Below are 54,121 nucleotides of genomic sequence, written 5' to 3' on the forward strand. Positions count from 1 at the left end.
GGGAATAGTAATCCAGATTCCTTGATCAAGCCACGAATCTGGTTCTCAATGTCTCGGCGCATCGACACTAGCCGAGATCTGGCGACAAGGATCGCTCGGATCTTTTGGCTTTCCTCACTTTTGACCTTGACCTCTCGATACCATCCCACTCGCACCAGTTCTGCAAGGCCTCGCGCACCATTCTGACCGCTCTTGTTCATACGGACCGACAAAGCTGCGTGCGCATGCCGAGCGTCGATGCAGACCACCGGAAGCTCAACCCTGCGGAGTTCATGCCATAGCCAACTCGCCATCGCACCCGTCTCGAAGCCGATACGCTCGGCTTGAGGCGCATGTTGCGAAGCAGGTCGGTCAAGGCACCAGGATTAGACTTGGCTTTTCCTTCGAAGATTACTTGGCCAGTCTCGTTGACAACGCATACGGCGGTTTCTCTCTGTGAGACGTCCAGCCCGACGTACTGCTTCATGGGAGCTCCTTCGAATCAGGTGATTGCGAGGGCTCGACGATAATGCGGCTTGCATGCCACGAGCGCCGACCGCAATTACGTCATCGTTTGCAAATTTGCCCCCTCATCGGCGTCCAATTTTGACCCCTTTGCGCGGCGGGGTTTGCTGGTAGCGCTCGTCTCGTCGGAGCTGGCCGGGATAGCGGAGGCGAGACGAGCGCGGGTCGCGTGATCGTCGTCTCGGCTTTTGAACCGCCAGCTATCGTTGCCGGTCTCGACGTGAAAAGCCGTTTTAATTCGGTCTTCAAACCGTGGATCGGCCTAAGGCTTTGCGAGGTGCGGTGGGCGGGCCCAAACCTGGGACCCGCCTGATTAAGAGTTTAGCCACGAGTTAAGAACGTTCAATGATTAGGCAGTCGCCGCCTGAGCATATTCGGCCAAAAATTGGCATCCGTCCCACAGGCATAGAGCGTCCGCTCCGAGGACACTCTTCCGGTTCCCGAGAAGGCGGACGAGCGATAGGCTCGGCCGAAATCAACTGCAATGCCCGCGAGCCTGCCGGTCTCCAGTTGGCGCCAATCGCAGGATCTCGCGGGATCGTGCGTGGCGGTGCCGTCGCACACGCACGACTCCCAATTGGAACCATATCTCCGGTGACCGATTGGATCGCTGTTGAGTAGTGCAGACCAGCTGGCACCAGCCGGCACGAGACCTAGCGCCGGACATCGGTGGGGACGAATCCCATGATGGACCACGCGACCAGAGTTGGTAATCGATTGTTAGCAGCCTTGCCGCCGGCCGATTTCGCTTTGCTTGCGCCTCACCTGCGGAAAGTCGTGCTCGAGCGCGACGCCGTACTGGTCCGATCGGGAGATCGGATCGAGCACCTTCTCTTCCCCTGTGGCGGCGCGATTGCCTTCATCGTGGACTTGCCGAACGGGCAGACTGCCGCCACAGCGGTGATCGGTCGTGAAGGTGCGATCGGTCTAACGTTGGCGCTTGGCACATCCCACTCATCTGTGACGGTAGTCGTCCGCGTACCAGGGCCCGTGCTGCAGATTCCGGCGGCGCAATTTTTGTCAGCTCTGGGGCGCAGCCCCGCCATCGCATCCATGGCGCAGATTTTCACGAGATCGCTGCTGACGCAGGTTCAGCACGTCGCGGCTTGCAATGCACTGCATTCCGTCGAAGCCCGGATGGCCTGCTGGCTGCTTCAAATTCACGACCGGGCGAATAGCAGCAATCCCCTCCCTTTGACACAGGAGACTATGTCGGAGCTACTGGGGGTCCGGCGCACCACGGTCACGCATGTTGTGAGGGCATTGCGCGCGTCACGAGCCTTGAAATCCAACCGCCGCGGTCAGCTCGAGATTGACCGGCCGCGGCTCGAAGCCGTGGCATGCGAGTGCTACAAGGTGATGAGCCGCAGAATCGATCGGATCGTTTCGCGTGGCGCAGCAGGACTTATTCACGCCGCGCCGGCGCGAGACGCCTGCCAGCCGCCCGGCAACCGACTATCCAGGGCAGGCTCGTAGACCCAGGGCTCTCGCGCGAACCACTCGTGTGTAGCCGCGCAGACCCGGCAATAGGTGCGCGAAAGAATACCGCGCTGCAACGAAACCTTTCGCGATCGGTTTCGATACCCGTCGAAATGGCGTCGCCCGTTTCCGGGCATTTGATCATCACCACACCCATCTTGATCTCCTGCAACCTGTTGTGCGGTCAGGGCACGCTGCCCCGCCATCGACTGGACCGAGCGTCCCCTCGTCGCGGAGATGTCCGTCCAGTCGAACCGCGCGGCCGTTAGCCTCGGTTCAGACGGTCTTGTGAAACACCCTATTGAAGCTGGTCTTGATGGGCTCGGTCGTCTCGATCGCAACTTTCTGCGCGAGCTCCCAGAGCTCCCGATTCTGTGCGGAGACGACTTCGAAAGCCTCGCGGCTTCGGGCGGTCGAAAGATGCACGATATCCAGCAGCGACCTGGTCTCAGCGAGCCGGGATAAAAACTCCAGGGTGGCCCTGGTATTGTCTTTGGAAATCTCGATGACCTTGGCACCGTAATCGACGGCCCCTCTGGCGTTCATTGAGCAGGCTTCACGGAGAATGTCGCTGATCTCCTCGGAAGTCGCTTTCATGCTCGCGATATTTTTCTTGGTCTGTGCGGCGCCCTGCTCGGCGAATCCACGGAAGAGTTCCTGGAAATTCAAAAGCGGCAAATCGATCCTTGGTTTTGCACCATTCGTATTCTCATTCACCGGATCGGCCTGCGTTTCGACTTTCACATTGGCATCATTCACGAGCTTTCATCCTTTCAAGCGAAACTAGTTAATGGATTGAAGACCCCCGCTCCCGGCACGTACTGCGCCAGAAAACCAGCGCCCCTGTTCTCGGCGTGACCGGAGGCTGCTGCGGATGAACCGCTCGCCCCCTGCCGAAGCCAAATATGATCGATTAAATTCGAAACATCCGTTCGCTTTCGGACTCTCGCTGAAATAATTTGATGGGTTGCGACAAGGCGGAGCTTTAGATCTGCGACGTTGCAGCGACCGCTCGGTTGCACTCCGAGCTTGCTCGTCGTCTGAGATAGCCGCACTGGCGCCGCTCGCGCTGATGGTTCTCTTCTCGATCCACCCGGTCCCTGAGACTCTCAAGTTCTGCGAGTTGAGAGGCAAGGGCTTCGAGACGCTGGCGAAGAACAGCGGCAGGGTTGTCCACTCGAGCGCAGATTTTCATGTGAGTTCTCCTAGCAATATGTCCGCGAGAATTCCGCCAGCTTTGACTTGGGCAAAAATATGCAATCAAAGGAAAACGCGACTAATTCGGCATGCTGCGTTGCCGATGACGATGCGGCGGCGCGTTAAAAAAGTACTCATGTGCCCCGGCGCGCGGCACGCTCCATTGGGTCTGGCTGCTCAGCTTGCAACAACAGCGGATCGAACCGTTGTTAAGGCTCGGAGCGGGTTGCGCTCGAAAGTCGAGTGGCGGCTCGCTCGCACTCGGGCTTGTGCCTCCGCTCGTCGTCTTCTTCATCTGCACAATCGACCCCTCCATATGCGGCCGGATTTCCGGAGTTCCCTCCCGTCGCGAAAGGTCCTTCGCCACCGGTCGCTCCGCCGGATCCGCCGCCACCGCCGGATGGCCCTCCGGCAGCAGATGCCCCACCACGCCGCCCCCCAGGTCCGCCACCGCCTCCAGATGCCCCGCCTCCAGATGCCCCGCCGCCAGAGGACCCCGACGCTGCAGAGGACGGGCGATCATTGTCGAGGAACGACTGGCCCTTGTCGTCGCCATGCGTTGCTCCGTTCTGTCCGCCTGAACGCGCGATGGCGGTCGAGGTCAGCGAGGTCGACAGCAGCAGCGTCATGACGGGGGGTGTCACGGCCGCGAATCTTCCGCAGGTTTTCAGGAACGCCCGCCGGTCGTCATCTTCATTGCCACTTTGGCTCACGATGCGCTCCCTTGATTTAAATTTGCTTTATTCGTATTATATATTAAATAGACCTTCAACCAAAATTTTGTTTGAAAAATGGAGGTTGCGAAGCGTGCGCCGCCGGCAGATTGCCAGCATTTCCATGCCTCGGGCTTGCTCGCCCCGGCGCCGGGACCCCAATCTGGAGTGTCAAACTAATATTTAATATGCATATATCTGATTAGCTTGATTAAGGGCAGCGCACGACGGATGATTGCCATGCCACTGCAATTTCACCGGCCTATCGAAAACATGGAGATCTGGAGCGCGAGCGGCGATGGCTTCTCGTTTGTGATCAGCCTGGAGAGCCCTACCGGTCCGGGCTTTCACGGACGCTCCGGGTACCTGGCGAGTTGGCGACCACTGTACGAGAACAATGGCGCGATCAAGATCAGCGGGTCGCCCTTCCGAACATTGGCTGAGGCCGAAGGAGCCTGCCGCAACATGGCCGAGCATCTGCGCGCCGCAACCGATGCTCACCGCCCAGCATGATGCGATGTCCAGCTAACGCGTACGTTCCGGAAGGACATTGCTTCGCTTGACGTCCTCGTCGTTTCGAACCGCCGAATCCTGCTGTAGTAGGCCGGAAGAGACGAGTTCACGTGCGGCCGCATGTTTCCCGTTTTGCGAAATTGCAAATGCCGCGAGAACTGTTCGATTGCTGATATCGAGCTTCTGGAAGATGTGGTGAAGATGGACTTTGATCGTACCATCGGTAATGCTCAGGAAACGCCCAATCTCCTTGTTCGACAGCCCCTCCGATACAAGTCTCATGATCTGCCGCTCCCGGTCGGTCAGCTGCGTCGGAGCCTTTTCCTCACCGGTGTGAGACGCCCCTCGGACCTCGCCACCTGTGCACGGCGACCGCGATGCCGGTCCCTGGCGTTCCGCAACCTTCCTCAGGGTCGCGACCAGCATCTCCGGCTCAGCATCCCTCGTGAGGACAAGGCAGGCGCGGCCCGCGGCCAGCGTCTGCAACCTTTGATCGCCGGCCTTTTCAGCGAAGAAAATGACCCGGGTACCTTGGCCAGCGGTGTTTGCGATAGCCAGAATGTCCGGTCGACTGATACTGGGCATTGCAATATCGACCAGTGCAATGTCGGGCACCAGAAGTCGGATGGCCCCAATGCAGCTTGCAATATCGCCGCAGGCGGCCACTATCGCAAAATCGCGCTGCGCCGCAAGGACGCTGCTGATCCCCTGCAAGACGATCGGGTGCCGATCCGCGATGACGACTCTGATGCGGCGCATGCTTCCCCTGCCTTTTCCTGATACCCCGCGCGGCATTTTTTATTCCTGCATTCACCTCAAGACGCGCGGGAAGCACAACCATCCGTTCTGCCAAAACGCCGCACTGTCAATTCGTCACGGCGCGCATCGGCAACGCATGATGGCCACATCACTGTAACTCGCTTTGAGAATGCGTGCAGCACCGTAGGATTGCGGTCCTCCATGGAAAATCCGAAGCAGCCCATTCATCTACAAGACAGCGCCTTCTCAGCTGGCTATGATCTGCAAAACTCTCCCGCAAATCTGGCGCTCCAGTATGTGGCTGCCTTGTCAGGATTGGTTAACCGCCATCAAGCTCATCACCGCCCACTTATTACGAACGATATATAGTCACATTCACGATTCAAATCTAACATTCGACAAACTTGACCGGAGCGAGGCAGCTGAAAAGCCTCGACCCATAACACGAAGAGGAGGCTCAAAAAGTAATACTATTCATCCAACATCAATATGAGGACTGGAGATTTTCCAACCATTAATCAGACGTCTCGAACGATAACGGCTCCGCTTCGGCAGTAGCACCGATAAAAACCTGGTCAGCAAAGTTCGGGCGATATTTTCGCTAACCCGGCGAACTTCAATCTGCGGTCACGGGTCATCGCTGGTAATGAGTAGGTGGTCATATGTATTCTTCGGCTGTTTTGCGGCAAACGCATGAATCTCTGATCGTTCAATTTACCGAATTGCAGAATTTACGTAGTCGCGTGTCGATGGCCGAGCAGCGCTTGCTCGGCCCGATGCGAAGGGTCCGCCGGAGGAGACCGGCTGGGAGGCGACCGGCCGGTCGAAGGCACAGGCCCGGCTGGTAGCGCTAAGAAATACCGCACTGCACACTAGAGTTCTGTGCGCGGGCCGATCAGGCTTGCCCGACGGGGCTTCGACCTGATAAGCCCCCCTCCTATTTCAAATCGGAAGTAGTGGGGACGGCTTCCATGGGAAACGAAGAGTGGGCATCTGCGACCACAGCTGAGCTGTGGGGGCTTTACGATGAAGTGACGACTGTTCTTAGTCGGAGAATGATTGCGGAAAAAGCCAAGCTCGAAGAGCGGCTTCGCAGGATCGAGGGAACTTCCGGGGCCCCCAATGAGGGACGTGCGCGCCGCCCCTACCCGCCAGTGCTGCCGAAGTATCAAAATCCGAAAAATCCATCCGAGACCTGGTCCGGTCGCGGCAAGCAACCCCGATGGCTGAAAGCGCAGCTTCGAGCCGGCAAGAAGCTAAACGATCTGTTGATCAACCGCTCATCGAGCCAAAAGCGCCGCCGCACCGGTTGAGCACGGCGCGGCCCCGACGCCGTACATGCCGCAACGGCGCGGCCGTCCACAGCGACATCTAGCGATCGCGATCCTCTTTATTGTTCGGACTGCCGTCACCGCCGCCGTTGCCGTAGCCATTGTTGCCATGCACAATATGACCACCTGAACTGGCTATCGCGGCTGAAGTAAGAGAGGTGGACAGCAACAGCGTCATGGCAGGAGGGGTGACGGCGGCAAATTTTCCGCAGCTCTTCAAGAACTCACGACGATCTTCGCCGTCGGTATCGAGATGGGTCATGGGATCATCCTGCAACAGCCAGCCCTCAATTAAATGGTACGTCAAACTAGCGGAAGAGCAACTTAAATTTGTTAATGCAGTATTTATTCCTCAGCTTGCCCGTGGATATTTGCCATTAGATCGGTGGAGACCGGAGTTGCGGCGAAAATGGAAACTTGGGCCGGCCGCGGATTGCATTTATTTCGACGTTGAGGGCCGCTGAAGGCGCGCAGGACAGCCAAACGCCTTCGCACCTGTAGGAATATCCCTGTTGACCAGTGAATTTGCACCTACGATCGCGCGGTCGCCGATCGTTACACCCATTTGGATCACGGAATTAGGGCCCACATATACTCCATTGCCGATCCAGGTGGGTGCGTAATCGATCGGGTCCCTGCCGAGCGAAATAGAACGATTTACGGTGTTATGTGTGTAGATCTGGACGCCAGCGGAGATGGAGCACCAGTCCCCTATCTGCAAATCTCCCCCCGAGCCATCCAGGATACATCCTGGTCCAATCCAGGTATTTCGTCCGACATTGACAGATCCCAGCACGAGCACGTTGTCGTACATCGTGGTCCCCTCGCCGAAGCCATATGCTGCGGCGTTTTCGTCGCGTTCGGTGAGAAGGTCTCCGATCGGGACCCTCCGGTCGAACTGCTCCCTCTTGCGAATTGCGAGAGCCCGCAAGAACTCGCGCGCAAATGCGAGCCATTGATCCAGGCAGTCATCGGACATTCTGGGATCGTGCTGTGAATGCATAATTGGCTCATAACAGCAATGACCAACTAGAGGACAACAAAGCCTCCGATACAAGTGTAAAGTGGCGGCAATGGTGCTTGGGGAACGCTCCTTGGCGCAGCCGGCCGGTATCGCCCTCACCCAGTTGAACAGCTCCGCAACCCCGGGACCGGCTTTTCCCTGGCCGGCACGCCCACTCGATTGATGGAGACCGTGCCGTAGCGGCAAATGGATGGCCCTCTTTGTGGGGTTGCCCTGCCTCCCGCGAGCGTTTCGAAGCGACACCCCACGCAGGGGGCGCGCATTCGGAAGATGAAAGGATAGAGGACGCCATGAATTTGGAAACCTGCTTTGATTCTCCTCAACAAAATTGGCTTCGTTCTGCAGAAATTCGCGCTACCTTGTCTTGCCTGGACGGAGCAACGCGCGAAAGGCCCGGTCGCGGCGCGCCAGCGCACGCGACTCGTATCGGTCGAGCTTGGCAAGCTCGGGTAGGGCACGACGGATGGCTTCCGTGCATCGATCCCGCCCTGGCGGCGGCATTGTCTCGGAGGGCAGATTCAGCGGCTTTTCACCGCAGCTGCCGAGCCATACTCTCATCTCACGCATAAAAACGACGTCGGAAACATCCTGCGGCGATCCCGTCGCGTAAGTACGCTCGAGCCAGGCAATGCGCCATAGCTTGACCCGCACCAAGATAAATTCAGCATGCGCGGCGTCAAGCGCATGCTGGAGCAGCATCGGATCGGCGGCTTCGTTGGCGAATTGCCGCGCGAGCTCGTTGATCTCCGCTAGCGCGTCGCAACTGAATACCGCGGCCAGGCCATGCCGGCTGGCGTTTTTTCGCGTCCGCCATCTGCCTGCAGCACTCCGCGGCCCGGTGCTCTTGCGGGCGTTGAGGCGGTTGGCGGCGATTTGCCCTGCGCTCGCCATCTTCTATTCAGCCCTTTCAGAACGGCGGCCCTCCGCTTCGTTTTCGGCAATGATTCGGTTTGAGACTTCCCTCGCTCTCCTCGCGAGCGGCGCTTCACTTTCCGAGAGGAGACGCAACGCTTTGTTGCGTCGCTTCAGCGCCGATGTCAGCAGACTGTCCAACACTTCGAGATCCGGAAAAACCATTCTGATCGCTTCGGCCTCAATGGCGGTCTCGTTAAGGCTAAACGGCTCGAGCCGCTTGGCTACTTCCTGCTTGCCTGCCCTGGTGCCGAACCACCCATCGGCAAGATGCAGAGCGATTAGCTCATCAACATCCGCAACGTGCTGCAGCAGATTCGAAAGCGCGTTGCGGTACTGAGACTGGATCAAAGCTGTTCGAGTGCGCTGGTACCGAACGATCTCCCATGTCGCCTGGATCACGTCCATGACCCAACTTTCTCGGATCGGGTCATCAGGCTTGATGTACTCGATCATAGTGATCGCGAGCGCGTCGAACTCCTCCTGCGATTCACTGGTGAGCACCGGCCGTGCAGAAAGCAGCTGAAGGCAACTAAAGTTTGATCGCGCGGTCATTTTCCCTGCCTCTCGCATAAGAGATTGCATTCGTCCGACCTTGATGTCCGACGAGCTGCTTCCCGGAAAAACACCGCCACTGGGAAAACGCTAATCCGAATCGTGGAAGTTCGCGTCACCACAAGGCTGACAGGCCGGGGGTTAAAACAGGCCTAACGAGGTCTTCGATTCTCGCTGCGCGAGCTATGCAGCGACCCCATGCTTCGGGCTCGAGGCCGAGATGCTTATCCGCACGCGCTAGTTGACAGCGAAGGCCCATTCGAATGTCTGAGCTATGAGCGTGGTCTTTCGCTGGCTCGTTTCCGGAGGCGGGCTCCGGGACCTCCGCCATTCTCGTCGATGAACTCGACACCGGCGGACTCGAGAGCTTGTCGAAGGGCCTGCTCGTTCGCAGCGGTGACCGGGATCTCTCCGTCAATGACCTCTACCCGGCGGATAGTCGCTACGCCGACCTTTGAGGCCTTAGCCAAGTCGAGCGCACTCCACCTCAGTAAGGCACGAGCAGCGCGGAGCTGAGCACTAGAAAGTCCCATGCACGCCCTTGACTTTTTTATATGATATTGTATAAAACATACAACTCCAGGAGTTCATCAGATGGATTTTCCGCCAAAACGAATACCTGATTCAGTGACTCGCCGCTCGTTCATCGGCGGCAGTGATGCGAGAGTCGTCATGGGCAACGACGCAGGCGCACTGCTCCGGCTCTGGCAGGAAAAGCGCGGCGAGGTCGAGCCTATCGACCTGTCGGGCGATCTCATCGTCCAGCTCGGCACCGCGACCGAGCCCCTCAATCGCGCCTGGTACGAGCGCCAAACCGGCCGCGCGATCGAGCACGTTCAGCGGCGGGTATTCCACCCAGTGCACAAGTGGATGGCCGCGACCCTGGATGGGCTGGTGTACCAAACCGGCGCGGTGTTCGAGGCCAAGTTCATGCTGCCCTGGAATTTCTCGGAGGAAGCGGCGGCGGACAAGCACATGGCGCAGCTCCAGCACAACATGTGGGTGGTCGCCGCCCGCGCCGCGGTGCTCTCGATCATCACCGGCGGCGGCAAGTGGCTGGAAATCGAGCTCCATGCCGATCCCCTGTACCAGCATCTGCTGCTCACCGCGGAGAAGAAGTTCTGGCGCTGCGTGCAAAATGGCGAGGCGCCGCAGCTGTTCGGCATCGAGCCGCCCCGGCCGCGGCTGGCGGCGGTGCGGGTGGTCGACATGACCGGCTCGAACGTCTGGGCGGAACTGGCCGCGCTCTATCGCCAAACCCGCGCCGCGGCGCTGGATCACGAGCGGGCGAAAACCGAGCTCAAGGCGCTGGTGCCGGAAGACGCCAAGGAGGCGAGCGGCCACGGCTTGCGCGCTAAGCGCTCCAAAGCCGGCGCGCTCAGCTTCGAGCTGGTCGACCTCCCTTAGGTGGCCCGCCAAGCTCAGCCACGAGTCGCAGCTCGCGCCAAGCTCGAGCTCGCACGTTTCGGAGGTTCTGCCGATGCAGCCGCCCTTTGACTTCGTTCATCTCGATCCGTCGCGTGATCCGCCGGAGCTGTACCAGACCGCCTTCGAGCTGTTCGATGAGCTCTGGGCCAAACTGCGCGCCTTTCAGGCGAGTTGCGCGCAGGACCACGTCATTTTCACCCTGATCGGTCATCTGGAGCTCCAGCTGGTCGTCGCCGGACTCGTGCTGGCAATCCAGCTGGACCTCCTTAATGACTGATCAGCCGAACACGGAGACCGCGATGCAACGCTACAGCGAGACCATCAGCCAGATCGCCGGCGCGCTCGCTCGGGCGCAAGCTGAACTTGAAAACCCTGAGAAGTTACTGACCGCCACCATCGTGTCGCCCTTCCCGCGTGAGGAGAGCCGCACCTTCCGCTATGCCTCGCTGGCCAGCGGGCTTGAGATCGTGCGCAAATGCCTCAGCAAGCACGAGATCGCCACAGTGCAGGCCACGGCGATGGAAACTGAAACCGGATTGATCAAGCTCACGACTACCCTGCTCCACACCTCCGGGGAATGGATCGCCTCGGACTGGCCGGTGTGTGCGGTCGCCGACACCGCCGCGCCGCACCGGATGGGCGCCGCCCTGACCTATGCCCGGCGCTATGCGCTGTTCACGCTGGTCGGCATTGCCGGCGAGGATGATCTGGATGCGCCGGACGCGGTGGCCGACCCGCCGGCTGAGGCGCCGCAACCAGCCGTTGGCGCGAAAGCCAAGCCCGCCAAGGGCGTGCTCAACGGCGCGCCGGTGCTGGTGCCGCCAAAGTCCGTCGAGCTTCGCGAGCAGCTGTTGAGCCAGCTCGCAGCGCTGTCTGGCAGCACTGACTTGCTCGCCTGGGCCAAGGCCAGCCTTCCACTCAAGAACAGCCTACTGGAGGCGGACGCCCGCATGGTCGAGGCCGCCTATCAGAGCAAGCTTGAGGACGGCATCCCACCCGCAGCCAGCAGGGTCGAACAAGCGCACGCCTTAGATCGCGAGCCAAGCCTGGCAGAAAAACCGCTGCCGGCAGCGGTTGCGGGCACCGAGACCGCGCCGCAGCCGGCCCTGCCAGCGCCGCCCGAAACGGGGCTCGCTCATCCCAAAGAGCCTCCCCGCAAGCGCAGCAAGGCCCACCTGCTGTTCGTTCGCAAGCAGCCCTGCCTCGTCTGCCAGCGAGCCCCGTGCGATGCCCACCATCTGAAATTCGCCCAACCTAGGGCGCTCGGCCGCAAGGTCAGTGACGAGTTCACCGTCCCCCTGTGTCGCGCCCATCACCAGGAGCTGCACCGGCATGGCAACGAACGGGCCTGGTGGGCCAATATGCAGATCGCGCCGCTGCCGGTGGCGCAGGACTTGTGGGTGGCGAGCCCAGTCCACAGCCCGTCCAGTGCCGCCGTCCCGAGCGCGGCCGTGCCCTCACGCACCGGGGAGGAGGCCTCACCGCTACGAACGGGGCCTTCCAACGGCGCGCCCGCGCTGCCGGCAGAGTTCAGTCGCCGAACTCTCCTGGGAGATTCAGCGCTACCGCGTACTGCGCCACAAGCTTCTTGAGACTTATAGCCAAAAGGCGATTGAGGCCACGCTCCGCCGCATCGGCATGGTCGTGATCGCCTCGGAGTTCGAAGACAAGGCGGTGTACTACACGCTGCAAAACGCGCTGAGCTGGCGGATCGATCCAATCGCTACGTTCGAGATCAACGCGCGTCTTGCGTCCTATGGATTCGATGCGACGCCATCAACACGGAAGTCTACGCGCAGGCGCGCGAGCTCTTGGTCCTGTTCGACGGCTTACTCAATGCCGCGAAGACAAAAGCGCATGTTGCGGCTCCACGAGATCCGGAAACTCGTAAGCGGGCCCATGCGTCGGGGCGCGTCGCCATGCTGCTCACGGAGCGCTCGAAGTCGGGCACAATTAGCTCCGGCTTGTGGCCATCGAATAGGCCGTCACACGATCAAGACAATCCATCTTGCCGCAACGTACGGCCGATTTTCTGTGTCCACCCGCGCACACATCCACACATCTTGCCTTAGAGTCCACGATGGCAGAGGCGGATTTGTTCTGGACCAAAGATCTTCTCGTTAACGACTAAACGGTGGGGCGAATATCGGACACAGCTCACAGGCATGGCAAAATTACAAAGCCGGCACGACGTGCTCCGTCAAAGCGTACGTAGATAACTGAGGATGGCTCGGCGTTCTGTCGCGCTGACATCACCGGGGAAATCCATTCTCGTTCCAGGACAGAAGATGCTTGGTGCTTTGAGGAACTCGTTAAGGCGCTCTTCGGTCCATGTGCCCCCTACCCGCCGCAAACTTGATGAATAATCCGGATAGCTCGTGACCGACGCGACTTGACGACCAACAATGCCGACTAAATCTGGTCCGATCCGATTGCCACTCATCAAGTTCGGCTGATGGCAGCCGCTACACTTCTCCGCGAAAAGAGTTTCACCCGTGGCACCTTCCTTGGGACGAAGGGAGATCATTTTCTGTTCATCCGTCCATAGCAAGAGACTGCCATCATTGCCCTCGATGAGGTCGCGGATGCGACTCCCGATCGCGATCGGTTCGAGGTATTTGACCTGACCGTCCCGCACACGCGCGCGAAACAGCGACGCCGCCTTGAGTGTGGCGATCAGGAGATCACCTTGCCACTGCGCAAACAATCCGCGCTCCACCCCGATCAAATTAGAAACTGCGATCGAGGGGACCCAAGCGAACACTGGAGCTTCATAGCCCTTCTGCTCCGCATCAGGTTTATTCAGCGGCCACGAAAACGAACCATAGTCTGTTCCATAGGTCGCGAATGGCCAACCATAATTTGCGCCCCGGACCAGCTGATTGAGTTCGTCGCCGCCCTGCGGGCCATGCTCGGTCGACCAAATCGTTCCAGACCGATCGATATAGAGGCCTTCCGCATTTCGGTGACCAATCGTAAAAATTTGAGTGTTTCCATCCGTAATGTTAATGGCCAGTGTTTTGCCGTACGAGGCTGCCGGGTCCTGTGCATAGGCGTGAACCGAGGCAGCCCCGTCGAAGCCAAAATCTCCGACGGTCAACAGCAGCGTTTCCGGATTTAAGAGAGCCATCCGGCCCCCACCAAAATAACCGACAAAAGGAATCCCGCGGCGGCGGTGTTCGCCGCGCGTTGGCAGGCAAGGTGAGGTCTCATATAGAGTTCTCCATCCGGAGACAGATTCGCCGCGAAGTAATGCCGCGCGGTTCGCCTCGAGGACGGAGATGCGTTCGGTCCAACATTCCTGACCAACATGCCAGTAAGCGTGCGAGACGAAAATGCGTGTACTGGCGCCGACCTCCTGAACCAGCAGGTCATACGTTCGGAACCACTCAGGATTAAGAATCTCGTGTCCGGCCTCTCTGCTCTGGGTCTCTTGAGGCACCCAGTCAGAGCGGTCTGCCCATGGACGGCCTGCAGCCGCGGAAAACGCCTCGCCGTTGATCGGTACCAGATACGGCAGCGTGTGGACGGTCATGTGGTCGACCGCTTCCCAGGAGAAAACATGGAGATGGCCGTCTCCGCTCACGAGAAGATAACGATCGCCGATCCGGGCCAGTGCGCCGCCCCGCACCGCAGATTTTGGAAACGCGTTCGAATAAGTGTGAACGTCCAAATTGTAGAACTCAGTCTTGATCAAGGTATTAGTGTGCACCGCTACATCGGGTGTAACCCGCAATGCGAACAACCCCGCGGCCGCCGCTGCCAGCAGGCCGCCAAGCGCCAGAGCTTGGTGCAGCGCCGCATTTCCTACGAAGTACGGGGCGGGGACGAGCACCAGGGCAGACGTGAAAATCCCGAGGGTGACGGCGCGGGAATAATCGGTTCTGGTGAGGACAAACCCCAAGAAGACCACACCAAAAATCGCCATTGTGGACGCGATTGTCCCACCCAATCCCCGCCCCGGCGATGAGGGCCTGATCAAGAGAGTACATGCGGCGCTTAGGACGAAAGACGCCATAAGACAGCCAAGTGGAAGCGACTGGGCAGGAGGAAGCCGCCAAAATGCCATCCCGTAGGTCAGTACTGGAAATAGCAAAAGCAGCACGACACACATGGCATACCACACCACCGGATAGTGCCATTGTCCGCGCCGATGAGGTTTTCCTTTGGATCGCGTTTGATTGAGAAAGTCGAAGTGTGGACCCACATCCTTTCCCGACGGTGGAATCAGCCACACCCTTCGCAATCCCTCAGTCTCCACCTCAGTGGATCGCCGGAACTCCATTTGATTCTCCCTAACGCTTTAACTCGTACAAGCGTGCCGCGCCGCAATCTAAATTCATTAATTTCGAGCTCATGCCCCTAGCCGCCCAACCACGGCCCACAGTCTGTCCCTGCCGGGGCTCTGGACCCGAACCCAGCGATAGGGCGTCCGCCACCACGGCTTGATCTGCGGGGTGAGATTGTCGAGAACCACATCGCCGCTCCTGGTACGCACGAGAAGCACCAAATGGTGCTCTCCGGAGCCGACCACGACTTCGCTCAATAGCAGGACCCGCGCCGGCCAGCCCCGCTGAAGCAGCTCGTGGCGCTTGCTGACTGCGTAATCATTGCAATCGCCGCCAGCGGGGTTGATGATCCAGGTCTCGCCAGCGAGTCCGAGCTCGTTGCGAACCGGCGCTATCGCCGAATTGACCGTGCGATTGATTTCCCTCAGGTCCGCCCATCGCTTCTCAATCAACCGCACCGGCCCGCCGCGGAAGAAGCGCCGCGGGCGACACTCGGTCTCATAGCGCTGGCAAAACACCGTGTAGCTGAAGGGCGGAAGCGTCGGGCGCCCCAGCTCGATATGTGCAAGAGCCGCCTGCGGAGCGGTCGGCATGGTCAACAGCGCCGCTCGCCCGCACGGAGCGCCTCCTATCATGACAGCTATGGCTGCCGCGACGACTGGCCCGGAGGTTCGTTGCATCTGCCGATCCCGCTGCGAACGCCAAGCTGAGGCCCGGATTCACCGCCCAGCGCGGCGGCCCCGGCCGCGGGGACGATTATCTCTCATATTATAATATTTAATCCTATTTCGATTTAATTCGACCTGCAAGAATAAATAAACAATTAAATTGATGCAAAAGTCGCTTGCAGGGAGTCGCCAGCGGCCCTGCCGAGGGAGAGACGGGAAGAATGAATGGAGCGGGAGGTTGATCGGCGCGGGTGTCCCGGTGGAGAGGCCCGTCAAGCGCCGCACGGAACGTGCTTCGCGCATCCAGGGTTCAGGCAACAATTTAGCGCCCCACCATGATTTGTTGATTTAATCATCCACCGAGGTCGTCAAGCTACTCGTCATCCCTGGGGGGCTGAGGCTTCAATACTTGTCTTCGTCGCGGCGATGACCCTGTCAGGCGAATGGACGTCTGGGCGGACGGTCGTTCGAGCGGTCCGTAGCCTTGTCCACGGACAACAGGCATCCGCTGCGGTCGATCGGTCCAAAGCCGCGCGATCTATTGCAGTTGATCAGGAGGTGGGTCGATCTCATCGCGCTCGCCCCACCAAATCTCTTGCGACGACCAGACATTACCAGAACGCCGCGGTCGAGCCTTCAAACCAGACCGCAGGCTCCGTCCTGGCTTGTGACGCGCACTCGTCGGCCAGCCACGTCCGCTGCGGATGCTTCCAGCCGCCCAGCCGTGCCTTCGTTCAGAGGCTAATCGCAACGCTGGCGCCCACGGATAGGGTGCCAGCCCGAATTCGCGCAGTCGAGCGGTGCTATCTTCCCGCGAAGAGTCAGCGCTCCTTGAATGCGCGCTCCGCCTGATCGTGCAGCGGCTTGAGCAGGTAGGATAGTGCTGTGCGACCTGCCGTCTTGATGAAAACCTCGACCGGCATGCCGGGCAACAGCTTGGCCGACCCGAGTTTCGCCAGCTCTTCCGGCTTCAGCAGGACGCGACCCGTGTAGTAGCTCGTGCCGGCACGCTGGTCCTGGGTGATGTCTGCCGAGACCATGCTGACCTCTCCGTCGATTTCGGGCGTGGTCTTCTGGTTGAACGCCGCGAAGCGCATTGTCGCGGTCTGCCCCATATAGACCTGGTCGATATCGCGCGGTGCGATCTTGACCTCAACCGCAAGCGAGTCCGCATCGGGCACGATCAGCATGATCTGCTCGCCGGGAGAGATCACACCTCCGACCGTGTGGACGCTCAGCTCGTGGACGCGACCGGTTTGCGGTGCCCTGATATCGATCCGATTCAATTGATCGACCGCCGCAGTCTTGCGCTCGCTCAGTTCGGAGAGCTTCGATCGCGTTTCGATCAGATCCTTGCCCACTTCCGTCCGCAGGTCCTGGTCGATCTGAATGATCTGGAGTCCGATTTCGGCGATCTTGCCCTTCGACTGCGCAATCATTCCTGCCAGCTGGCTGCGCTCGCCTTCGAGGCGAGCGGAATCACGCTCGAGGGAATTGAGCCGCGTGATCGGCACCAGATTTTTCTGCCAGAGACTGCGCACGCCCTCCAGCTCCTGCCGGATAAATTCGACTTCCTTCTGCTTGGCCTCGGTCTGCCCCGTGAGGCCTTTGATCTCGTTTTCCAGCTGCGCGCTTTTCTCCTGCAACTGCGCTTTTTGGCCGCTCCGCGCCTGACGACGCAGCTCGAACAGCTTTCGCTCCGCAGTAATCGCACGGCTCGCCTCGGAGTTGCTCTCCTTGGCCCGGTCGAGCAGCACCTTGGGAAAGACGGCCTGTTCGGCGCCATCGCGCTCGGCCTCCAGACGAGCCTGTCGCGCGAACAGTTCATCGAGGCTGTTCGTGACGATGGTGGCATTCGCGAGCGTCTGCGTCTCGTCGAGGCGGATCAAAATATCCCCTGCATTAACCCGCGCCCCCTCCCGCACGCGCAACTCTCCCACGATCCCACCAGTAGAGTGCTGAACCTTCTTGACGCTCGAATCCACCACAACCACGCCTTGGGCGATCACCGCGCCCGACAATTGGGTCGTTGTCGCCCAACCGCCGACTCCAAAGGTTACCAAACCAAACATGATCATACCCACGATCATGTAACGCTGGATGGATTGCATCGCCGGTGTCACCTGGCCATTCATCGGCCGCCTCCTTGAGCTTCCGCGACGACCTTGAGCGGTGTGGGATTTCGCAACACTCTCTTGAGGACCTCCTCTCTTTTGCCGAAGGACTGCACCCTGCCTTCCCCGAGGCACAAGACATGGTCTACACCTTCCAACGCCTTCGGACGGTGCGCAACAACGGCGACAATTCCGCCTCGACGGCGCACGTTCAAGATCGCCTCGGTCAAGGCGTCCTCGCCCTCGGCATCGAGATTGGAAGAGGGTTCATCAAGTACGACCAGGAACGGCTTGCCGTAAAAGGCGCGCGCGAGCCCGATACGCTGTCGCTGCCCTGCCGACAACGCTAACCCTCCTTCGCCGATCTTCGTGCCGTAGCCGTCTGGCAGCGACAGGATGAGATCGTGCGCGCCCGCGGCATGCGAAGCTTCCAGAACTGCGGCGGCCGTTGCCTGCGGATCGAACCGTGCAATGTTCATTGCAATGCTGCCGTCGAACAATTCGACGTCCTGAGGCAGATAACCGATGTGCTTGCCGAGGGCGTCCGAAGACCAGTGATCGAGCGAAGCGTTGTCGAGCCGGATCCTGCCTCGAATGCACGGCCACACTCCCACCAGCGCGCGTGCCAACGTCGATTTGCCGGAGCCGCTCGGACCGATGATTCCAACGGCTTGCCCGCTCCGCAGCTGGAACGACACTTCACTGACGGTGGGCCTCTCCGAGTTCGGGGTGCCAATATAGAGGTGCTCGGCAGTGAGGGTTTCAACGGGCGCAGGCAATGCCAACCGCTCCTCCTCGCTGGGCAGAAGCTTCAGCAAGCGATCGAGCCTTTGCCCCGATTGCCGCGCGGCGACAAAGCCTTTCCAGTTCGCGATGGCCATTTCGACGGGCGCCAGTGCCCGCGCGGTGAGGATCGATCCGGCAATGATGATGCCGGCCGTCGATTCCTGGTTGATGACGAGGACGGCGCCAACGGCAAGAACCAGCGATTGCAAGATCGCCCGGAAGAGCTTGGAGGCGCCACCGAGCCCGTTTGCGACATCGCTGGCCTGCTCATGGGCCGCGAGGTACTTCGCGTTGACATCCCGCCAACGTAAGCCCGCCTGTTGCCGCATGCCCATGGCCTGTAGAACCTCGGCATTTCGCCGCCCTTCCAGCGCCAGCGCGGTTCGCGAGACCGCGAGACGCGAGGACGCCTTTGCCGGGCCTCGTGTGCGCGTTTCCGTCAGCATCGTAATGCCGATCAGGACCAGCGCGCCGGCCAGCGCAGTCACGCCAATCCAGAAGTGAAAGAGGAAGCAGACGCCGAGATAGATCGGCATCCAGGGCAGATCAAAGAGCGCCGTCGGCCCTCCGCTCGACAGGAAGCTGCGGACCTGATCGAGATCCCGCACCGGCTGTAAGCCATCGCCATCCGCTCTGGTCTTCAAAGGCAGGCGAACGAGGGCGTCGAATATGCGAAGGCTGAGCCTTTCATCGAAATACCGGCCGACCCGGGCGCTGATCCTGCTCCTCACGAGGTCGAGCCCGCCCTGGAACAGGTAGAGAACCGTGGCCAAAACCATCAAGGCAATCAGCGTCGGTATGCTGCGCCCGGGCAGCACCCGATCATAGACTTGCAGCATGAAAAACGAGCCGGTGAGCATGAGGAGATTGCTCATCCCACTGAAGGCCGCGAGAGCCCAGAAAATCCGGCGGCACGACCGCAGGAAAGCCGACATCTCTGAATGCGGCTCGTCATAGTCCTCCGCTGGCCGGGATCGACCAGCGAATATCCGTTTCCGCAGGGCCTCGACCGGGCGCTTCGCCCAGCCGGTCAGTCGCGGCGTCCGCAGTTCGGCGTGATCCGCCCACTGTCGTCCGAGAGACCATAGTCCTGACAAATGCATAAGTGGGATACGATAAGAATTCACAAGCGGGGAGATCACCCCCCGCCGTCCAGAGTCAGTCATGACACCCGCCCTTGAAACAAGCCTCGGGAGATCCCCCAAGAGATCCCCGAGGCAGTTGTTGAGTACTCGTCTGTGTGGTTGACTCGTCCCTTACGCGAAGTGGAAGTCGTGGCTGGTCAACGAACCAACCTTCATGTTCTTCAGCGTGAGCGTGTCGCCCCCCGTCGCGATCACGACGTCCTGACCCGATTGTGTCGCATGGGAAAGAACACTCGCAAAGCTGTCGAACACGCTCTTGCTGAACTGGATCGTGTCGTGAGCAGGTCCGCTGACAGTGAAGTCCTTGATGACATCGTTGCCGAAATTCGCAGCAAACGAGAACGTGTCGGCCTTGGTGGTGCCAACGAAGGCGTCATTTCCTGACGTGCTCGTCTGTACGTTGCTGCTCGTCGAGCTCGAAGTCGCAGCGAGGGAAGTGGTGCTCGTGGACGACGTAGCAACGCTCGACGTACCGACCTGCCCATCGCCGTTGAGATCCTGATGGAAGCTCGTCTCGAGCGATTTAAGGCCGGTGTTCGTACCCGACACGGTGCCGCCCGACGTGGAGCCGGTCAGGCTGCTTACGTGGGAAACGTAGTTGCCGTTGTTGTCGGTGTTCCACGCCGTGTACTGGCCGGTGCTCGCTTCCTTCCAGACGACCTGATAGCCCGTCGCCACCTTTTCCGCAGCAATGGGAGCCCAGGTGCCATCTGACCCATCAACGAAATCCAGGCCGTGATACTTCAGCGAGGGGCCGGTCCCGGTGCTGCTGTTGAGGTAGTATTTGTCGCTGCTCTCAACGAGACGTGTTGCACCAGCCGACTCGATTACCGTGCCAGCAGTTGGCGTTGGCGACGTCGGTGTGGTCGAACTGGTAGCACCGATCTGCCCGTCACCGTTCAGATCCTGGTGGAAGGTCGTCTCGAGCGACTTAAGGCCCGAGTTCGTCCCCGACACCGAGCCGCCCGACGTGGAGCCGGTCAGGCTGCTGACATGGGAGACGTAGTTGCCGTTGCTGTCGGTGTTCCACGCCGTGTACTGACCCGTGCTCGCCTCTTTCCAGACAACCTCATAGCCCGTGGCAGTCTTCTCGGCACCAATCGGCGCCCAGGTGCCATCTGACCCGTCGACAAAATCCACGCCGTGAGACTGCAGGGACGGGCCCGTCCCGGTGCTGCTGTTGAGGTAGTATTTGTCACCGCTCTCCACGAGACGTGTCGCACCGGCCGACTCGATCACCGTGCCAGCAGTTGGCGACGTCGGCGCGGTGGGGGCCGTCGAGGTACCGGTGCTGGCCGCGAACGCGCTGGACGCCGCGCCGGTGTTGCCTGCGGCGTCCGTTGCCTTCGCAGTGAGGCTGTGCGAACCGGCCGCAAGGGCGCCACTGGTGTAGCCCCACGCGCCATTGCTGTTGACCGTGGCGGTCCCGATCTGGGTCGTGCCGTCGAACACCTTTACGACGCTGCTCGCTTCGGCCGTGCCCGACAGCACCACCTGATTTGCACTGTTCACCGTATGGCTGGCAATGGTCGGCGCCGACGGCGCTTTGGTGTCGACGGTGATTGCCAACGCAGACGACGCCACGCTGGTCTGACCGGACGAGTTAGTCGCCGTTGCGGTCAGCGTGTGCTTAGCGTCAGTCAGGACCTTTGTGATGTAGTCCCAGCTTCCGGTCGAAGTCGCAGTCGTCGAACCGATCTGGGTCGAACCGTCGTAGATCTTGACAGTGCTTCCGGCAGCAGCTGTGCCCTTAAGCTCAACGGTGCTGTCGTTGGTGACGCCGTCGCCAGCCTTTCCCGTATCGTCCGAAAACGAAGCGATCGTTGTAGCGGAAGGCGCTGTCGGAGCGGGCGAGCTAGGCAACGAGGTGGGATACGGAGTCGGGTCGGTGTTGTTGTTCCATTCCACATTGCCCGACATAGTCGGATTGGCGTGAACTATTTCATAGTAGCCGGCGGCACCGCGCTGGACATAGTTGTTGGTAAAAGCGATGTTTGTGAGGTTTGGGGTGCCTGTCTTGTCCTCGAAATACACTGCATAGGACGGAGTGCCCAACAACAGGTTGTTGTTGATCTGAACATCGTCGACGGGACCAAAGACGTTCTGGATCAAGATTTCGGCCGTCCCGTGGTCCGCAGGAGCGTAGATCGTATTGTGCTCGATCACCATATGGTTTTGGCCGCCCAGGACGGTGACGCCGTCATAATGTGGATCGGAGATGTTCATGAACTGGTCGTGGATATAGTTGTCACGGATGGTGCTCGAACCGCTCGTGCATTGGATGCCAATCCTGACATGCGAAATGTCGTTGCCGGTAAACGTTCCGTTGCCGAGAATACCGTTGTCGGTTAAGTCGCCTCCGATCAGTTTGCAGTTCTGAACCGTTATAGGAGTTTGGTCGCTATAGATGCAGTTCGAATCACCACCAGCCTGGATGACGCAGTTCTTGATCGTTACGTTCGGAGCGGCGATGGTAAGTTGGCCGTTAATGGTCACGTTCTCGATGACTGCGCCCGCAGTCGTGATGGTCATCGGCCCCTTATAGGGGGTGAGCGTCACGCCAGCCTGTGGGCCTGTCGTCGTCGCGTCCGGCATACCGAAGAGCGCAGGGTTAATCGTACCAGTCATGTAGATTTTCCTCTATTGTACCCGAAGCCGACGTCCGCCTTCTGCGTCGCATGAGCGCAATTTGTCTCCGCTCATGCCCCCGAGCTCGGGCTGGTGTGCCGACGTATTGGTCGGCCGGCGACGGCTTTTTTGGGACCAGACGTGGGCCTAGCTGGGGTTATTTTCGTTCTCTTCGATTCTCTGCTTGATATCACGGCGTCGAAAAGCGCTGTACTGCGCACTACAAATGAGCCGTTTAAAAGTGCTTTTATGATTATTTATCTCATCGACAGATCTGAGAATTCGAAATGACACACATCATTTAAAATTTCTGAGTTAGAAACTGAAGCGACTGCAAGTCCTCGCACACCGCCGACCGTCGAATATGTGTAGGAGCACGTAGTGTGATCCGAGGCGGGCCTGGCGAAGAAACGCAACTCGTCGGCGGAGAGTAGATCAAGTCGCCGGCGGGCCAGCAGTCGACGCAATACCGGATTGCCCCTCTCTCGCAGCACGATGATTGCCTTTCTGCAACCGGCAGTGCAGCCCATTCGCTCAACCCGGATTTGATGTAACAGAATAGGACTGCGACATTCCGCGAGAATGACTCAGGGTCAAGCGCTGATTTGTTTAAAGTCACGCTCAACCTAATAGCGGCCGCTTCATCTGTACTGCTTTGGCCACGGCCTCTATTAAAAGTTATTTTCGTTCTGTCCCAACCGACTGCTGCCGTGAGTCACAATGTTGATTTCGGTCATCGTCCCAGCCCATAATGAGAAAGCTCGGTGATTGCACCATTGCACCGGAAGGTAAGTGAACTAGTCCTGCACCACCTCTTGGGCCAGGTAAGATTGTCATGCTGGACAATCGCAGCGCCTGGGACGCCGGGGGATACCGGACGATCGAAGCTGCTGGTGCAAACGGCTTAAACTCACCCTATTTGTCGGACTTCAGTCCCCTCGAGCAACGCTTCGCAAAAGTCAAATCTCTGCTACGAAAAGCGGCCGAGCGGCCTGTCGAGCACTTCCCTGCGCTTTCCGGACGCAAGTATATCCTGGAAATTTTTCGTTGATACAGAAACCTCTATGGCGGTTCGGGATTTTCGGAACCGCGCCTAAGGCTTGAATTTGATTTCATGGCAGTCCTGCGGGCACCTCGTACCAAGCGGCCGCTGAAAGAAGCCAAAATTTGATCTAGATCAACTCGACACCCGAAGCGCGATTGACATTCCGATCAGCAGGGACCAGAAGACGGCCGCTTCCCAGTTTCCGGCCAGCCATGCCACCATTCGGGCCGTCGTCGCCAGATCTCGCTCCAGGTTTGGGCAGTCATGCGCCGTCTTAGCGCGCGCGTTGCCCAGTATCGGCTGAGCGGCCAAAGCCGGAAGAGCATCAGGCCGGCCGGCCGCTGCCAACGAGGAAAATGCCGCCGGATCAGCAGCACCTTGGCACGCAGCAGCCGCACCATTTTGTCGGACCGCACTGTTTCGGAAGCACCGGCATAATGGACGATTTGAGCTTCGGGCGTGATCATCGGCCGCGCCCCCTTCGCTTGGGCGCGCAGGCAGAGATCGGATTCTTCGCCATACATCACGTAACTCGGGTCAAAACCTCCGAGGTCCTTCCAGAATTCCCGTCTGATCAGTAGGAAACACCCGGTGACGATATCGACCCGGCGCTCGCTATCGCGCGGCCAACCGCCGTAGCCTTCGGGATTGAAAAGCGTGCTGCGGCGGAACAGGCTCGATAGCCCCATTACCTGGCTCGCCAGACTCCACAGCGTCATGCGCCGCCAGCAGTTGGTGGGGTTGAGGCTGTGGTCACCGTGAAGCGTCCGGCCGCCCCAGATTCCGGCTTCGGGGACACGACGCGCGAAATCAAGAAGCCGATCGATAGCTCTCTCAAGCACGACGGTATCAGGGTTGAGCAACAGAAGATACTCCCCGCGGGCATGGGAGGCAGCTATGTTGTTGGCCTTCGCGAAGCCGTGATTCTCGATTTCTGCCATCAGGCGCACATTCGGAAACTCTGCCGCGATCGCTGCGGCGGATCCGTCGGACGAGGCATTGTCCACCACAATCAGTTCGAAGGGCTGGCGTGTCTGCGCAACCACCGACCGCAGGCATTCGAGCGTCATCTCGCGCGTGTTGTAACTGACGACGATAATGGAAACGACGCGAGCAGACCGCTCCAATTCCCCAGCCGCGAGTACCATGCACACCGTCCCTGCTCTGCCGACCGGCGGCTACCGAGAGTAACACCACTCGGAATGCTCCGCCGAGGATTATATACTCGTCGACGTAAATTATATACCTTGACTGTCATTAAATCACGATCATTATAAATCGAGAATATACAAAAAGCATTTATTGGCTCATTTTTGTCGGCCATGCCATTCTTGTAAGGTGATCAGAGGAGCAGCCTTTGTGCGGCATTGCGGGATGGATAGGACCGCCAGCAGACCCTGGATGCCTGCAAACCATGACGAACACCATTCGGCATCGCGGGCCGGATGGTGAAGGACAGGTGACACTCCCCCTTTCCGGAGGAGCAGTAGCCGCTATGGGTCATCGTCGCCTTTCGATCATTGATATTTCAGGTGGCAGCCAGCCAATGACCAGCCACGACGGGCGCTTCACCGTCGTGTTCAATGGCGAAATATATAACTACATCGAGATCCGAGAGGAGCTCCTCAAGGGCGGCGCGCGCTTCACGTCGAGCTCGGATACCGAGGTTATTCTCGAAGCTTGGCGCGCTTGGGGCGCCGAGTGTCTGCCCCGGTTCAGGGGCATGTTCGCCTTTGTGCTGCATGACGACGTTACGCGCACCGTTGTGCTGGCCCGGGACCAGTTCGGCAAGAAGCCGCTATTCCTCGCTGAGCGGCAGACGGTTTCCGGACCGGTGCTCGTGTTCGGTTCCGAAATAGCTGCCTTGCTTACTCATCCGGACGTGCGTGCTGAACTCGACATCGATACGCTTTACCAATATCTCTGCTGGCGTTACGCGCCTGGCCCCTTCACGTTTTTTCGCAATGTCCGCAAGCTGCCCCCGGGAAGCTGTCTGATATGGCGGAACGGAGAGATGACGACGCGTCGCTACTGGACCGCTCCGGAAGAGACAGCGCTACACCGTGCACCAGCCGCTGACCCTGTCGCCGGGTTCCTTGCCCTCTTCGATGAGGCGGTGAAGCTGCGCCTGAGAGCCGATGTGCCGCTCGGGGCTTTCTTGTCGGGAGGGCTTGACTCCACCGCAATCGTGGCGACGCTGGCCCACCTCGGCGCCCCGGAAATAAGAACCTTTTCGGTTGGTTTCCGGGATGATCCAGCTTCGGAACTGAGCGCCGCCGCCGAAACCGCGCGTGAGATCGGCACCACTCATACATCGCTGGAACTCGTGCCGGATGACCTGACCGCGCTGCTACCAATGCTCAGCCGTCATCGTGCCGCGCCAATCGCGGAGACCGCCGATCTGCCGATCTACATGATGTCAGTGGAAGCTGCGAAACACGTGAAGGTCATCCTGTCGGGTGAGGGTTCAGACGAGATGTTCGGGGGCTATCCGAAGCACCTTGTGGAGACGCATCTTGGCCGCCTTGCCGGGCCAGGACTGCTGTCGGTCGCGGGGCAAGCTCTACTCGCGGCGACAGCTCCGGCTCCTGCGGTGGGCCGAAGATTGAGAATTGCCGCAAGAGCAATGAGCACGCGCCGCTTCGACGAGCGAATGATCTCCTGGTTCGGCGCGCTTACCACGGCAGAACGCAACGCACTCTGGACAGGCCCAGCGGTCTTCCGCCAGCCCGATGCGCGCCCCTTCAGTGCGGCCGCAGGAAGTACACCCTTGCGTCGTGTACTGCATTTCGATCAGACGTCCTGGCTGCCTGACAACCTGCTCGAGCGGATGGACATGATGACGATGGCTGCCTCCATCGAGGCGCGCGCACCGTTCATGGACGTTCGGCTCGCCGAGTTCGCCAGCACCTTACCGGACAGCCACCGAATCAAGGGGAGAATCACCAAACGCATCGTACGCGAAGCGTTGGCCCCACGGCTGCCGCAATCAGTTCTGACCCGGCGAAAGAACGGCTTTCGAATGCCGGTGACCGAATGGTTTCGCGGCCCGTTGCACGATCCGGCGCGGGAACTCCTACTGGGGTCGGATAGCATTAGCGCCCCCTACCTCGATGGCGCGACGGTTCAACTCTATCTGGACGAGCATGCAAAGGGACAGCAGAATCACGACAAGACGCTCTGGGCTCTGTTCGCGCTGGAGACGTTCCTGCGCGAGTTCTTCTGATCGGACCGGCAATGCTGATCTCAGTCATCATTCCGCACCTCAACCAGGAGGGCCACCTCATTTTTGGTTTGGAAGCCCTGCACGCCCAGCATGCCATCACTAGCGAGGTCGAGATCATCGTCGTCGATAACGGGTCGGCGAGGTTGCCCAGCACGGTTTGTTCTGCTTGGCCTGATGTCCGACTCGTCTCAGAATACATTCCGGGCCCGGGACCGGCTCGCAACCGCGGAATCCGCGAGGCGCGCGGTGACATCCTGGCATTTATCGATGCAGATTGCCGGGCCGATCCCGGTTGGCTCGCTGCGATTGAGGCCGCCTTCGCCGACCGAAGTGCTCGAATCGTCGGTGGCGATGTTCAGGTGCGTTATGAAAACCCCGCGCGGCCTACATTTCTCGAACCATATGAAAGCATCTATTCTTACCGAAACAGCGAACACATCGCAGAGGGTTTTTCGGGAACTGGCAATCTTGCAACGTTGCCGTCGGTCGTCGCCGAGATCGGACCCTTTGCGGGGATCGAGGTTGCCGAGGACCGCGATTGGGGACTGCGCGCCTGCGCGGCAGGTTATGTGATACGGTATGTACCGGAAATGATCGTGTTTCATCCCGCTCGGAAGACCTTCGCCGAGCTGAAAGGGAAATGGGACAGGCACATCGCTCATGACTACGAACGCATCCGGCTCCGACGCCTTGGTGGTTTCCGTTGGTTCGGCAGGGCGATCGCAGTTGCCGGATCTCCAATTGCTGAATTTCCAACGCTGCTCTTCTCGCCCCGTGTCTCAGGGCCGCGGGAGCGCACCTTGGCATTTCTCTGCCTGACTGCGATCAGACTCTATCGCAGTGGCCGCATGATCGGAGTACTACTCCGGGAAGACGGGCTAAAAATTTCGGCAGCGTGGAATCGGAAATAGAAGATAGGACAAATGGGTGGGCGGGTCCCGCCACGAGCCGGCTCGGTCTCGCGCCCGTTTCATCTGTCAAACGCATATTCTCGCTGCCGTTGCGCGCGCCATGAAGCCCGCCACTGAGCAGGTCGCCACACCCGCCCGCAACGCCCCAGCAAGGCTGGCAAAGCGGCGAGATCAGCTCGTCCTCATGCGGAGCCCTGGCCAGCGAAGCCAACGATCGCGCCCTGATCGCCGAGAGCGAGGCCGAGGAGCGCCGTTGATGCGTTCACCGCCCGGCGGGGGCCGTGGGCCTGCATGCAGCTCAACGCGCAAATGCAGGAACTCGGACATGACGGCCCAAGCAAGGCAGCCCTTGTCGGCTTGGCCCCCCTTCAACGTCGACAGCGGCACTTATCGCGGCAACCGCAAGATCGGCGTGGCCGAAAGCGACTTCTCGATGCCCCTGCATGGTCGCCCTCAAGTCGCCGGCTGTTCGCAATGGCCGGCGCGGCCGGTTGACCAGCGGGCGCCGGCGCACCGCGCCGGTGCACCGCTTCGATCAAAAAATGCCAAACCAATTAACCGGGACTTAATAACAAATATTAAATTGATTTATTTTTGTTTTATTGCATAATAAGCCCTAGCCGTTTTTGAGGCTTTGGAAATGCGCGAATTCACCGCCTCCAGCGCTTTACAGCTCCGAAACATCATTCCCCGCGGGACGCGTCATAAGCTCCTGGCAGTTTCTTCGGGCGGAGGCCATTGGATCCAGTTGCTCCGGGTCAGCGCCGCATTTGACAACTGCGAAGTGACATTCGTCACAACCCATGATTCATATCGATCGCAAGTTAAGGACTGTGCATTTTGGACGGTCAATGATTCCAACCTCTCTAACAAACTCGGTCTACTGAAAACCGCCGCGCAACTGTCTCGGATCATCTGTGTTGAGATGCCTGACGTTGTCATCTCAACAGGCGCTGCGCCAGGCTACTTTGCATTACGACTTGCGCGACTGGTTGGGGCGCACACGATATGGCTGGACAGCATCGCGAACGTCGAGAAGCTTTCAATTTCCGGCGCGAGAATTGGTCGTTACGCCGACCTTTGGCTGACTCAGTGGCCCCATTTGGCACGCCCAGAAGGTCCCCATTACGTCGGCTCGGTGCTATGACTTTTGCTAAAGTTCGCACAAGGACGATTTGTGTTCGTGCACCTGCCGGAACTAAGGGCGCTCGTTTCTCTGTCGGCCGCCGGACGCTTCAGCGTGCCGCGTCCCGCTCCGGTTCCCGGCGGTTGACTGATAATTTCCTATAACTTTGGAGAAAATGGCGATGCCTATCGCAAGCGATGTGCAGCTCGGTCGCGACGTGCGGATCTTCCATCCGGATCTCGTCAATCTCTACGGCTGCTCGATCGGGGATGAGACAAGGCTTGGCACGTTTGTCGAGGTCCAGGCCGGAGCGAAGATCGGTGCCCGCTGCAAGATCTCGTCGCACAGTTTCATCTGCGAAGGCGTGAACATCGAGGACGAGGTGTTCATTGGGCACGGCGTCATGTTCACCAACGACAAATATCCAAGGGCGACAACCGGGGACGGCCGGCCTCAGGGCGCGGCCGATTGGACGGCGGAGCCAACCCGTGTCGGCAAGGGAGCGTCGATCGGCTCCAATGCGAGCATCTTGTGCGGCATCACCATTGGCGCTGGCGCCATTGTCGGTGCCGGCGCCGTGGTGACGAAGGATGTTCCCGCGAAAGCGGTCGTGGCCGGGGTGCCCGCGCGCATCTTGCCCGCGTCCAAGGCAGCGCCGTTTATCGATGCCGCTCGCGTCAGCGCGTGAGGCAACTGACATGGAATATTTCCGATTGTTTGCCCAATGTGATTTTGAATGTACGGAATTTGGGATTGCCCGACAGGCGCGGCAGCTCTGTCCCACAGATCGAAGAGCCCGCGACGATAGCGGCGGACTTCTCCTGACGCGCGTTCGCCGTATCTCAGCATCCTGGCCGCGGATGTCGGCTCGATCTCCCACGGCCCGGCCATGGTGGTGACGGTCTGCCAGGCGCGAGCTCTCGTTGACGTGAAGCTCGTAGAAAAGTCTCCTGAAATGGGCAAAGCACGCTGCCAGCGTCATGGCACCCGCTGACCTGGTGAGCCGATTGCAGGCGTGGCCATCGACCTGCAGGATTCCGGGAAAGCCCGCCAGATGCCGATCAACGCACTCACCGCCGCGACTGTCCTCAAAACGAATAAGCGACCATCGGTGGGACGATGCCGACAGATGGCCTATCTTCGCGCGCACAGGCCAGAGCAGGTGGCGCGGAGTTGATGAGTACACGCCTTTGGACTTGCTCACTTCGAAGCGCGATCATGACAAGGTCTCCATCGTTCGCATTCCTAACGATGATTGCCTACGCCTTCTTGCAACACCGTCGCCTCGCGCCGCACAAGCAAATTCCAAAGTAGTGCTAATCCGGACGGGACGGAAAGAATTACAGCGAAAATCCTGCAGAAAATTGCGTCTGGCAGTGTCTCCACGAGACGAAAGGAGAGAGAAACGCCACGATGCTGAACGTGCCATGTTGAAGTGGTCGTCGCGCGGATGTAGCATCTGGGCAGGAGATATGCATGTACCGGAGTCTATTTTTTGTCGCTATAACTTGTCTAGCAGGAGGGGTTTCAAGCGTGTGCTTCGCGCAGGATCACGCGACAGATTATTTGAACAAGTTGTCGCCGGAGGAATGGCAATCTCGCGTCAACGCCACTCGTGAACGGCTGGAACAGCGGCGGAAAGAACTGCGGCTCGACCGAGAGAAGCGACTTGGAGCTAACCAGGAGAAGCTAAGGCTCAATCGCGACGAGCAAATTGGGCCAACGCGAAATGATTTGCTGCGTGAGCGGGAAAACAAAGGCGGCGAGCTCCCGCCGTCTCTTAGGGCCGGAAGTACCATTAATTCAGCTCGCTTCGGCATGCCTACTGCGGATACGGCTGGCGTCCCGGCTGGCGTGACGCTCACCCCCTATACGGGGCGGATGACCATCGAGACTCCGGGCGCAGTGATCGAGAACGTGATCATTAACGGCCAACTTACTGTTATTGCTGCGGACTTAACGATTAAGAACTGCATCATCCAGACTAATGATTCCAACGGTATTCTAGCCGTTACTGCGTCCAATCTGCTGGTTGAGAATTGCATTATCATCGGAGGCGACTTTACCGACAACGGCATTCTCGGCCACGGAACGTTTGTCGGAAACGATATTTCGCATGTCAGGATAGGCATCCAATTAACGGACGGTGCGAGCACCGTCCGTGACAACTATATCCACGACCTGTTCAATGCCGGCAGCGCTCCTCACTTTGACGGCATTACCCTCCTGGGCGGCCAAAACCATGTGGTGATCGAGCACAATACAATCTCCGCTCCTTCGGACCACGGTACGGCCGAAATCTTGATCCAGAACGTCTTTGGCCCTGTCCACGATGTTCAGATCAACAACAACCTCTTGTTGGGCACTCCGTCTTATGCGGTGTATTTCGAGGCGAAAACAACCAACGGAGCCATTACAAGCATCGATTTTACCAACAACTATGTCGAGCGCGGTGCCTACGGCTACTATTTGGTTCTTAACTCCAACCCGACTTTCCGCAACAATGTCGAATGGGATAGCCGCGTCCCACACACGAGATGACGGAACAAATGGCATGGCGACACTTATCGGTAGGCGCTGTTTTCAGGCCACAGCTTTGAGGTCGTGACGGCAATAGCTCTGGGAGCAGCTGATCGATGTCGCTACGCAAGGTCCGTCGACGCGATCCGAACCGCCCGCGGCAATCTGGGTTTGAGTCGCGGTCGACGGGTTGGGATACAGGCGCGGAATGTCGGCCGTCGGGCCGGCGCAGGCGTGGCCTGCATCAGTCCGGCATAGCCCGCCAGATGCTGCTCCGGATGCGCACCGCCACGATCGGGCGAGTAGAAGAACACGGCCGCCGGCGGATCTGGGCCGGCGACCGTCGTCGCGCACGTAGGCCCAGAGTCGGCCGGTCCGGGTCTTGCCGTTGGCCAGAACCGGCACCGTGGTGTCATCCGTGAATGCGCTCGGCTGCGAAGACGTGGCTCCGGATCACATCGACCAAAGGCATCGGGATTGCGGTGGTTGCACCTACCCAGTCCGCGAAGGTCGATACGTCGAGATCGATGCCTTCACGCTGGTAGACGTCGCCCTGACGATGAAGCGGCCGGTGCAGGCCGTACTTGGCAAACAGAACATCGGCCAGCATGCACGACCGTGCGCAAATCGGATACGAGGGAACCGGCGGCTAGGTGATCGCTTCGCAGGCTCGGCAGACCAGCTTCTCGCGCACGTGCTGGATCACCTGCCAGGGAGGACTGTCCGAACTGCTCGTGTCGACGCTTCTTGATCGTGAGTTTAAGCTTCTCGATCAGCAAGGTACCCGCCTGGGCCTCGGCTTCTGCGGCCAACCGGGCCGCTCGCTCGGCGCGCAGCATCGCCTGCGTCGAGAAGAGAATCATCACCGCCCATCGCCGACCAGAGAATCACGAGACGCAGTCTCTGTCCGAACCGCTCATCGGCGCCACCGATTCAAATCCAGCGATCAGCCCGCCGCCTCCGGTCGCCAGGTATATTGCGGCATCCACCAGTCCGATGCCCTCAGCAGGCAGCCAAGTGGGCTGGGGTGATTGTCACGACGCCATCAGCCGACGATGGCCACAGGAAGCGACCGCGCTCCGACTCTTGGCATAAAGCGACGCTTGAGCAGCTCGCGACATTGCCGCGGAACACATAGAGGTCGCCGCCGTGCGGATCTCGCGTGAACGCTTCCTGCACCAGCAAGGCCACGAGTTCATGCCGCGACGCATATCGGTGTGGCCGGTGGCAATCCAAACCGGCACGCCCGATGCAATGGGGATCACCGTACGCGTCCATCTGCCAGCGCCGCCACGGCGGCCTTCAGCGTCGCCGCGTCGACTTAGCCGTGATTTGCATCCGAGCCCCGGCAGCAAACTCGATTCTCGATCGACCCGCTGCTGCTGGCCGGCGCGCCCGGACAAGGCGACGGCCCAGATTCCGCGACCACCATCGCCGGTACGAGGCCAGGATGACGGGCGGTATCCTTCGGCTCAGGCCGAAACGACCGTTGCCATCAATAGGCCCGAAACGCCAGACCGCCGCGCTGTTGCCGCGACTTGGCGCGACGCCTGCAAAGCTCTCCAGGACGATCTTTAGCTTCTCGTCCTCGGACCAGCGCCGCCACCGGCCTGTGTCCACCACCTCAAGCCGTTCGACTTGGGCACTGAGCCTATCACTGACAGTTCTCACCAACGCACCTCTTTCGGCAAAGCGGCCATCACCGGACGGATACAGTGTATGTCCCTAACGGTTCAAGCAGACCGCAGACTCGCAGATCGCCCCATCATCCGGTAGCTGGCCGCTGAACAGTGACTTACGAGGGCGAGGGCTTTTTTGGCTTTTGGCGGCGATGTCTCGGCGTGTCATAGGCTGTATCGGCGATGACGACTCGGCGGGCAGTTCCTCGATTAATGCGGCGGTTTGTAGTGCATCGCTCTTCTGGCCTGCGGTGAGCGTGAACCGTACAGGTCATCCCAAGCCGCGAAGGGCCATACGTATCTTCGTGTTCAGGCCGCCGCGGGAGCGGCCAAGCGCCTGATCTTCAGACCCCCGTTGCCAGATGCTCGACGCTTTCAGCCGAATGTACATTTGCCAGATCCGCGGGCGTTGTACGCGAATACGACCCATAAGCCGGGGCACTGGCGCAAGCGTTGTGACCCTATGCTACGAGCGATACCTTCGACAATGTGTTGAGAGCGTCACGACAAATCAGAGCCCGGCGCAGCCTGACCGCTCTCTCGGCCCTACCCGCTCTTCTTTTGATCCCACCGCGAAGCGAGGATTAATTTGGACCGCCGTTCAATGATATTATTTTATAAACTCCATTTGAAAATATTATAAATATACCGTATAAGTTGCGCGCATGGAGTCCTTAATTCGAGCACTGGCAATGGCGACTTCCCCAGCTGTCGAAATTGGTGGTTACGAAAGAGCGGCAGCCAGCAGTTTCAGGCTAGCACGATTTTCCGTCTTTCTTGACGTAATTAATTCAATTCCGATGATGGACCGTCCCCTGCGCATACTCGATGTGGGCGGAATTGAGGCCTATTGGAGAGACAAGAGAAAGTTGATCGCTAGGCCTGTGGAAATAACCCTATTCAATCTGGAAGGCGGGCAGCTCGCAGCCAAGCCAGGATTTGTATTCATGCAGGGCAATGCCTGCCAGATGCCTGAATTCACCAATAATAGCTTCGACGTGATCCACTCGAATTCGGTCATCGAACATGTAGGCCAATGGTCGAACATGATGTCTATGGCGAAAGAGATTCGTAGGATCGCTCCACGTTATTTTGTGCAAACCCCCTACTTCTGGTTTCCGGTCGAACCTCATGCGAGAACACCGCTACTCCATTGGCTTCCCGAGTCGCTAAAGTTCAGGGTGGTTATGGCACACAAGTGCGGACCTTATTGGTCCAAGGCCGCGACTGTCGATGAGGCGATGAGAACCATTCAAGATTCTTCCTTGCTCGACAAACGCATGTTCTCAGCGCTCTTTCCCGATGCCACTATCATCTCGGAAAGGTTTTTAGGAATGACCAAGTCGCTTATGGCGGTTCGGAAGAATCTTAACATCATGCCGGCCGAGACAGCCTCGACGACATGCTGACAAAGTTGGTCGCGGCTCTCACAGTGGAAGCAGCTGACCGTTTGCCTCTCTTGAGGGTTCGGTTCATGCGCTCGACCGGACCGTTGATCCAGTGCTTTGCTTTGGTGGTTCTGTGATCAATGTCGTTCTTGCCGCAGGTGAATTCGAACCTGCCCTAGGTCATATGGACACTGCGTCCATAGGACGATGGCGGTGAAGCAGGCGCTGGCGTCGCCTGGCAAAAAGCTCGTCACCGGCAGGCATCAAAATAACCGAGATGACTACATGAAATAAAATAATTCTTCGGTTTAAATTTCAAAACTCATTTATTATATTCCGTGCTGGTGTGGCGATAGTTTCGGCAACCCGGACGCACCAGTGGAAAATGGCATCACGTATGGCACTTCTAAGACCCGCTCTAAATCAAGCTGCCCGTCGGGGGCGACAACTGACGAATATCTGGGCAGAAGAAGGACACCGCGGAATCACTGCGCGGGTCAGAACCTCCGTGGCAAACTGGGTGCGGCCTAAGCGGGTTGACTGGCCGGTGCTGCCGGAAGACGTTCTCGGAGCCGACCTGAATCGACCCTCCCACGTGTCGAAATCAAGAATTTCATCGGGTGAGTCGATCTCGGTCAACTGGGTGGAGACTCCCGCGGGACCTGGATCCGGAGGCCATAGCACTTTTTTTAGGATAATTAAGTATCTCGATAAAGCAGGATATGACAATCGAATTTTCTTTTACCATGTTCACCGCGCGGACCATAAGTATTTTGAAGGCGTCGCGCGAGAACACTACGGATTCACAGGTACTATCGGGGATATTCACGATGGGATGCGGGACGCTCATGCGGTGGTTGCGACAAGCTGGTCGACTGCCTACCCGGTGTTCAATGCAGCCTGTGCGGGGAAGCGCTTCTATTTTGTCCAGGATTTCGAACCATATTTCGACCCCGTTGGAGCCTACAACGTGATTGCAGAGAATACTTATCGAATGGGCTTCCATGGCATAACGGCGGGCGCGTGGCTAGCGCAGAAACTTACACGTGAGTACGGAATGCAGACAGATTCTTTCCCCTTCGGATGCGATACATCTGTCTATCGTCACGATCCGGCCTGCCGGCGTTCAGCAGTCGCATTTTATGTGAGAACCGGAACGCCTAGGCGCGGGACTGAACTCGGACTGCTAGCTCTCGAGCTGTTTGCGAAACGGCATCCCCAGGTCCAAATACACTTATTCGGCGAGAGGTTGGAGGATCTGAACTTCAAGTGCATCAACCACGGCGTAGTCCGCCCAGCCAAGCTCAACGAAATATACAACCAATGCTTGGCGGGGCTCTGTTTATCCTTCACGAATCTTTCCCTCGTTCCGTACGAGATGCTTGCTGCGGGTTGCATCCCGATCATCAACGATGCCGAGCACAATCGCGTCGTGCTCGGAGAAAACCCGCACGTCCGCTACAGCCTCCCAACCCCTCACGCACTGGCTGCGGCCTTAGAAGACCTCATGCGAACGCCCGACTCAAGCGCCTTGTCACTGATGGCAGCGGAGAGCGTGAAATCAACAACGTGGGACCAGGCGGGAGCAGCAGTCGATGCAGCCTTCAGGCGCGCCTTGAGCACCTGACGAAACACTCCCGTTCGGCATGACCTTGCCCTTACGTTATATCCAGTCGTTAGTTCCCTCTGAAGGCGCTGGACGATGAGAACGCCAAGTTGACGAATTTCCGCGAAGGCGATGCTCGACAACGCCAATGCAGGATGTCGCAGCCAAAAATTGTGACGCCGGCCGCCAGGCGTGAGGCCGTCGCTCACCTTCAGACCCCCATGAGGTCAGCGGTCGGCGGTCGTGTTCGGCTCTTGGCGCCGATCGCACCTCGGTGCGGTATCAGAGCTGCCGACCGGACTATGCGGCAGTGCGGGCGCGCCGCGCGAGCACCACGCCGTTGTTATAACAAATCGAGGGATCGAGCTGGTGCAGCACGGCCTCATACCGGAAAACGTCCGCTCGCGCTCGCTCACAAACCAGCCGCAGCCCAAGCGCCGCGGCCGCCCGCCTGGAAGGACCAATGACGATCACGATACCGGCTGAACCCCGAACCATAGTCGCCGTCACCTAGGGAAATTGGAAATTCATTCTCATGGAAAGTTCGTTGCCGGTTGACGACACGGTAGAGCCGGCGCGACAGCGTTCCGCTTGGCGGCGGACGTCACCACTTCTTCCAAGGAGTTCCTTCAGCGCCGTTGTCGAGCATGGCTTCGGTCAGAAGCCGCTTCAGCCGCGTGTTTTCGTCCTCCAGCGCCCTCCGAGACCTCCAACCCTCCAAACTTGTCTTTCCACTGTAGATACTGGCGCCGCTTACGCGGCGCTTCCGGCAAAGATTGGTAACGACACGCCAACCTCGTGCTCCTTCAAGTTCCTGATCTGCTCTTCCGTATAGAGGCTGCGCTTCATGCTCTGATCCTCATATGGGCAGAACGAACTTCGATCCGGATAGGGTCAGATCACCCGGGCCGTATGCCTGCCAATCAAGACTATCGCAACTGCGAGCACTAGACGATAACTCAGCCATGCTCTGTAGAGACGCCTCAGGATTCCGTTACTTGCCTTCGATGCGCACAATAAGCAATGTTTTGTGAGTAGATTGCTCGCGCTGCCCTCGCGGCTTCAGGCTGCTTGGTATCCACCAACCAGCCGCCGCTTCCTAAGACGAACATGAACCACGCGTAAATTGCATGCGAAAAGTGAATGGTGGCGCCCACGAACAAGAGAGTCGCCATGCAAATCAAGTATCCTAAACGACAAATCTCGACGGTTCTGTCTGCGGTTTTCGCGCGAGCAATCGCAAGCATTATCCAAATGCAGGATCCCAAGAGCAGGACTACAGCTGGAATTCCGTACCTCATGGCGGTCACAAGCCAAAAGCTGTCCACGCTGGCCGAATACATCCAGCGTGGTCGCTGCCAGTTCGTCAGGCCTATTCCAAGTAAAGGATGGTTAAGAACCGAATCGGTTCCGAAATCCCAGATCGCGAGACGCCACCACCCTGTCCCGGGATCGAATGTAAAGTGCGAAATGAAGAATTTGATTGCGCCTTGGTTCGACCCTAGCTGCACGACTAAAAATCCAACAATGACGATGCTCCATAATATCGTCCACCTGCTCCTGTAGCGCCAGAGAAGCGAGTTGTATCCGATCAGCATAATTTGGAATAGGAGACTGGAAATCGGCGCCGAAGACATGGACAAAATGGCGGTCCCTGCCACTGCCGCGGTCAAAAGCCATCGCGAGGAAACGCTGCGGTTATGCCCCCAAGCGAGGTGGGTCATCGCTAAGATACTAGTACAGAAGAGGCCGAACTCGATTGAATGACTGAACGGTCCTTGAACCCGCCAGAAGCCCCAGCGCGGAGCCATCATCGTAATTTCCACGGTCGGAAAAACGGCGCTCATCGCCCACAAAATCGGCTTGCCTCCTGTGATCCATTCATAAATGGCGAAAGGTGATAAGGCTAAAACAACTGTCGTCACTACTAAGACCATTCCTCTGAAGTCAGCCGCACTACGAATAAAGCAGCGCGCAAGTAAGTAGGCTCCCATTGTTTCGATGAATAGTATGCCAACGGTTTGAATGGCGACAAAGCCGTGTGCAGCCAACAGGGCAATTCCCGCCCAAATGCAATAGAAAAAAAGACCAAACTCTGGAAGGCTGATGCCGCCTGGCGCGGCGCGTATCCATTTGGAAAGACAGGGCAGCAGGAATGTCAGCAGAACGAGAGCATAAGTCGTCAGGTGCAACGGTCCAAAAGGAATGATCCATGGGACACACAATCCTACGAGGAACAGAACGACTGCCCAATGCGTGTTCCAGGTACACTTCCGCGTTGGTCGGTTCTTCTGAAAATAAAAGTTGTCCTGCGCAAGGGCCGCGTCTGCCCCGCAAGGTCCGTAACTCTCAGTAGCCATCTGAAGACCAATCAAATTAGCGCAGACCCCAAGTAACCAACTGGAGCGCGTGGGCCGCGTTTCTATGCTCCGCTGTTGATCGCTCTCCAGCTCATGCTTCCAAAGTTCGCCTTGCGCGACACCCGCCTCGCGCGCGGCGAGGGCAGATCCGTGTTTCGGTATGACGGTCTCTCTTGAGAGCCTTGGCCGAATGGCTCCTCTTGGAATTGAATGCTGTTAGATGCGGAGATCACATTTCACATGTTAAACGCCATTATTTTATATAATCAAGGTTTAATTTGTGATATTTTATTGACTTGAGTTTTTAATATGGAGGAAGCTTATGGTTGGTTTAGCCGCGCGGGAGGTGTATGGTGACACGGAGCATTCCGGCGTCAGATCGTTTCTTCCGTTGAAGAAAATGGCGCAGTCTGGCGACCTATGGGCCCAACAATATTGCAACAATCGACCTTTCCCACACATCGGGATCGATGATTTTTTTGACGAGCATATTATCAAGAGAGTGGTAGCAAGCTATCCAGGCGAATTTGATGCCTCGTGGGATCGAAGGTTTCTCGATTCGGGAACTTACGAGGAGCAAAAGCTCGGTCTCGATCGTTTGGAGGACTTTCCTCCCTTCATTCAGCAATTCATCAATGCCCTGAATTCACGCCTGTTCATTGAATTTCTGGAAAAGTTGACCGGTATCGACGGTCTAATACCAGACCCGTATCTGTCAGGAGGCGGTTTGCATATGATCCCGCGAGGAGGCCGTCTTGCCATCCACGCGGATTTTAACACTCACAGGAAGCTCAGACTCGATCGTCGACTTAACTTGTTACTATACCTAAACTACGATTGGCAGGAAGACTGGGGCGGGGCACTCGAACTGTGGGACAAGGACGTCAAGACAAAGGAGAAAGCATATCTGCCGATCGCGAATCGCGTCGTCGTCTTTACTACGACCGATACGGCGTTTCACGGCCACCCCGATCCGCTGACAAGTCCAAAGGGAAAATATAGACGATCTATTGCCCTATATTACTATACAAATGGTCGCCCTGAGGACGAAAAATCGGCCGATCACACCACGATATTCAAGATGCGCCCGAACGAAATCCGTCGACGACGGGTACTCGATGTCGTGAAACCGTTTGTTCCTCCAATCGTATGGCAGCTTCCCCGGCTGTTCAGGAAGTAGCGGCTGGAGGTCTCAACCACTCTGCCGTGCAGCATGTTGAGCGCCGCAAACAGGGGCGTGGCGCCACTGCGCTTGCATCGCGGCGGCGCGGCCCTTCTTCATCGGCAGGCAGACCGGGTTCGGTGAGCGTCTTTGGCTTCTCGCGCGCTCTCCTTTTCTCATCGGCGCACGCTCGCAGGTTCGCGCCGTGTGAACCGTATGTCAGCAACACAACACTAGCCTACACACCGCGTACGCGCTGGCGTCGCCACAACATCTTACTCTTTGCCCAGTGAAGATAACCGCTGGGTAAGATCGGCTGCAGAATCGGAGGCCACCGCGGACCCAGGCGGCGGCGCCATTGCAATCCCCAATATTCGGCGAGAGAACGCGCGCCCGGATACGTTTGGCTGGCGAAGGCCTCCAGATCATTGACGCAAACTCGATCAACGCGGCGGCGATCATAGGACCAGCATGCGATCCACAGGGCTTCTTTGGCGAGAGCACGGAGTGCGACTTCGCGAAGCTGCTCCATATCCTCGATCTTGTGTCCATGCGCATGGAACACAATTTCAAATGCAGCTCTCCGCTGCGCGAGATCGGCAAGTATGGAATTGAACCTGGTTTCTTGCATGCTGGCCGGGTGCCTGCGGTAGTACGCTTGGTCTACCCGGCCTAAATAGGCGATACGCGAATGTGCGGCAAACCGCAGCCACATCTCAAAATCGCCTGCATGAGGAAGATCGGCGCAATAGCCCCCGAGCTGCTGTTGCAGAGATGTACGAACGACGACCTCAGGTGAGGAGATGCATGAAGTCGCGGTCTTGCAACGTTGCGCAATCCAACGCCGGCCATCCCAGATATCGACCCGCGGTTCACCGACGCGGGCGTGCGGCAACGTGTCGTTTGATTGGAAGTACGGTGCGTGTCCGTAGACCATACCGACTTCCGGATGAGTGTCAAAAACCGCCTGGGCTCGCTTCAAGGCACCAGGGGTAAGCAGATCGTCGGCGGATATCAGGGCGGTGTAGTCGCCAGTAGCAAGCGCTAACCCCTCATTATAGGTTTGGATGTGGCCTTGGTTGACTTCGTGGCGGAGGAAAGTCACGCGCGAGTCTTTCGCCAGCGAGGTACCCACTGCAGGGGTGTCGTCGCTTGAGCAGTCGTCGATGACTATCACCTGTACTTTAACACCTTGACAAAGAATGCTTTCGACGCACCCTTTGAGATAGTGCGCATAGTTGTAGCAGGGGACCACAACGCTGAAAGAGGTCTCCTCTGTCATTTGTTGAACTCGGCCCGGACCGCGCTGGCCACGAGCTCAAGGTCCTCTTCGGTCAATTGCGCATAAATGGGCAGCAGGATCGAACGATCCTGCGCGAGCTCGGATTGGCGAAGATCATGGCGTTGCGCCACCTTTGCGTAAGGCAGTTCGCGGTGCGAGCACATGACGCCACGTCGCGTCGCGATTCCCTTATCGAGCAAGTTTTGCATGACGATTCGCTGATTGAAACGGTCCGGAAGACGCACGCAATAGCTCTGCCAGTTGGACCTGGCCCACGCCGGTTCGGTTGGTAACCGCAGGCCTTCCAGATTGCGCAGTAGCTCGGCATATTTGGCGGCCACCGTTCGCCGGCGGCCGACCAATTCTGGTAGCCGCTCGAGCTGTCTGCGCCCAATTGCCGCCTGCATATCCGTCATTCGGCAATTGTAGCCCAGAACGACGTACTCCTCGAAGATCACGCTCGACGAGTTGTGTCGCACCGTATCCGGAACGCTCATGCCGTGCTGGCGCAGCAACCTGAACTTGCGGTCGAGCTCGGCATTCGCAGTCGTGAGCATTCCCCCCTCACCTGTCGTGATCACCTTTCGCGGATGAAAGGAAAAGCAGGCAATATCTCCATACGGCGCGCCGATCGGCGTCCATTCCCCGTTCATCCGGATCTGCGATCCGACGGCACAAGCCGCGTCCTCGATCACGGCGACGCCGTGGCGGCGCGCTATGGCCATCAGTGCAGCCATATCACATGGCATGCCCATCTGATGGACCGCGATGATCGCGCGGGTGCGCTCGGTGATGGCTTCCTCCAGCCCGGCGCAATCCAGATTATATGTCTCTGGCTCGATATCGACAAAGACCGGAGTGGCGCCCTGTTGTCGGATGACGTTTGCCGTCGCGATGAAGGAATGGCTGACCGTGATCACCTCGTCGCCCCTGCCGATATCCAGCGCGGCCAACGCGAGCTGCAGGGCGGTCGTGCAATTCGCGACCGCGCAGGCATGCGGGGCGCCGACAAGTGCGGCGAACTCGTCCTCGAACGCAGCCACTTGTGGACCTTGCGATACCCAGCCCGACAGCACCACGGCGCGCGCAGCGTCGGCTTCTTCGTCCGCTAGCAGCGGAGCTGCGATCGGAATCACGATGTCGCCACCTGCCGCTGACGATCCGAAGCGAGTTCGCGTTCTGATCGCCACCATTTTACGAGGTCGGCAAGCCCCTGCTCGAGCGAAACCGTAGTGCGGAACCCCAGCAGACGCTCGGCCTTACCTGTCGATGCCAGCCGTCGAGGCACCGGATTGACCGAGCGTTCCGGTGCGAATTCCGGTGTCAGGCCGCGGCGTCCCATCACGGATGCAAGCCCCATCGCCAGCTCCGTCAGGCTGGTTTCGGTGCCGCTCCCGACGTTGAAGACCTCATCGGTAACCTTGGACCTGGCCGCAAGGATATTCGCGCGCGCGATGTCGCGGACGTGGACGAAATCCATGGTCTGGCGGCCGTCACCAAAGATAATGGGAGGCAATCCGGCTTCCAGCCGTTCCATCCAGCGGATCAAGACCTCGGTGTATCGCCCGTGGATGTCCATGCGGCTGCCATAGACGTTGAAGTAGCGGAACGCCACGTAATCGAGACCGTGCATGTCATTATACGCGCGCAATAGGCCTTCATTGAACGCCTTCGCGGCCCCATAGAAGGTCCTGTTGTTGTAGCAGTTCTGCCGCTCGGTTGTCGGAAACTCCTCGGCCATGCCATATACGGACGCCGAGGACGCCGCGATGATCTTCTCGATATCGTGCTTGATGCACAGCTCCAGGAGGTCGTAGGTGGCGTCCACCATGACCTCCTTGGCCAGGCGTGGCTCAGCCGCGCAATGAGTGATGCGAAGTGCGGCCTGGTGAAACACGATGTCGGCAGCCTTCACCAAGGCTTCCATCAGCTTGCGATCGCGTATGTCGCCGTGAACCAGTCTCACCGGCCCACGCCTGAGCGCGCGCCGGAGATTTTCCGGCCGGCCTCTGACCATGTTGTCGAGGGCAACGATCTCGATGCAACCCTCATCGCAGAGCAGATCGACGATGTGGGAGCCGATGAATCCTGCCCCACCAGTGACCAGAACGCGCTTACCCTTGAGCTCAATCAAGACGCCCTCCTGTTGCAGGACCTTGTGGTGAAGCTTTGTGATTGCCGTGCTTGGTTGCTGACGGTTTCGCTCGGTCGCAATGCTCCTGCGTTTCTCAACGTGGAGACAACTTCGGTCGCCCGGTCCGGCAGCAGCTCCGGATAAATGGGAAGGGAGAGAAAGTCGTTCGCAAGCATCTCGGTTACCGGCAGATCACCGGCCTGATAGCCGAGTTCAGCATAGGCCTTCTGCAGGTGCACCGGAATGGGATAGTGAATCCCTGCACCGATGCCGGCGTCCCGCAACAATGTGAGCGCCTCGTCGCGCCGCTGCAATCTGATCGAATAGACATGATACACGTGGCGGGAGTGCGACGGCGGCCGCGGACGCGCGAATGCGAGCTCAGAAAGCAGTTCGTTGTATCGTTCTGCGAGCGCTCGGCGGGCCTCGGTCCAACGCTCGATGTAGTCCAACTTGACATTCAGTATCGCGCTCTGGATCTCGTCCATGCGATAATTGTATCCGGGAATGACGTGGTCGTATTTCGTCTCCTGCCCCCAGTCCCGCAGCAGCGACACGCGGCGCACCAATTCAGGCCGATCAGTCACGACGGCTCCACCCTCGCCGAATGCTCCCAGATTCTTGCCCGGGTAAAAGCTGAAGCACCCCAGGTCCCCGATCGAACCTGCGCGGCGGCCCCGGTATTCCGCGCCGTGCGCCTGCGCAGCGTCCTCAATGACGACCAGACCGTAACGCCGGGCGATCTCCATGATGGGATCCATGTCGGCCATCAATCCATGGAGGTGAACCGGCAGAATGGCTCTGGTTCGAGGTGTTATCGCAGCCTCGATTAGGCCGGGATCCATCGTCCACGTGACCGGGTCAACGTCGACAAAAACAGGTTTGGCCCCGCTGTAGAGAATGGCGGCGGTTGTCGCCACGAAGGTCATGGACACCGTGATGACTTCATCACCGGGTCCGATGCCCGCTGCCAACAGCGCCAGGTGAAGCGCAGAGGTCCCACTATTCACTGTGAGGCAATGCGCGGTCCGGCAATATTCCGCAAATCGCCCCTCGAAGGCTGCGACCTCCGGCCCGAGCACAAAATGGCCGCTGCTGAGGACTCTTGCCACCGCGGCGTTTATTTCCGGCTTAATTTGACGGTATTGGGCTTTCAGGTCCAGGAAAGGTATCATTAGAAACCTTGGATTGAATCTAAGATTTGAAAAAATTTAATCACGTTTTAATATTTAATCAAGCGATTGTTTTCAAGGCAACAGATTAATTCAGTTAATTAGCCATGGTCTATGAGACCCCGCGGGAAAGAACGATCGGGGGCGGCGGTGTTTCCAGCTGGCGGACATCGCTCAAGCGGGCACTCCCGCGACGTAGCGCCTGGAGTCCTTTCGTCACCACCGAGGCTGCGCCAATCGACGCCCCGCGCCGATTGTCACACCACAATGAGTCGTGGCGTTGGAGCCGATCGAAGCTCCCGTGCCGATGCGAGTTGCAATGTCCAGTCCGAAGCTTGCTGAGGGCGCCCGTCCGCGGTTGTTGCGTTCGGATCGTTCGTGAACATCGCGGCGTGACCGACGACCACCTCACCTTCTATCGCCCCTCGCAGATGAAGCTGTGCGACGATATTTGCAACGCGCACCTATTCTCTCTCCCACCGAGATTTCGACGAAGGTTCCGGTCCGGCTCTCAACCGTAGCGATGCAACCATGCAGGTTGGCTCCGGATGCGGGATACGAACATCGCGACCAAGCTGGAGGTGTCATCGGCATCATCGTCTCCAAAGGTCACCGCAAGGCTCTACAAGGCCAAGCGCGATGGCTTCGGCGTAATGCGGGCGAGACCCGCTGCGGCCTGGTGGAGCTGATGCAACAACGGGTGCCCAGTCAGTACGAGCCCAAGCCACCAGCAAACCGCCGCAGCGCACAACGCTAACGCGAGACCCGTAAGGGGCGTGAGCGATCCAGCTTCCGTCAGCGCCGCACAGGGGGCGACACCGAACGCTGTTGCCGCCGTGACAAATCCGCTCTTTGTCAACGCGCCAGCAAGATCCCTCGGTCTGAGCCGCAGCTGCCGTCCGATAAAGTAGATCGCGAGCGCGGCTTGAAACGGCAACGTCAATAGCGCAGCTGCGGCGACGGCCTGCACCCCGAGGAAGGATGCGCCCCAAACGACTAGAAGCGACGGAGGGAGTGAGATGAAAGAGGACACTAGCGCGTCCCGTACCCTTCCTACCGCTACAAGCACCGGATAGCTTAAGCATGCGGCGAAAAGCGCCATGTTTGCGATGCACAGCAAGCGCACGAGCGGCACGATCTCCAGCCAGGTCTGGCCGAGCCAGACGGCGATAATCGGCCGCGCCATAATTACCACAAATATCAGAAATGGCCATTGCGCGGCAGAGAGGAGCTCAACCGCCTCGAGGTAAACCGCCTTCAGGTCCTCCCCGGCCTGGCGCCTTGCGATGATGGCTGGCATGATAACAGGGTTCAATACCTGTGTGACCAGCCTGTCAAACACTTGAGTTAAGTTGGTCGCACGGCTGTACAGACCGACGGACGCGAAGTCGAGAATTCTTGCAAGGAGCAGTTGGGGAGCAAGGTTGTAGAAGACATTGATGAGGCTGATACCGCTAGAGTAAAGGCCAAAGCTGACGACTTCGCGGTATTCGAGGAGCGAGAGACGCAGCGCGCCAAGGTCCCGATGACCAGCGAGCAAAGCCAGGGTGAGAATGACATTCCCTGCGAGGCCACCCAAGATCGGTGCCATGTAGCTAAATCCCGCCATCGCGAATCCGATCGACACTACGGCAACCGTAATGCCGGCTGCCAAATTGCAAACGGTTAACGTACCGAATTTCATGTCTCGGCGCAGCAAAGCAGAAACCGTCCCTGAGAAGGGTACTAGAAGGAAATTCAGCGCTGATATCTCGATGCCTCCTTTGAGATGCTCCTGGCCGAAGAGACCTGAGAGCGAGCCCGCAAGAACAAACAGAAGAAACGCAATCGCTACGGAGATCGCTAGGGTTATGGTGAAAGCTGAGCGAACATCGGCTGGAGACAATTCACGCTTCTGAATCAGGTAATTTCCGCCCCCAAACTCCTGAAAGGATGCCGCAATTACGGCGGTGACGGCATTGACGACTGCATAGACTCCGAATTCCACCGGTGACAGCAGACGAGAGAGGACCGCAGTGGCGCCAATGAACAGCACAAAGCTGCCGTAGCGGTCGGCCGCAGAAAGCAAGATAGAGCGGTGTACCGAATTCATTGCGAAACCCGTCGCGCTCTGCGCGCATGAATGTCGCCCGCCAATGCTTCAGGCCGTCGCTGTCGCACGTTCCGGAACCCTGCGCTGCTGCCGTTTCAGCAGGACCGGTTTGCCCTGCTCGGCTATTGACCGTGATGCAGCCTCCAGGACCTCGATTACACGCAATCCGGACATCCCGCTCGAAATCGGTTGCGTGCCACTGCGCACGCAATCAATGAAGTTCTCGATTTCGATCTGCAGCGCCTCCTTGGGGGAGACGTTAGGCGCCCACATATCGCCAGCCCGATAGCCGATCCGGAATTGATGGGCACTGTCGGAGCGGCTATCGACGGTGATACCCTTATCATAAATCTTGATCTTTTCGCTCGGTTCAAGGTCGTCATACACGATCATCTTCTTGCTACCTCCGATGAACGTTTGCCGGACCTTGATTGGCGAGAGCCAGTTGACGCTAATGTGGGCCACGCATGCGCTTTCGAAGAACAAGGTGATATGGGCCATGTTTTCCGGAGAGCCGAGCACATGGCGTGATGCTGTCGCCGAAACCGCAACAGGCTCCTCATCCAAGATATAGTCGATGATCGAAATGTCGTGCACCGCCAAGTCCCAGATCACGTTGACATCGGTTTGGAACAGACCGAGGCTCGAGCGTGTACTGTCGTAGTAATAGACGCTACCGAGCTCTTTCTTGAGCAAGAGCTCGCGGATTTTCTGCACGGCTGGCGTGTAGACGAAAGTGTGATCCACGCTCAATATCAGACCCCGCCGGGCCGCCTCATCAATCAGGCGTCGGGTCAGATCTGAACTTTGGGCAAGCGGCTTCTCAACCAGAACGTGCTTGCCCGCCTTGAGTGCGGAGAGCGCCAATTCGTAGTGGGTATGAACCGGCGTGGCGATGGCCACGGCATCGACGGCCCTATTATCGAGCAGTTCGTTGTAACTAGACGTGGTTGCTACCCCTGGGTAGAGCCGCCTGCTGGCCGCTAGCTTTTCCGAGTCAAGGTCGCTCACGCCGATCAGACGTGCCGAGGGATTGCCTGCGAAATTGCGGACGAGGTTCGGCCCCCAATAGCCGTACCCAATAACTCCAATTCCAATTGTGTCGTTCGACATAACTGCACCAATCATTATGAACGGTATTAGACGTTGAACCTACTAGGCGCTCGATTTAATTGATCCGACCATACAATACTCGCCAAGATCTCTCGAAAAGAGCGGAGACCAAGTCGCAGGGTCTCTCTTAGACATTCCAGATCAAGTCACGGTGTGTATACATCGGTCGGGCCATGCGGTCTTTCGATTGCTTCGTTACTCGCTTGCGCGGTCGTCTCGAGCATCGTTCCAACTGGACTGAAGAGGGGCGCAACTCCATGTTAGCCCCAATCATTGGACCGCTACCAGTTTGCGGAACGAACATGTCCCGCTTCGATAAAATTCCGAATTGTAAGGATCAACTGGGGCGATGCTTCCGCGCCGAGACATTCGCCTTGAGCGCGAACGTCCAATTGATCCAACTTGTCGGCTAATTCCCTTTCGTCGAGAGCGACTTCAATGCGGCCCTGAGCGACGAACTGCTTTGCCGTTGCAATCTGATGATCGTTTCGGTGTTCGCCCAAGTTAGCACGACGTGGCATGACGATGATTCGCTTTCGCAGCTCGAGAGCGGTGATAATGGAGCCCATCCCGGCATGTGCAATCACCAGCCTTGCCGTTTCGACGAATTTTCTGAATTGGAGGGGGTCAATGAACCGTTCGGTCTGAATGTGCCCAAATTGATGGCTTGATGGCCCGATCTGAGCGAAGACATCGTTTCTCTCTCGTGCACCGGCCCACTCGTCGACCGCCCGGACTAGACGATCAAAGTGGATTTGCGTACCCACTGTTACGAAAATCATAATCCTGACCCTGCGTCGTGCTTTAATGCGATAATGCCATATACTAAAATAAATGCACATAACATTTAATGCAACGTATATTTTCATTTAACAAACTAATCCGCAGAGGTCCTTGCTTGACGCCAGTTGCAGGAGGAGTTTCGTGGCGCCCGAAACGGAATTTTCCGGGCAAAAAGAGGCAGTTGCTCCAGTCGAGGCCGTTGATCCGATACTGGACGCCTTCGAACTCTGAGGACGGCTCCCATCCCTAAAGGCACTTGGGTTTCGGGCTTGCCAAGAATCCGGTTGAATATTGAACTAGAGCTTCGCGCCATTGCCGTGGAGCATGGAACCCTCTGTATTCCCGGATGTCTTCATCCAATTCGCGAAGCAGCGCATATGTATGGTGCTGATTCGTGAGTGACGTGCGCCCTCCCTTCGGATGAGGAGCAAATAAATCCTGACTGACGACGCGGACTTCTCCCGTGGCCCCCTCCGCGTTTCTGGAATGGAAATGCTTCGAACTTGATCCGCCGCTGCCCAACCGTCACCTGGCCGATGTCCCTCCCCTGCACCACCGCATCTGGCGGAGCCCGCAGACGATCGTTGCCGGCGCAGCTCGGCCTTCTTGAGCTCCTCAGCGGCAGTGTCGTGCTTACTCCAAGTCTCGGCGAGCTATTTGTAGGCGGAGCGGCGAAAATCTTCAGCGAACACTTTTTGTTCCGCTCAAGATTCGTCCAACGATACGCGTTATCGACAATCCTGCCCCGAACGCGCGCGACACTTCTTTGCCCATTAACGTACTTAGTATGGTTTCGATCAACTGCATGTTGTCCAGCCGGTGGACGAGAACTACCTCTTCGTTTTGCGCTGTCTTCCGATTTGTATGCGCGGAGCAATATGCGCCGTAATTTTGAAACTGCGCGCCGTAAGAGCTCCTTCTCTGCAGTGCGTTCTGCTGTAAGACCTCATCCGAATTTGCAGTGCATTTAACTTCCGTACATTGTCAGGTCCAATTTGGCATGGAGCCGCGCAATAGCCGCATCGAACGCAGCGAGGGGGAACCAAACTGATCAAGATCCGCCTGCGAAAACGTCGGATCGATCGTAGTAAATTTGGACTGCTTCATGGAGAATTCGAGGGTCAGTACTCGCGGATGCTTTCGTCCAACCCGCGAAGCAGCGGATAAAGGAAATAGGAAATCACCGTCCGCTTTCCGAGCTTTATTTCGGCGGTGACCGCCATGCCTGGCATGAACTGAACGCGTTCCGGCGGCAGCCGAAGATGCATGTCGCGCAAATCGATCAGTACGCGATAAAAGGGAGCTGACGGGCGGCGCGCACCTTCGGCCTTCGAGTCTGGCGAGAATGAGTCCTGGCTGATGACCCCAATCGCACCAGTTGCCGTGCCGTACTTCTGGAACGGAAATGCTTCAAACTTGATTCGTACGGCCTGCCCGACCGTCAGCTGTCCGATATCCCTGCCTTCGACGTTGACCTCCGCCCGGAGCGTCTCGTCGCGAGGGACCAATACAAAAAATGTCTCGGCCTCGCGAATTACCGAACCCACCGTCCGATTGGCAATTTCAAGTACCACCGCATCAGCCGGTGCGTGCAGCACGATCAATTGCCGGCGAAGCTCCGTCTTCTTGAGCTCCTCCGCGGCGCTGTTACGCTTGGGCAACGTCTCCACGAGCTCCTGATAGGCAGTACGGCGAAACTCTGCAGCGAAGACCTTTTGGTCTGCACGGGCCTTGTCCAAACGATGCATGTTGTCGACAATTGCGCCACGAACACGCGCCAGATTGCTTTCAACCTCCAGCCGCGCGTCCCGGGACAGCAGGAAGTTCAGTCTTGAACCGACCTCCTTGGCCATCAACACATTTCGCATGGCCTCAATGGACTGCATGGTGTCCAGCCGCTGGGTCAGAACGAATTCCTCATCCTGGGCCGTCTTCAGATTGGCCTGAGCGGACGCAATCTGCGCGTCGTAGTTCTGGATCTGAAGATCGTAAGCCGTCCTTCTCTGGAGAAATACCTTTCGCTGCAGCGCCTGATCGGCATTCGCGGGCTCCTCGAGGACGTACTCAACGCCGTCCAATTCCGCCCGGACCCGGTCGATGGAGGCGTCGAAACCCGCCAGGCGGCTGCGCAGTTGATCAAGGTCGGCCTGAGAAAATGTCGGATCGAGGATCGCAAGGACGTCGCCGCGATTAACCGGATCGCCGGCCTTAACGCGAATTTCCCGAATGACCGATGTTTCCAGCGGCTGGACGACCAGGTTGGGACGTGTGGTGATCAGTTTGCCCTGTGCCGTCACAATCATGTCGACACGCGACACGCACGCGAACGCGATCGCGGTCGCGATCAGGGCGACGACACAATAGAGCGTGATCCGTCCTCCGCGCGGTGGCGTTCCCCGCTCGATCTCGGCGGCGTCGGACTGAAATTCCGCAACTACGCGAGATGCCGTCGACGCGGGCCTCGACAGCCCTCGCCGCTTCCGCGAAACGGTCGAAGGCCCCGATCTGCCGGAGCTCCCCTCCGCCCTGCTTTTCTCGGCACCGGTCATGCGACCTGTCTCGTCTGCTGATTCCAGAGATGTCTGTAGATCGTACACTTCGCCAGCAGCCCGTCGTGACGATCCACATCGACGATTCGTCCACGGTCGATGACCAAAATCTGGCTCGCATCCGACAGCATCGAAAGCCGATGCGATACAATGATGACGGTCCGTCCTTCGGCGATACGCCGCAGATTGCGCCGGATGATCGCTTCGCTCTCGGAGTCCAGCGCGCTGGTCGCTTCATCGAGGATCAGAATGCGCGGGTTGACGATCAAGGCGCGGGCGATCGCAAGCCGCTGCTTTTGCCCGCCCGACAGGTTCGATGCCTGCTCCTCGAGCATGGTATCGAATCCCCTCGGCAGCCGCTCTATGAACTCGTCGGCGCCGGCGAGCTGGGCCGCCCTGACAACTTCTTCGAACGTCGCGTCACGCTTCACGCAAGCGATGTTTTCGCGCACGGTGCCCCGGAACAGGAAATTGTCCTGGAGCACGACCCCGAGATTCCGCCGCAGGTGGGTAAGATCAATCTCGCGCGAATCATGGCCGTCGATCCGTAGTAGTCCCTGCTGCACCGGATACATTCCCGCGATCAGTCGCGTCAGCGTCGTCTTGCCTGAGCCGCTCCGACCGACAATCCCAAAGACCGAACCGGGAGCGATTGAAAACGACACGTCGTCCAGCGCCGGCGTACCCTCGCCATAGCGGAAGGTGACGTTTTCAAACTCGATCTGGCCGGCGAAATCGGGACGCAGCCCCTCGCGTTGACCGTCCCGTTCCAGCTCCTTATTCATAACCTCGCCCAGCATTTTAACCGCCAGCGCGACCTCCTGATATTCGTGAACCATCGTCACCATCTGGACCAGCGGCCCCGAAACCCGTCCCGCCAGCATGTTGAAGGCGACCAGCGCGCCGATCGTCATCTCGCCAGCGAAGACGTCCAGCGCGCCCAGGGCCACGATGCCGAGCGTCATCATCTTCTCGAGAAACCCGGTCAGCGCCTGGGCGCCCGCCGAGATCTTTTCAACCCCAAACCGCATCGATACCGATTGCGCGCAGCGATCGTCCCACGCCCTGTTCTGGTTGGGCTCCATGGCCAATGACTTCACCGTGCGCATCCCATGCACCGTCTCGACCAGAAGAGCCTGGCGGCCAGCTTCGGCTTGGTAGAGCTGGTAGAGCCGTCGTCGGAACGGTCCCATCAAAATCACAACCACGCTGCCGCTGATGGCGGTAAAGGCCAGGACGACGCATGTCAGCTTGACGCTGTAGAGCGCGAGGACAGGCAGGAAGACGAATAGCGAAAGCGCGTCCAAGGCGGTCAGGAACAGCCGACCGGTCAGAAACTCGCGAATCCGCCCGGCCTGCTGCATGTGCTTCACCAGGACGCCGGCCGAGATACGCTCGAAGAAGGTTACGGGAAGCCCCAAAAGATGCCGGAACGTTTTGGTCGCAACCCGGATGTCGATCTTGTTCGTGGCATACAGCAACAGGTAACGACGCAAGAAGCTGAATATGGCATCGAAGGAGAGCGCTATGATCGCGCCAGCCGAGAGTACGTAGAGCGTCGTGAGACTCTCGTGCACAAGAACTTTGTCGATCACGAGTTGAAAGAAGATCGGAAGCGCGAGGCCGAGCGCATACAGGAAGACGGCGGCGATCGCGACGTCAGAGAACAATCGCCATTCCCGGAGCATTTCGGGTACGAACCAGCGCAATCCAAAGGCCCTCTGGCCCTGTGTTGAACGACTCTCGCGCTTGAACAGGATAACCCTTCCGAGCCATCGGGCACAAAACCGTTCAGCATCGACAAGTAGCGGCTCGTCCCTCCGCTCAGCCAAGGGATCGAAGACAGTTACAGCATCGCGTTCCGGCCCGGCGCCGACAATAAGGACCCAGTTCTGGTTCGAGAGCTGAACAAGAGCCGGATAGGCTTCGCCGAGCCGACATAGCGCCTTCCAATCGAGCTGCGTTTCCCGAGCGCGAAGGCCGGCCTCATGCGCCATGCGCAGCAGGAGGTCGGTCGAGATGCCGGCATCATCGACGGCATAAGCGTGACGTAAACGATCCGACGGTAGATGGATACCGTGATGGGCGGCGACCCTCGACAGGCATTCAAGGGCGGTTTGAGCGGCCCAACGCGGCTCGTCCTCAGACGAGAGCGGTGCTGGTTCACACCGCTCAATTTCAACGGAAGTTGGTTGAGACATTTGGAGATCTGGAGCTGTCCGAGGCCGATGACGAAGATTCAAGTGGTGCGGTTGCCTGTGGCGGTGTAGTCGGCGGCCTTGGCCGATTGCGCTGGACGACGCCGGCGTCCACCAGACCCTGAAGCGCGTTTTGCATCACCTCGACAGAGTTCGCGAAGGATTCCGCCGAAAAGATTAATCTCTGGCGAAACACCTTCTTTGGCGCATTGTTGGCGTCACGTTCCGTGGGCGAGAGACTGACCAAGTCCACCCGCACGATCGCCCCGCCAATTGTGACCTCGTCAATCCCGTCGGTATAGAGCTCCGTATGCATTCCGATTCTCCCTATGCTGCGAGCTGCGGCCTGAAGAGGACGTCAACCGCGTAGCTGGTCGCGTTGAAGGTGTTGGTCGGGAAGAGGCTTCCGGATCCGTACGCATAGACGCCGTTGCCCCCGCTGGACGCGGATGACGGGGCGGTTAATGGTCCGTTAGTTACCGAACTGGCAAACAGACTTGGATCGGCCGAGTAGTTTCCCGCCGTGTGGTAAGAGGCGACATAGGTCGTTCCCGCCGTGATCGTGACTGGCGTCGCGAAATTGACCTGCTGCCAACCGTTTGCCGTCTCGTTCGTAAAGGTGGCGGTCGCCAGTAAGCTCCCCGTGCTGCTCCAGAGGTCAGCGACGTGAGTGCCCGTGTTCGACGGCCCTTTGTAGAAACGCAGGCCTGTGATATCGCCCGAGCTGGACGCTTGGAACTTCATGCCCAGTTCCACCGAATTTGGATCATTCACTGTAACCACGCTGGGCGTTGGATTCGCGCTGAACAGACTCACAGTGCTCGCAGACGGCGCATGGACGGTCACATCCACACTCGCGCTTGCCATACCGCCCCGACCATCCGAGATAGCGTAATTGAACGAAGCCGGTCCGTTGTATCCGTTGGCTGGAGTGAACGTCACCGTATTATTCTGAGAACTGAAACCGACGGTACCGTTGACGGCTGCACTGACGCCCGTGATCGTTAGAGCGTCCCCGTTTGGATCGGTATCGTTTGCTAGAAGTGCCGACCCGGAAATGCTGAGCGGTACGTTCTCAGTCGCATTGAAGCCGCTGTCGTTGTTGGCGATTGGGGGCTGGTTCGTGCCGCCGCTCGAATTGTTGAACACGACGTCGACCCAGTAATTGGTGGCGGCGAACGTGCTGGTCGGAAACAGATTCCCTGTTCCATAGGTGTAGACACCATTGTTGCTCGCGGGAGCCGTGAGCGGGCCATTCGCGTGGGCAGTGGCGAAGTAGTCAGGCGTATCGGCATAATGGCCGTTGCTGTGGAAGCTCGCGACGTAGGTGGTGCCGGCCGCGATCGATACTGGGCTGCTGAACGTCACGGTTTGCCAACCGCTGCTGGTCTCGTTGGAGAAGGTTGCGGTCGCCAGGAGCGTGCCTGTGCTACTCCACAGCGAGCCGGCGTGAGTACCGGTGTCATTCGCACTCTTGTAGTACTTGATTGCGGAGATGGTTCCGGCCGCCGAGGACGTAAAACGTACGCCAAGATTGACTTGCGATGTGTCGGACGTTGATAGCACTGATGGCGTATCGAAACTCGAGAACAAGCTGACCGTCGAGGGCGCGGTGCTCACCGCAACATTGAACGTTTCGCTGGCGGCGAGACTGCCGAGATCGGTTGCGGTTGCCTTTACGCTGAGCGTACCGACATCGCCAGACGCCGGTGTGCCGCTGAAGGTCCGGG

General features: G+C 58.5%; 40 protein-coding genes and 8 pseudogenes. 17 read left to right on the forward strand and 31 right to left on the reverse strand.

Annotation, left to right across the window (positions count from 1 at the left end; all coding sequences use genetic code 11):
• Positions 1-293, reverse strand: a 293-nt coding sequence (locus tag ACFQX9_RS27690; RefSeq protein WP_377791131.1) for a transposase, incomplete at its 3' end; no start/stop codon positions are given.
• A gap of 248 nt (positions 294-541) precedes the next feature.
• Positions 542-724: pseudogene (locus tag ACFQX9_RS27695) on the reverse strand (IS21-like element helper ATPase IstB); the annotation flags it as partial.
• 464 nt (positions 725-1,188) lie between these two features.
• On the opposite strand from ACFQX9_RS27695, the gene ACFQX9_RS27700 reads away from it, so the two are divergent.
• The gene (locus tag ACFQX9_RS27700; RefSeq protein ID WP_085352704.1) at positions 1,189-1,980 is read left to right on the forward strand and encodes a Crp/Fnr family transcriptional regulator; all 792 of its coding nucleotides are present in this window, start codon (positions 1,189-1,191) and stop codon (positions 1,978-1,980) included.
• Positions 1,981-2,259: 279 nt separating this feature from the next.
• Here the strand turns inward: ACFQX9_RS27700 and ACFQX9_RS27705 are convergent, their stop codons facing one another.
• Positions 2,260-2,742, reverse strand: a complete 483-nt coding sequence (locus ACFQX9_RS27705) for a phasin family protein (RefSeq protein WP_085352703.1) — start codon at positions 2,740-2,742, stop codon at positions 2,260-2,262.
• Between the two features lie 830 nt (positions 2,743-3,572).
• A pseudogene (locus tag ACFQX9_RS27710) lies at positions 3,573-3,896 on the reverse strand (hypothetical protein); the annotation flags it as partial.
• Positions 3,897-4,133: 237 nt separating this feature from the next.
• Between ACFQX9_RS27710 and ACFQX9_RS27715 the strand changes: the two are divergent.
• Positions 4,134-4,406 carry a hypothetical protein gene (locus tag ACFQX9_RS27715; protein ID WP_166517484.1) on the forward strand — a complete coding sequence of 91 codons (273 nt, stop codon included), beginning with the start codon at positions 4,134-4,136 and terminating at the stop codon, positions 4,404-4,406.
• Between the two features lie 12 nt (positions 4,407-4,418).
• Here the strand turns inward: ACFQX9_RS27715 and ACFQX9_RS27720 are convergent, their stop codons facing one another.
• Positions 4,419-5,165, reverse strand: a complete 747-nt coding sequence (locus ACFQX9_RS27720; protein WP_085348338.1) for a response regulator transcription factor — start codon at positions 5,163-5,165, stop codon at positions 4,419-4,421.
• A 971-nt stretch (positions 5,166-6,136) separates the two neighbouring features.
• Here ACFQX9_RS27720 and ACFQX9_RS27725 point away from each other — a divergent pair.
• The gene (locus ACFQX9_RS27725; protein WP_085348339.1) at positions 6,137-6,478 is read left to right on the forward strand and encodes an H-NS family nucleoid-associated regulatory protein; all 342 of its coding nucleotides are present in this window, start codon (positions 6,137-6,139) and stop codon (positions 6,476-6,478) included.
• A gap of 58 nt (positions 6,479-6,536) precedes the next feature.
• Here the strand turns inward: ACFQX9_RS27725 and ACFQX9_RS27730 are convergent, their stop codons facing one another.
• From ACFQX9_RS27730 to ACFQX9_RS27745, 4 genes are all read right to left on the reverse strand, one after another.
• Positions 6,537-6,758: a hypothetical protein gene (locus tag ACFQX9_RS27730; protein WP_007592800.1), complete on the reverse strand. Its 222-nt coding sequence runs from the start codon at positions 6,756-6,758 to the stop codon at positions 6,537-6,539.
• Positions 6,759-6,935: 177 nt separating this feature from the next.
• Positions 6,936-7,475: an acyltransferase gene (locus tag ACFQX9_RS27735; protein WP_377791133.1), complete on the reverse strand. Its 540-nt coding sequence runs from the start codon at positions 7,473-7,475 to the stop codon at positions 6,936-6,938.
• 399 nt (positions 7,476-7,874) lie between these two features.
• Positions 7,875-8,411, reverse strand: coding sequence for a hypothetical protein (locus tag ACFQX9_RS27740; protein WP_247398396.1), 537 nt, complete (start codon positions 8,409-8,411; stop codon positions 7,875-7,877).
• 3 nt (positions 8,412-8,414) lie between these two features.
• Positions 8,415-8,987 (reverse strand): hypothetical protein, encoded by a 573-nt coding sequence (locus ACFQX9_RS27745; protein ID WP_377791134.1) that lies wholly within the window; start codon positions 8,985-8,987, stop codon positions 8,415-8,417.
• Between the two features lie 594 nt (positions 8,988-9,581).
• On the opposite strand from ACFQX9_RS27745, the gene ACFQX9_RS27750 reads away from it, so the two are divergent.
• The 3 genes from ACFQX9_RS27750 (at position 9,582) to ACFQX9_RS27760 (ending at position 12,007) form a co-directional block, all read left to right on the forward strand.
• Positions 9,582-10,394, forward strand: a complete 813-nt coding sequence (locus ACFQX9_RS27750) for a YqaJ viral recombinase family protein (RefSeq protein ID WP_377791135.1) — start codon at positions 9,582-9,584, stop codon at positions 10,392-10,394.
• 73 nt (positions 10,395-10,467) lie between these two features.
• Positions 10,468-10,692, forward strand: a complete 225-nt coding sequence (locus ACFQX9_RS27755; RefSeq protein ID WP_377791136.1) for a hypothetical protein — start codon at positions 10,468-10,470, stop codon at positions 10,690-10,692.
• A 22-nt stretch (positions 10,693-10,714) separates the two neighbouring features.
• Positions 10,715-12,007, forward strand: coding sequence for an ERF family protein (locus ACFQX9_RS27760; RefSeq protein WP_377791137.1), 1,293 nt, complete (start codon positions 10,715-10,717; stop codon positions 12,005-12,007).
• Between the two features lie 608 nt (positions 12,008-12,615).
• On the opposite strand, the gene ACFQX9_RS27765 is transcribed toward ACFQX9_RS27760, so the two are convergent.
• The 5 genes from ACFQX9_RS27765 to ACFQX9_RS27785 all read right to left on the reverse strand — a co-directional run bounded on the left by ACFQX9_RS27765 (position 12,616) and on the right by ACFQX9_RS27785 (position 22,045).
• Entirely contained in the window at positions 12,616-14,343 is a 1,728-nt protein-coding gene (locus ACFQX9_RS27765; protein ID WP_377791138.1) for a PQQ-dependent sugar dehydrogenase, read from the reverse strand.
• 426 nt (positions 14,344-14,769) lie between these two features.
• Positions 14,770-15,384, reverse strand: coding sequence for a transglutaminase-like cysteine peptidase (locus tag ACFQX9_RS27770; protein ID WP_377791139.1), 615 nt, complete (start codon positions 15,382-15,384; stop codon positions 14,770-14,772).
• Positions 15,385-16,193: 809 nt separating this feature from the next.
• A complete protein-coding gene (locus tag ACFQX9_RS27775; protein ID WP_354060854.1) occupies positions 16,194-17,507 on the reverse strand; it encodes an HlyD family type I secretion periplasmic adaptor subunit in 1,314 nt (437 codons plus the stop codon).
• On the reverse strand, positions 17,504-19,207 hold the full coding sequence (locus ACFQX9_RS27780; RefSeq protein ID WP_377791140.1) for a type I secretion system permease/ATPase: 1,704 nt from the start codon (positions 19,205-19,207) through the stop codon (positions 17,504-17,506). The genes ACFQX9_RS27775 and ACFQX9_RS27780 overlap by 4 nt, the downstream gene beginning before the upstream one ends.
• A 321-nt stretch (positions 19,208-19,528) precedes the next feature.
• Positions 19,529-22,045, reverse strand: a complete 2,517-nt coding sequence (locus ACFQX9_RS27785; RefSeq protein WP_377791141.1) for an Ig-like domain-containing protein — start codon at positions 22,043-22,045, stop codon at positions 19,529-19,531.
• Between the two features lie 835 nt (positions 22,046-22,880).
• Between ACFQX9_RS27785 and ACFQX9_RS27790 the strand changes: the two genes are divergently transcribed.
• On the forward strand, positions 22,881-23,096 hold the full coding sequence (locus ACFQX9_RS27790; protein ID WP_247403856.1) for a hypothetical protein: 216 nt from the start codon (positions 22,881-22,883) through the stop codon (positions 23,094-23,096).
• A 161-nt stretch (positions 23,097-23,257) separates the two neighbouring features.
• Here the strand turns inward: ACFQX9_RS27790 and ACFQX9_RS27795 are convergent, their stop codons facing one another.
• Positions 23,258-24,238 carry a glycosyltransferase family 2 protein gene (locus ACFQX9_RS27795; protein ID WP_377791142.1) on the reverse strand — a complete coding sequence of 327 codons (981 nt, stop codon included), beginning with the start codon at positions 24,236-24,238 and terminating at the stop codon, positions 23,258-23,260.
• A 209-nt stretch (positions 24,239-24,447) separates the two neighbouring features.
• Between ACFQX9_RS27795 and asnB the strand changes: the two genes are divergently transcribed.
• The 6 genes and pseudogenes from asnB to ACFQX9_RS27825 form a co-directional block, all read left to right on the forward strand.
• Positions 24,448-26,316 (forward strand): asparagine synthase (glutamine-hydrolyzing), encoded by a 1,869-nt coding sequence (gene asnB, locus ACFQX9_RS27800; protein WP_377791143.1) that lies wholly within the window; start codon positions 24,448-24,450, stop codon positions 26,314-26,316.
• A gap of 11 nt (positions 26,317-26,327) precedes the next feature.
• On the forward strand, positions 26,328-27,227 hold the full coding sequence (locus ACFQX9_RS27805) for a glycosyltransferase family 2 protein (RefSeq protein ID WP_377791144.1): 900 nt from the start codon (positions 26,328-26,330) through the stop codon (positions 27,225-27,227).
• 325 nt (positions 27,228-27,552) lie between these two features.
• On the forward strand, positions 27,553-27,837 hold the full coding sequence (locus ACFQX9_RS27810) for a hypothetical protein (RefSeq protein WP_377791145.1): 285 nt from the start codon (positions 27,553-27,555) through the stop codon (positions 27,835-27,837).
• A gap of 30 nt (positions 27,838-27,867) precedes the next feature.
• On the forward strand, positions 27,868-28,374 hold the full coding sequence (locus tag ACFQX9_RS27815; RefSeq protein ID WP_377791146.1) for a UDP-N-acetylglucosamine--LPS N-acetylglucosamine transferase: 507 nt from the start codon (positions 27,868-27,870) through the stop codon (positions 28,372-28,374).
• A 160-nt stretch (positions 28,375-28,534) separates the two neighbouring features.
• Positions 28,535-28,696: pseudogene (locus tag ACFQX9_RS27820) on the forward strand (N-acetyltransferase); the annotation flags it as partial.
• 60 nt (positions 28,697-28,756) lie between these two features.
• Positions 28,757-28,987: pseudogene (locus ACFQX9_RS27825) on the forward strand (DapH/DapD/GlmU-related protein); the annotation flags it as partial.
• 231 nt (positions 28,988-29,218) lie between these two features.
• On the opposite strand, the pseudogene ACFQX9_RS27830 reads toward ACFQX9_RS27825, so the two are convergent.
• Positions 29,219-29,557: pseudogene (locus ACFQX9_RS27830) on the reverse strand (transposase); the annotation flags it as partial.
• A 272-nt stretch (positions 29,558-29,829) separates the two neighbouring features.
• Between ACFQX9_RS27830 and ACFQX9_RS27835 the strand changes: the two are divergent.
• Positions 29,830-30,894 carry a right-handed parallel beta-helix repeat-containing protein gene (locus ACFQX9_RS27835; RefSeq protein WP_377791147.1) on the forward strand — a complete coding sequence of 355 codons (1,065 nt, stop codon included), beginning with the start codon at positions 29,830-29,832 and terminating at the stop codon, positions 30,892-30,894.
• Positions 30,895-31,109: 215 nt separating this feature from the next.
• Here the strand turns inward: ACFQX9_RS27835 and ACFQX9_RS27840 are convergent.
• Positions 31,110-31,585, reverse strand: a pseudogene (locus ACFQX9_RS27840) (transposase); the annotation flags it as partial.
• A gap of 1,128 nt (positions 31,586-32,713) precedes the next feature.
• Positions 32,714-32,910 (reverse strand): annotated as a pseudogene (locus ACFQX9_RS27845) (IS5/IS1182 family transposase); the annotation flags it as partial.
• Between the two features lie 334 nt (positions 32,911-33,244).
• Between ACFQX9_RS27845 and ACFQX9_RS27850 the strand changes: the two are divergent.
• Complete coding sequence (locus ACFQX9_RS27850) at positions 33,245-33,961, forward strand: methyltransferase domain-containing protein (RefSeq protein ID WP_377791148.1); 717 nt, start codon at positions 33,245-33,247, stop codon at positions 33,959-33,961.
• Between the two features lie 487 nt (positions 33,962-34,448).
• Complete coding sequence (locus ACFQX9_RS27855) at positions 34,449-35,567, forward strand: glycosyltransferase family 1 protein (RefSeq protein WP_377791149.1); 1,119 nt, start codon at positions 34,449-34,451, stop codon at positions 35,565-35,567.
• Positions 35,568-36,121: 554 nt separating this feature from the next.
• On the opposite strand, the pseudogene ACFQX9_RS27860 reads toward ACFQX9_RS27855, so the two are convergent.
• Positions 36,122-36,395 (reverse strand): annotated as a pseudogene (locus ACFQX9_RS27860) (transposase); the annotation flags it as partial.
• A 134-nt stretch (positions 36,396-36,529) separates the two neighbouring features.
• Positions 36,530-37,738 (reverse strand): O-antigen ligase family protein, encoded by a 1,209-nt coding sequence (locus tag ACFQX9_RS27865; protein ID WP_377791150.1) that lies wholly within the window; start codon positions 37,736-37,738, stop codon positions 36,530-36,532.
• A gap of 490 nt (positions 37,739-38,228) precedes the next feature.
• On the opposite strand from ACFQX9_RS27865, the gene ACFQX9_RS27870 reads away from it, so the two are divergent.
• Positions 38,229-39,086 carry a 2OG-Fe(II) oxygenase gene (locus tag ACFQX9_RS27870; protein WP_377791151.1) on the forward strand — a complete coding sequence of 286 codons (858 nt, stop codon included), beginning with the start codon at positions 38,229-38,231 and terminating at the stop codon, positions 39,084-39,086.
• A 220-nt stretch (positions 39,087-39,306) separates the two neighbouring features.
• Here ACFQX9_RS27870 and ACFQX9_RS27875 read toward each other — a convergent pair whose 3' ends face one another.
• From ACFQX9_RS27875 to ACFQX9_RS27925, 11 genes are all read right to left on the reverse strand, one after another.
• Complete coding sequence (locus tag ACFQX9_RS27875; RefSeq protein WP_377791152.1) at positions 39,307-40,350, reverse strand: glycosyltransferase; 1,044 nt, start codon at positions 40,348-40,350, stop codon at positions 39,307-39,309.
• Positions 40,347-41,486 (reverse strand): DegT/DnrJ/EryC1/StrS family aminotransferase, encoded by a 1,140-nt coding sequence (locus ACFQX9_RS27880; protein WP_377791153.1) that lies wholly within the window; start codon positions 41,484-41,486, stop codon positions 40,347-40,349. The genes ACFQX9_RS27875 and ACFQX9_RS27880 overlap by 4 nt, the downstream gene beginning before the upstream one ends.
• On the reverse strand, positions 41,483-42,484 hold the full coding sequence (locus ACFQX9_RS27885) for an NAD-dependent epimerase/dehydratase family protein (RefSeq protein WP_247403811.1): 1,002 nt from the start codon (positions 42,482-42,484) through the stop codon (positions 41,483-41,485). The genes ACFQX9_RS27880 and ACFQX9_RS27885 overlap by 4 nt, the downstream gene beginning before the upstream one ends.
• The gene (locus ACFQX9_RS27890; RefSeq protein WP_377791154.1) at positions 42,481-43,659 is read right to left on the reverse strand and encodes a DegT/DnrJ/EryC1/StrS family aminotransferase; all 1,179 of its coding nucleotides are present in this window, start codon (positions 43,657-43,659) and stop codon (positions 42,481-42,483) included. The genes ACFQX9_RS27885 and ACFQX9_RS27890 overlap by 4 nt, the downstream gene beginning before the upstream one ends.
• A gap of 619 nt (positions 43,660-44,278) precedes the next feature.
• Entirely contained in the window at positions 44,279-45,748 is a 1,470-nt protein-coding gene (locus ACFQX9_RS27895; RefSeq protein ID WP_377791155.1) for an oligosaccharide flippase family protein, read from the reverse strand.
• Between the two features lie 48 nt (positions 45,749-45,796).
• Positions 45,797-46,861 (reverse strand): Gfo/Idh/MocA family protein, encoded by a 1,065-nt coding sequence (locus ACFQX9_RS27900; RefSeq protein ID WP_377791156.1) that lies wholly within the window; start codon positions 46,859-46,861, stop codon positions 45,797-45,799.
• Positions 46,862-47,142: 281 nt separating this feature from the next.
• On the reverse strand, positions 47,143-47,643 hold the full coding sequence (locus tag ACFQX9_RS27905; RefSeq protein WP_377791157.1) for a glycosyltransferase: 501 nt from the start codon (positions 47,641-47,643) through the stop codon (positions 47,143-47,145).
• A gap of 1,122 nt (positions 47,644-48,765) precedes the next feature.
• Positions 48,766-50,193, reverse strand: a complete 1,428-nt coding sequence (locus ACFQX9_RS27910; RefSeq protein ID WP_377791158.1) for an HlyD family type I secretion periplasmic adaptor subunit — start codon at positions 50,191-50,193, stop codon at positions 48,766-48,768.
• Positions 50,190-52,394: a peptidase domain-containing ABC transporter gene (locus ACFQX9_RS27915; RefSeq protein ID WP_377791159.1), complete on the reverse strand. Its 2,205-nt coding sequence runs from the start codon at positions 52,392-52,394 to the stop codon at positions 50,190-50,192. Before ACFQX9_RS27915 ends, ACFQX9_RS27910 begins: the two co-directional genes overlap by 4 nt.
• Complete coding sequence (locus ACFQX9_RS27920) at positions 52,372-52,707, reverse strand: hypothetical protein (RefSeq protein WP_247294740.1); 336 nt, start codon at positions 52,705-52,707, stop codon at positions 52,372-52,374. The genes ACFQX9_RS27915 and ACFQX9_RS27920 overlap by 23 nt, the downstream gene beginning before the upstream one ends.
• 11 nt (positions 52,708-52,718) lie before the next feature.
• Positions 52,719-54,121 (reverse strand): DUF4082 domain-containing protein (locus ACFQX9_RS27925; protein ID WP_377791160.1); only part of this gene is annotated, 1,403 nt, incomplete at its 5' end.

The sequence above is a fragment of the Bradyrhizobium sp. GCM10028915 genome, assembly GCF_042666195.1.
In the GTDB taxonomy this organism is placed as follows: Bacteria; Pseudomonadota; Alphaproteobacteria; order Rhizobiales; family Xanthobacteraceae; genus Bradyrhizobium; species Bradyrhizobium canariense_D.

Excerpts from the sequence above, each read along its gene's own strand:
- ACFQX9_RS27765 (WP_377791138.1), bottom strand. The coding sequence starts at position 14,343 with ATGGCGATTTTTGGTGTGGTCTTCTTGGGGTTTGTCCTCACCAGAACC.
- ACFQX9_RS27815 (WP_377791146.1), top strand. The coding sequence starts at position 27,868 with ATGCGCGAATTCACCGCCTCCAGCGCTTTACAGCTCCGAAACATCATT.
- ACFQX9_RS27780 (WP_377791140.1), bottom strand. The coding sequence starts at position 19,207 with ATGTCGGCTTTCCTGCGGTCGTGCCGCCGGATTTTCTGGGCTCTCGCG.
- ACFQX9_RS27890 (WP_377791154.1), bottom strand. The coding sequence starts at position 43,659 with ATGATACCTTTCCTGGACCTGAAAGCCCAATACCGTCAAATTAAGCCG.
- ACFQX9_RS27715 (WP_166517484.1), top strand. The coding sequence starts at position 4,134 with ATGCCACTGCAATTTCACCGGCCTATCGAAAACATGGAGATCTGGAGC.
- ACFQX9_RS27740 (WP_247398396.1), bottom strand. The coding sequence starts at position 8,411 with ATGGCGAGCGCAGGGCAAATCGCCGCCAACCGCCTCAACGCCCGCAAG.
- ACFQX9_RS27810 (WP_377791145.1), top strand. The coding sequence starts at position 27,553 with ATGACGGCCCAAGCAAGGCAGCCCTTGTCGGCTTGGCCCCCCTTCAAC.
- ACFQX9_RS27745 (WP_377791134.1), bottom strand. The coding sequence starts at position 8,987 with ATGACCGCGCGATCAAACTTTAGTTGCCTTCAGCTGCTTTCTGCACGG.
- ACFQX9_RS27785 (WP_377791141.1), bottom strand. The coding sequence starts at position 22,045 with ATGACTGGTACGATTAACCCTGCGCTCTTCGGTATGCCGGACGCGACG.
- ACFQX9_RS27795 (WP_377791142.1), bottom strand. The coding sequence starts at position 24,238 with ATGGTACTCGCGGCTGGGGAATTGGAGCGGTCTGCTCGCGTCGTTTCC.
- ACFQX9_RS27915 (WP_377791159.1), bottom strand. The coding sequence starts at position 52,394 with ATGTCTCAACCAACTTCCGTTGAAATTGAGCGGTGTGAACCAGCACCG.
- ACFQX9_RS27850 (WP_377791148.1), top strand. The coding sequence starts at position 33,245 with ATGGCGACTTCCCCAGCTGTCGAAATTGGTGGTTACGAAAGAGCGGCA.
- ACFQX9_RS27905 (WP_377791157.1), bottom strand. The coding sequence starts at position 47,643 with ATGATTTTCGTAACAGTGGGTACGCAAATCCACTTTGATCGTCTAGTC.
- ACFQX9_RS27770 (WP_377791139.1), bottom strand. The coding sequence starts at position 15,384 with ATGCAACGAACCTCCGGGCCAGTCGTCGCGGCAGCCATAGCTGTCATG.
- ACFQX9_RS27720 (WP_085348338.1), bottom strand. The coding sequence starts at position 5,165 with ATGCGCCGCATCAGAGTCGTCATCGCGGATCGGCACCCGATCGTCTTG.
- ACFQX9_RS27730 (WP_007592800.1), bottom strand. The coding sequence starts at position 6,758 with ATGACCCATCTCGATACCGACGGCGAAGATCGTCGTGAGTTCTTGAAG.
- ACFQX9_RS27760 (WP_377791137.1), top strand. The coding sequence starts at position 10,715 with ATGCAACGCTACAGCGAGACCATCAGCCAGATCGCCGGCGCGCTCGCT.
- ACFQX9_RS27920 (WP_247294740.1), bottom strand. The coding sequence starts at position 52,707 with ATGCATACGGAGCTCTATACCGACGGGATTGACGAGGTCACAATTGGC.
- ACFQX9_RS27910 (WP_377791158.1), bottom strand. The coding sequence starts at position 50,193 with ATGACCGGTGCCGAGAAAAGCAGGGCGGAGGGGAGCTCCGGCAGATCG.
- ACFQX9_RS27895 (WP_377791155.1), bottom strand. The coding sequence starts at position 45,748 with ATGAATTCGGTACACCGCTCTATCTTGCTTTCTGCGGCCGACCGCTAC.
- ACFQX9_RS27755 (WP_377791136.1), top strand. The coding sequence starts at position 10,468 with ATGCAGCCGCCCTTTGACTTCGTTCATCTCGATCCGTCGCGTGATCCG.
- ACFQX9_RS27735 (WP_377791133.1), bottom strand. The coding sequence starts at position 7,475 with ATGTCCGATGACTGCCTGGATCAATGGCTCGCATTTGCGCGCGAGTTC.
- ACFQX9_RS27835 (WP_377791147.1), top strand. The coding sequence starts at position 29,830 with ATGTACCGGAGTCTATTTTTTGTCGCTATAACTTGTCTAGCAGGAGGG.
- ACFQX9_RS27725 (WP_085348339.1), top strand. The coding sequence starts at position 6,137 with ATGGGAAACGAAGAGTGGGCATCTGCGACCACAGCTGAGCTGTGGGGG.
- ACFQX9_RS27875 (WP_377791152.1), bottom strand. The coding sequence starts at position 40,350 with ATGACAGAGGAGACCTCTTTCAGCGTTGTGGTCCCCTGCTACAACTAT.
- ACFQX9_RS27805 (WP_377791144.1), top strand. The coding sequence starts at position 26,328 with ATGCTGATCTCAGTCATCATTCCGCACCTCAACCAGGAGGGCCACCTC.
- ACFQX9_RS27750 (WP_377791135.1), top strand. The coding sequence starts at position 9,582 with ATGGATTTTCCGCCAAAACGAATACCTGATTCAGTGACTCGCCGCTCG.
- ACFQX9_RS27775 (WP_354060854.1), bottom strand. The coding sequence starts at position 17,507 with ATGAATGGCCAGGTGACACCGGCGATGCAATCCATCCAGCGTTACATG.
- ACFQX9_RS27790 (WP_247403856.1), top strand. The coding sequence starts at position 22,881 with ATGCTGGACAATCGCAGCGCCTGGGACGCCGGGGGATACCGGACGATC.
- ACFQX9_RS27900 (WP_377791156.1), bottom strand. The coding sequence starts at position 46,861 with ATGTCGAACGACACAATTGGAATTGGAGTTATTGGGTACGGCTATTGG.
- ACFQX9_RS27700 (WP_085352704.1), top strand. The coding sequence starts at position 1,189 with ATGATGGACCACGCGACCAGAGTTGGTAATCGATTGTTAGCAGCCTTG.
- ACFQX9_RS27870 (WP_377791151.1), top strand. The coding sequence starts at position 38,229 with ATGGTTGGTTTAGCCGCGCGGGAGGTGTATGGTGACACGGAGCATTCC.